Source organism: Njordella aestuarii (genome assembly GCF_056494165.1).
The window spans coordinates 115,344-173,014 of the sequence record NZ_CM151397.1 but is presented as its reverse complement, the minus strand read 5'-3'; the positions used below and the strand labels follow the sequence as shown (position 1 = coordinate 173,014).

Genomic DNA, 57,671 nt, shown 5'->3' with positions numbered 1-57,671 from the left:
ATCTCATCGCTTGCCCCCTCCTTCTGGAGGCAGCCATCAGTTTTTGGAACTGCATGGGAATTTGCCAAGACAACTCGGTCGGATTCAATGCGAAGCGGTAAAGTGTTGAAATACGCTTTAATCTTCTCGCTGCGTATCAGTCCCTCGATTTCGGGCAATAACCAGTATTTAATGCTTTCCTTAGGCAGACATTCGCGGCGGTAGCTTAAGGAGACTTTTGCGCCGCATTGGTTTGCTCGCAACGCGGCTTCAACAGCGCTGTTTCTACCGCCGATGATTAAGACGTTTCGATCGAAGTAGCAGTGCGGCTCTCGGAAATAGCTATCGACATGCGGCAGTTCTTCGCCTTGAACATTCAGTCGCTTTGGTCTGTCCGTCCCCCCGACCGCGAGCACAATGTTGCGACATTTGGCTGAACGAACGGCCGTCGGCGATTGGAGCGTCAGTGAGAAACCCTTTTCAAAACTTCCGCTCATTCCCGTGACGCGTGTGTAGACCGAAACATTGAGACCAAACTGGCGGACGACGCTGCGCAGGTAGGCAAGATACTGTTCGCGAGTGGCCTTCGTCTGGTCAGTCGATTCCAGTGGAACTCCAGCAATGGAGATACGATCATTGCTACTGAACCACCTGGTTTGCGGCGCCCACCAAGAGATAGTATGTCCAACCTGGTTAGCTTCGAAAACTTCGTAGGTTATGCCGAGCCGCTGCATCGCTGCTGCTAACTCGAGCCCTATTGGACCTCCACCTACGATTGCCACATCTAACATATTGGATCGGTGGGTCATTTTGTTCGTCAACTGTAGTCATGAAGGGTAAACGAAATAGGCTGCCGATGAAGGCAGCCTATTTCCAATATCCGCGGATTGAGTGGATCAGTCAAATCGAACAGCCGATCTCTGATCGAAACGGCTGGATGTGGCTGAGTTGTGGGGGCAGGTAACACTGGCGCAATGGCCACGCAGAACCTTTACGCCAGTCATAAATCTGACGGGGCTCGAGTTGCTTACTGATTGTTCGCCGTTGCTCCTTGCCAATCATCTGTTCGAAAAGGCGTAAGTGGTAAATCGCTCTTATTGAACATATTTACGATTGGATTGTTGGCCCATGCATATCGCACCGACTTTGGCTCGGAAACTCCGTCCGCTGTAACCTTCAAGCGTCCGTCTTCCAATATAGTCACATCCGCATCGACAAACGCTTTGTCTTCGCCAGCGATCGTAAATCCTAGCGGGGTGTCAACGTCGAATGGACGCCAACCTTCTCCCAAGTTCGAGAATTTCAGTATGGCGGCGTTTCCCTCGGTTTCCATTGATTCAAAACGAGGAGATTCGGCTGCAATTTGATAGTGGTATTCATTGCGAAGTGCTAGTCGTGCGAGGCGTCTTCCAACTTCAACCTTATTTCGAGGATGAATATCCTTTCCTTCGCCGATGTCGATGATGACTGCCTGACCTACATGCTCAAGTCGATCTAGGGTCATTGTTTGTGCTTCGCGGAGTTCTGCCCACGCGCTTTCTTCGGGCCCGGTTGTCTCCGTCTGATAATCCGCCAATTGGACCCAGTAGAACGGGAAATTGCCTTGTCCCCATCGATCACGCCAATGGGTAATCATCAGGGGGAACAGCTCGCGATATTGGTATGCTCGCTGCGCATTCGATTCACCTTGATACCAGATTGCGCCGCGAATACCGTACCCCAAATGCGACTCGAGAACGCCGTGATAGATGTTTCCTGGGCGATGATTCCCGCTCAAATTTCGTTTCAAATCACCATGTTCTTTTTGTTCTTGCGTGGTGCGATCACTTTTTGCATCCAATTCCTCGAATCGCGTTTGGGATGCTTCCCATCGCTTGATTAGAGCGCTAAAGCGTTCATCGCTTTGCAGAACGGATTGATCGACCCACGCCTCGGCAGCAGATCCGCCCCAAGCGTTATTGATCAGCCCGATTGGCACGTTCATACTCTGGTGTAATTGTCTACCGAAAAAATAACCAACTGCAGAAAAGCCCGCCACGTTCTCACTGTTGCAGACTTTCCATTGTCGCTCGTCATGGGACCACACTTTTTGCTGCGAGCCGACTTGAGGAAAATTGATCATGCGAATTGAAGGGTAGTTCGCCGAGAGTTTTTCCAGTTCAAAGTCTTCGCTGCCCCCGACGGCCCACTGCATATTTGATTGACCCGAGCATATCCAGACCTCACCAGCTAGCACGTCAGTCAGGCGAATCTCCTGGCCGTTGCTTGTGGCCTTTATTTGGTAAGGGCCGCCAACGGCTAGCGACGGCAGCATGCATTTCCAATGGCCTTCGCTATCAGCCGTACATTCAACCTTGCGGTCGACGACAGTAACGGTTACCTGCGCATTAGCATCAGCTTTGCCCCAGATTGGATTTTCTTGATCTCTTTGAACGACCATATGATCGCCGAAGATATTGGGAAGCGAAAATTCAGCCATCGCCGTCGAGCAACAGCCGAAGAAGAGTGCTGTCCAGGCAAGCCCTTGAACGGCGGGTTTAGGAAGGAAACTTAGAAGATGCAACATGTATGCGGGCCCTAACAACTAGCGGAGAGGTGGGAAGTTCCAGAAGAAAATTACTGGAATATTGAAGGATGATTATACCTCCGTCAGCCGCCTGTTGTCTCAACCGCTGAACGTTTTCAAAAGATCGAGCTCTTCTGATCCAATTGGCTGGTTATTTAGCTGGCCCGGGAACAATGCCCGCTTCGCTGCTGGACGATGAGGGCGTTTCTGAAATCCGATGCACGGGACTTCGTTTGTGAACAGATTGGAGGCCACTTACAAATCGATTTCCGTCCACGAAAAACCGCAGAGCGAGATCCTGAGCACTCGTAACACCAATCCTAGATGATTTAGTTATTCGAAGCTTGGGAATATGTGGCACTGCGGGGGGCTCGATCCAAATATCCTGATGTGTTTTCAGGTCGATACCATCCCAGCTGCGGTCGATTTCTAACGCTTGACACAACCGGCTCGGGCCACGGGTAAGGTCGCGTTCGATTTGGCAACCGCGATGCATCTTCATCTGCTCGAGCCCCTCGATCGGTTCGACAGCTCGAATCAACACAGCTTGACCGCTTCCTTCGATCCCGGTTACCACATTCATACAATGCTTGGCATGGATCGTGTAAACATACAAGAGCCCAGGCTCACCAAACATGGTAGCATTTGACCTCGTCATGCCACGTACCGCATGGCAAGCGGGGTCTTTGCGATCAAGGTATGCCTCTGTTTCCACAATCCAACCTGCCAACCAATGGCCATATCGGCGTACAATCAGTTTGCAGCCGAGCAATTTTTGTGCGACTGCCTTTGCGTTCTGTGAATAGAAGTCGGAGTTAAGTCTGTTGGAAGGATCGTATTGCATTCGGGCTAGCTGGATCTTGGGTGAAAATGAACCGCCTATTCGCGACGGTTATTTAGCGATTGTAGATGGTGAAGTTGTAAGCATAGGCGATAGTGCGACTGGGAACGTGATTGATTTTCCAGATGCGTGCATCAGCATGCCTCTCGTAAATGCACATTGCCATCTGGATCTTAGTGATATTGTTACGCCCATCGAGTTTACGGGGAGCTTTTCTGACTGGATACAGACTGTTGTTCAGCACCGAGCCAAACTTCAAAAATTGCCTCTCGCAGCCCTGAAGGAATTCCGCCAGGCGACCATTCGGCTCGGCATAGAACACAGCCGGCAAGGAGCAATTGGAAGCATTTTTGACATTGTGACTAATTACTCCAGCGATCTGTACCCACCTGAGGGCCGAGCATGCATCATACCTTTCGCTGAATTAATTGCGGTAAATCCGATACGACAGCATGCGACTCAAGACTCCGCAGAACTCCTTCACAGCGACGCTGATCGATTTCCAAGTATCGGAATCAGCCCTCATGCTCCTTACACGACCACGATTCCATTAATCGAACGGGTTGTCAAGAATTCCGCGGCAAACCGTTCCCCGCTAGCGATGCATATCGCGGAATCCACCGAAGAGATGCAATGGCTGGACAACAGGACTGGTCGCCTCGCCGATTTCATTTCCAATTTTCAATCGGTTGAGTGCCAACAACAACAGTTTCGCACCTGCGCCGAGATTATTGAAACTCTTGCTTCCGCCTATCGCTCACTCCTAGTTCACGGCAACTATTTAAGCAGCGACGATCTGGATCTAATTGCAAAGTATCGCAATCGCATGGCTTTAGTTTACTGCCCGCGAACACATCAGCACTTTGAGCATCAGGATTATCCGCTTGCAGAGATCCTAAAGCGTGGCATTCCCGTTTTTCTGGGTACAGACTCGCGAGCCAGCAATCCTGATTTGTGGATTCTTAACGAAGCTCGAACAGTCTACCGATCGTTCCCACAGATCGCTCCTGCGCAAATATGGGATATGATTACCAAAGGCCCTCGCAAATTCCTCGCTTCTCCCCTCCGACCGAATGCACCGTTAAAACTCGATCAACTAATCAAATTCGATCTAGGCAGCAACAGTAAGAGCAACGCTGAACAAAATCTGTACGAAGCCTTACTTGCGACTGAGACATATCCCACATGGCTATCCGACGACTTAAGACGGATCACGCTCCGTTAGGCAATGGAAGCCGCGTGCGCGTTTCGCAATCAAAATACATCGCCTTTTGCAACGGCAAAAAGCAGTCTACTTCCTCGCCAACTTTTATCTGGGATCGTGAGAACTCGTCGCTCTGCATACAAACATGTATACGCAGGGCTTTGGAGCCACCAAGCAATACGGTGATCTCCGTGGCGACTCCCAAGAATCGTATGTCTGTTGCGATTCCTTCGAAGCAAATTCCAGCATCAGAACTGGCCGGCCTGTTTTCTTCTGCACGATAGAGTTGAATCCATTCTGGTCGCATCGCCAACACGACTTGATTCAGCGTCGGGAAAGCGGGAAGAGATGCACTTGAAATGTTCGTGACCGTAGTGCCGTCGATCGAAAGAATCCAATTCTTATCTTTTCCTCTCTCAAGACCAAACCTTTGAATGGAAAACGGGCCGAGCGAATCGGCGACCACCAACGAGTTCGGCGAATGGTACAATGTACGAGGTGATTCGCATTGCACGATTCGCCCCTCGTCCAACACTGCGATGCGGTCAGCCAAACGCATCGCATCGTTTTGATCGTGCGTAACATACAGGATGACGCGACGCTCACTTCGTAAGTCGAGAATGATTTGCAGTAGTGACTGCTTACTTTTTTCGTCAAGATGCACCAGTGGTTCATCCAGTAGCACGACGCTCTTCTCTGCTGTCATGGCTCGTGCAAGTGCCAATCTTTGCTGCTGACCACCCGAGAGTTGCTGTGGAAATCTTGCGGACTGGAGATTCAAGCCGACTCTTTCCAAAACGCTATCAATCCGAGCTGACTTTTCATCCCCTGGCAAATGTCTCGCATCGTGCTGGAGATGCTTGAGGACAGACCAATGGTCGTAAAAATTTTGGGATTGGAAGACGAGGCTCAAATCGCGTGCGGATGGAGCCAAATTGCTGATATCGGTTCCGTTAAATTGAATTCGTCCAGACAGGAGTGGGATCAATCCGGCAATCGCGCGCAACAATGTCGTCTTTCCGCTGCCGCTCGCCCCCAAGATTACGAGAATTTCATTTTCGTTGGCCCGGAGCGACAGGTTCTGGATTACATTCCGCTCGTTTGTGGTGCTCGTCTGCGGATTTGTCGTTAATTGCTCGATATCCAGCATTTAATCTTCACTCGGAATGGCCTGTTTGGACGTGTGCATTTGAGCAGTTCAAGACTCAACCGACCTGCTATTCGCAAAAAAGTCGATCACAATTTGAGCTTTCGGCTTGGGTCATCCGTATATTGTAGTGTGAAATATTATTCGTTAGCGCCCGGGCAATGCGTGAAGCGAACGGCAGTTGAAAACCGACCGAAATCGCGGTGTGCGAGGTACCACTTCGTGCTGCTAAATGCGTTTCTTAAGTTTCATCTGTCAATCGCATTAGGGGACTGTAAATCTTCCGGAGGTATGCTGTGAAAATCCGTTTCTTTATCGATTCTTTAAACCGATCGTTTTTGTCCGGCCATCGCCGACTTGCAAGCGTCGTAGCCGTTCTGATTGGCGGAGCCGCTATAGCTGGCTCGCCGTGGCTGTGGGCCGATGATCAGACTTCAGCTGAAGTTGCTACGAACGACGTTATTGCGTCCGACGAAGGCAAAAATCTGATGGGCAATCAAAAGTCTTCTGCGGATAAAGCAGAAAAAAAACCAGAAGAGATCGACTATAAAAAGATTTCGAACCGCGAATGGAAAAAGCGACTATCGGCGGAACAATACCGCGTCACCCGCGCTCATGGAACCGAGAGAGCGTTTTCAGGCGGATATCACAATTCCAAGAAAGATGGAATTTACACATGCATTTGCTGCGGACTTCCTCTTTTCGATTCGGCCAACAAGTTTGATTCGGGCACCGGCTGGCCGAGCTATTACCAGCCGCTTTCACCCGAGGTAATTGGCACCAGTACAGACAACAAGTTGCTCTATACCCGTATTGAAGTCCACTGCGCGCGTTGTGAAGCACATCTGGGGCACGTCTTCAAGGATGCTCCTCAAACTCCGACCGGGCTTCGTTATTGCATGAATTCAGTAGCATTAAAGCTTGAACAACGCGATGACGTTGAGCTTCCTAGTGCCAACGCTCAGGACGATAGCAGTGGCGCCGTACCATCCACGGTGCCTGAATCTGCAGGTGGTGCTTCGGAATAGCACTAAAGCTTTTCAATGCTTGTCCAGCCGAGTAGTCTGGGCAAACAGATCAACAAGCAGAATCGTCAAAGTCTACCGCGTCCCCTGCTGGGTAACGACACAGCGACAAAACTCTTGTACCGAGCGATTTCGTCTTAAGTGCTAAAGCTTAACGCTTACGTAAGACGCAATCCATTCCGTGACGCGGTCAAGACAGTTGCGCCAGAAAGGGTTGAAGTCAACCAGCGCAAACAACCGAGACTGAAAGATAGTCGATCCCCGAAGTTTTGTCTTCGGTCACCCCTTGGGTCGACTCTTTGAAACAACGCTTGCGCTAAGGTGACACGGATGTCTCACGGGAAGGTTGCATCAGTAGCCGTTACGCTTTCTTGCTGCTTTGCTATGAACGCAAATGCTCAAGGATTTTCAGGCAACGCTACGCCAGATTTGGCACCGGTCTACACGGCGGCAGAATTTGGTGGCGCTAGCCCCATGGCTAGTACAGGTTTCGTGAAATTCCTGCAAGACGATAGCTCATCGGACAATCCATCGGATGCAGGGTCCTCACCGAGCGATAGAGCGGCTAAGCCTAAGCTACCTAACGCAGCTCTTCCACGCAGCAGCAAGGACGAATCGGATGCGACAAAAGTCAATCAACCGACAGTAGCAAAACCGCCCATTTCGTTGGACGATCTGGTCGTCCCAAGTATTGCCGAAGACGAAATTGGAACTGGGGACGTTCCCGACGATTTGGCAGCCGACAGCTTACCTCCTAGCATGCCTTTACCGTTGGCGGCAGACAGGGGAATATATTCGACATATCATAAAAACTGGGTCGCAATGGGTTTTTGCCATCAACCTCTGTATTTCGAGGATGCGATGCTTGAACGTCACGGGCACGAGCGATTCCCGATGTTGCAGCCCTTAGTTTCCGGCGCCAAATTTTTCACTACCATTCCGCTGGCGCCTTACCAATGGACTCTCCAACCACCATTGGAAGATCGGTCGACGCTGGGCTCGTACCGTGCTGGCACGCCAGCACCCGTCCTTCGCCAGCGTTTACCGTATGATAAACGCGCGATTCGGAACCAAATTGGTGCTTCCGCCGCCGCCGCTGTCGCGATCCCTTAGGTCGGCAAATATGCAAGCAGAAAAATTCTGACGAATTTCGGACAAATTCGTCCAAATGCGGCCGGATTTGCTGCTGACTTCTACCTAGTCGCTGCGCTATAATGCAAAAGCTGTTCACGGCATACCGGTTTAGAGGCGGACGGATTGCCGCTATCTAATTTAGGAATGGTAGCATGACCCCAAGCATAGATCCCGTTCAGTTCCCCCGTCAAATTTGGCAAGCAGTCTCGGACCAAGCACGCAAGTGTCTTTTGCGACGCGATTTTTGCCCCGATCAATCGCGGATAGAAAATCTGCGCTGCGTCCACCTGCAAGAGGAGACCGAATTGCTATTCGGTCAACAGGTCTGGTTCTTTGAAGCTATAGGAATCGACCCTATCGGCCGCCGACAGATGCTTTATGGCGTGATCGAGTTGTCCATACAATATGGACTTCTCGAACCGAGCCAAACAGCTTTGTTTCAAGACATTGAGCAGAGACAAGCGTTTCTGCGGCAAGAGGTTAACGTCGGCGATAACAAGGTTTGGCAAAGCCGCTCAACCCGCTTTTGGGTAAGACTCACTTGCTTTGGTCTAACAACATTAGTAATGGCATGGCTCGCCTCCGTTATGTTGTTATGGAACTAAAGCACGCTGGTCTTTAACCGCGCGTTAAAGTCGTGCAAGAAAAAGTAAAGCGAGGGCCATCCGACCCTCGCTTATATTTGAATAGGCTTTTGCAGCCTTATTCTTTTTCGAATGCAGAATCGAACGCACGGTTGCTCGGCGCAAAGTCCATGCGCTTCACAAAGGCCGCAGCCTCTCGACCGCCGAACAGTCGGTCCATTCCGCTGTCTTCCCACTCGACGCTCAATGGACCTTGGTAATTGATCACGTTGAGGGCGCGGATGATCTCTTCGAAGTTTACACTTCCGCGACCTGGCGAGCGGAAGTCCCATCCACGACGCGGATCGCCGAAGTTGATGTGACTGCACAGGATTCCACTGCGGCCGTTGAGAGTGGTCGTCGCGTCCTTGACGTGGACGTGATAGATGCGGTCAGGGAACATTCGAATGAATTCAACCGGGTCGATTCCTTGCCAAATCAAATGGCTAGGATCAAAGTTAAAGCCAAACTCGGGTCGATGATCTAGGGCTTCCAGCGCTTTTTGAGCGGAATAGATATCGAAGGCGATCTCGGTTGGATGGACTTCCAAGGCAAAGCGAACTCCGCACTCGCCAAAGACATCCAAGATGGGGTTAAAGCGATCAGCGAACAACTTGAACCCATCGTCGATCATCGACTGCGGGACGGGTGGGAAAGAGTAGTTGAGGTGCCAAATGCTTGAGCCTGTGAAGCCGTTGACGACATCAACGCCGAACTTCTTCGCCGCGCGAGCAGTATCTTTGAGTTCCTCGATAGCTCGTTTTGTGACGCCTTCTGGCTTTCCGTCACCCCAAACGTGTGGGGGTAAAATCGACTTATGCCGGATATCGATGGGGTCAAGAATCGCTTGACCTACCAAGTGCGCGCTAATTGCGTGACACTGTAGATTATTATCTTCGAGCAATTTCCGTCGGTTGTCGCAATAGTCACTCTCGGAAATCGCCCTTCCGACTTCGAAGTGATCGCCCCAACATGCCAACTCGATTCCGTCGTAGCCGAAATCACTGACCAGCTTGACCATCTCGTCAATTCCAAGGTCTGCCCATTGGCCTGTAAAAAGTGTAACTGGCCGCGCCATACTATTTTGACTCCACTGATTATCTTGAAGGAAAGGAAGACGCTGCGACAAATGCGATACCGATGAGATCTCGCGCAGCAACTTTGCAGCTATTGAGAACCCTTAAGATAACCGCCGCCAACGAACCTGCCAATTATGCCTGCTGATGTGAGTACGATGACTTTCGATTGGTCTTCCCCGGTTTTCCAGGCGGCGTTCAAGACGGCCCTGGTGGGCGGGCTGGGAGCCACGATAGCGGTCGCGGGTGGGTCTCTCCTCTGTCTTCTCAGCTGGATCAGCTACGGATTCATCCGACACAGCATTTTGTACCTGGGCTCCGCATTTCTCCTGGTGCCCCCGTACGCGATCGCGGGAGCCTGGAGCAGCAGCGGAGGGATCGATGGCTGGCTGTCGATCAGTCCAGTTGCAACCGCCCAGTCCATGCCGCTTGCAATATTCGCCGTCGCTTGGATCCACGGAATCTCCAAGATGCCGCTAGTGCTCTTACTGTTGGCAACCGCTGTTCTAAGGACAAATTTCCAGACTTTCGAGCAGGCGAGGATCGACCAAAGACCGACCGAACTGTTTTACAAGTATATGCCTGCCACCTTCTTGCCATGGATTGTTCTCGCGTGGACGCTGTGCGCCATGCTCATCAATTCGGACATGGTCATCAGCAATTTGTACCAAGTAGAGACACTCACCGAGTCCTCCTATCTAAACGCCTCGCTCGGTCGGACTTCTGCCATGATCGATCTAGGTTCGATCTTAGTCGCAGTCATTCTGGCCACCATCGTCTTCATATCACTTCGCAACTGTTCTATTGGGCAAGCCCGCTCTCACAGCGGCTCTGCTTCGCTATGGAATTTCCGAAGCCGCTCAAACCGCACCAACTATTGGTCCGGAGCAATAGCGGTTTTAATACTAACGTTTTTCGTATTCGTTCCCCTGTGCAACATAGTGCATAAAAGCGGCATTGGCGCATCGCACGCCGACGAAACGCCCGCGTTATCGTTTAGCATTTTTACTGCGATGTCGACGACGATAGGCTCCATTTCAGGCTTTCGCGAGGAGATTGGCTGGTCTATTCAAATCGCATTGTGGGCCAGCACCGTGGCAATAGCAGGGGCCTTCATCGGCATTATTCTTTGCCGGCACGGAACTCTTGCGAAAGCTACCGTGGCGATGGTTGGAATCGTCTCGCTGTCACTGCCCGGCCCCTTGCTCAACCAAATCGCTATGGCAATATTCAATCGTCCAGAAAATCTCTGGAGCAACCTCTACAACGACACTTTGATTCCTACTGTTTTTTGCTTAGAGTTCCGACTGATGCCGGTTGCATTTTTCTTTTTGCTGCCCATGTGGCTATTCACCGAACGAAGATACGGCGAGATGTGGCAACTCGAAACTTCGGCTTGGTCGCGAGCACGTTTTCGCTTAATTGCAAATTCGATGTGGCGTCCCACGATATTCGCTGCCATTGCTTGTGCAGCAGTCAGCGTGGGCGAGCTAAACTCGTATCTGCTGGTATTGCCACCCGGTGTCACGCCACTGGCAATGCGGATCTTTGATTTGCTGCACTATGCAGTTCGCTTTCGCGAAGCTGGGTTAATCTTGTTGATCATGGCCGCTGGCAGCTTGCTTAGTTTGCTTTTCACTCGACGATTTGTGCTATAGTTGAGAAGGCAGCCTGTCTCAAAAAAAGCGAACTGGCGTCAATTCCAGCGAGCCAGCAACCAAAAGAATCTATGTTCATACTCCGGTCTACTCTCGTCATTTTTACGTTTTCGGTTTTTGTCGCCTGGTTCGGTTGCGCCATCAATTGCGCTCAGGACTCCGATCCTTTGAACTGGTCTACTAAAACGGTCACGAAACTGACTTTAATCGCACCCTCCGGCGACGCCCCGACCCTACTTGAAGGACGCGTCCTGGCAGTAGATCGCGATCGTGGGTGCCTCTTTCAGACCTTTGCCGGCAAATTAAAGATCGTCGAATGGAAAGATGTAAAAACATCGGACAACACTGACACCATATTCGAACCGATTGCGATTGCTGAACTTGCCAAGTCTTTCGAGGATGCAACGAAAGATCAGCATGCCATCGCTTCAGACCATTTTGTCGTTGTTTATCGCGGTGCGCCCGCTTACGCTCAATGGATAGTTGGAATGTACGAAAGATTGTACAAGGGTTTCTACGACTACTGGAGGAAAATGGGCGTTGAACTTCACGAACCCGAGTTCCCGCTTGTTGTGAACGTGTTCGCAAATCAAAACGGATACCTTGAGCAAGCAGCACTTGACGGACTCCAAGAAGGGCAGGCCATGATCGGCTACTATCACTTGCACACCAATCAAACTGTCTCATACGATTTAACCGGCTCACAAACAACTGCAGCTCCCAACAAGCAACTAGGCAAGAATGCTCTTATCCAACTAATCCGCTCACGTCCTGGTGCGGAGCGAACCGTGGCAACCATCGTCCATGAGGCAGTCCATCAGCTCGCATACAATAGCGGGCTGCAAGTGCGATTGGCGGATAATCCACTTTGGCTCAGTGAAGGGATTGCAATGTTCTTTGAGTCCCCCGACTTAAATAGCTCGTGGGGTTGGAGTGGAATTGGAAAGACAAATCAATACCAACTCAGTGCGTTCAAGCGTTTGTCTCCCGCTTCAGAAAGCGATTGGATTACGCCACTAGTGCAGGACGACGAACAATTCACAAATCCCGCTACGGTAAGTTTGGCTTATGCGCGTTCGTGGGCATTGACTTACTTCTTGATGAAGTCGAAACCAAAGGAGTTCGCTGCGTTCATGAAAGAGATGTCCGAAGAGATTCCGCTTGCACCGACAGACTCCCGACGTAGACTCGAAACGTTTCATAAGCATTTTGGCCAAGATGTTCAGTCGCTTCAGAACGAATTGCTGCGCAGGATTTCCCGACTTTAGCGAATCACGATTTCCCTATGTCAAAACTTAATGAAGTTGTTTGCAAAGTGATGCAATTGGAACTGACACCAAGCCAATTGAATTACTACTCCATCCTGTCGCTGCCAAACTTCTGTGACGACCGCAACGAAATCGCCGCAGCCTTGCAGGCGGCTGTGAACCAACTTAGATCTGTTGCCGCGTCAACGTCGCCTGAGGACCTTGCCTCCGTAAAACGCGTTCTCCAGCAATGTAACTCCGTTCTGCTGAATAAAGAAAAGAAATCGCAATACGACAACTTGCTTAACTCGCAGATTAACGCGAGCAAGCCGGTAGGAAACGCACAAGCAAAGGCCGAAAGATCGAGTCCGACAGCCACTCGTGTGGAAAACAAGCCAGCAGAACTGCCGGCTGAACCTGCCTTTGTCGCTTCGACAGCCGTCGCTAACAATTTGGATTCAATACTTCCAACTGGCGACCCGCATGCCGCATTCTCGATGCGTGAATTCTTAAGTTCGGCAGATCCGACGTTACCCACAGAAACGCCCGAGAGCCGGCTTGAACAATTGCGGCAATTGCAAGAAGGTATTTCAAACCCGCGCAATACATCTAACGCGATACCGCAGTACCATGCTCAATCGACCACGGCGCCAGAATCTGCGCGATCCGTAGGTACTAACATTCAACAACGAGTCCGTCGTAAAAAAGCAATTCGCAATTCTCTCACACTCGGTACGTTATCGCTGATCTCGATTGTGCTGGTAGGGTTTGCCATCTACCAGTTCCTCCAATTGAACAAATCTAAAGGTCAGACCGCAAACAATCGTCCCCAGATCAACGCGACTCCCCCAGTACGAAGCGCGGACGACTTGGTGACGAACGAGCCGACCAGTCAAGCTTCGACCGACACACCCAAGAATACAACTGCTGCGGCTTCATCCGCAACATCGCTCGAACTTCCAGAAATTGGCAGCGGAATTGCGGGCGACGCTAGCGGAAAATTCTTCACCGACAGCGCGACTCCTGCCGTCCCGTCAGATATGGCGGCAAAGGAGCCCATGAGCAGTGCAACTGCTCCTTTCGATATGGCGCAATGGCAAACGCTCGTGCAAATGGCCCGGCAAAGTATCGTCGCCAAGGATTTTGAAGCGTTCAACAAACATGTCAATGAAATGTTCAACGTGCAAGGTCTTAAACCGGAGCATCAAGAACTGCGTATAAGAATCGACCGTACTGGGCAGCTTTACAAAATTGCCTCGGAGAGCTTTGAGGCTTCTGTCGACAAGCTTGGCTCGGGAGAGGCAATTCCATTAACGGATACCGATGTAATTAACTTTATCGAAAACAAAGGCGGCAGCTTAGTTTTTAGAATCAAAGGCAAAAACCAAACTTTTGGAACTAGCCAACTGCCTGCGAACATCGTTGTTGCTCTTCTTGATCTTGGGCTCGATAAGGAAGTCGCCATCGATTTAGCAGCCCGTGGAGTATTCTTGAAGCTTTATAGCAGTGAAGCCGCCTTTCAAGCTCAAGGCGTCGAATTCCTAGCGCGAGCAGCTGCGGACGATGAAAAGTTCAACCAGTTAGATGACTTCTCGGCCTATGCTCAGTAGTGACAAAGCGATGCGTAAAAACTTACTTTGCCAAGTCGCGTCCAGCTCTGGTAATAAAAGCGGCCAAAGTCGCTAGATCGGTTTCTTGAGAGAGAAATCGAACGGAGCCATCAAGAAACAAAACCTCTGCACCACCGGTATGCAGCGACCTTATCTCATTGTCGCCAGACCAAACTCTTGGGTCATTAATGCCTGCCGATTGCTCAAAGACATTGCGACCGTTAATCCATTCGGCATCGGGGCCCGCACTGTCTTCCGCAACGCACATCGTGTTAGCATAGCCATCGATAACATCCGTGTTGCGAAAAGAATGGTCGTAGATAAACACGCCATTGTTCGTATTTCGCTTTGTTGTCAGGCGTTGTCCATACAGCCCGCCGTAGTCCGTCGGCCCACGAACTTGTCGCGTGCGTTTCACGGTCGGGCAAACATACACTGAAAGCAACGTCTTGGCGGCAACAGCGTTTGCGGGATCATCAAATGGCTTTGAAAAATCGATCTGAGCCGCTAACGTCGCGTTATCCAGATGGGGCAGAATCGTGGCGGACCACGCGTACTGGCGATTCTTCGATTTGGCGGTTGCACGCCACTCTAAACATCCATACGGAAGTCGGCGTTGAGACATTTCGTAACCACTGATTGCCACACCGATCTGACGCAGATTACTCTCGCAAGTAGTTTTGCGAGCGGCATCGCGAGCACGCTGGACAACGGGCAAGAGAATACCGGCCAGCATCGAGACAATTGCGATAACGACAAGCAGCTCAACAAGCGTCACTGCTCGCCGCGGTATTCTAGCGTGACGTGAAGAAGTCGAACCCACTACATTCATTTCCAAGTGCGATAATAATCGAGAGTCGCTCGCAAGCCTTCCTCTAATCCAAACTTTGGCTCGTATCCAATCAATCGACGTGCGAGCGTAATGTCGGCCAGCGATTCGCGCACATCGCCAACCCGAGCCGGTTCGAATTTTGGCTTGATCTCTGCACCTAATAATGAAGCCAACATTTCGAGCAATTGCAAAAGTGTAGTTTGACGACCATCGGCGACATTGATGACTTTGCCACCCAAGCCCTCCGCCTTTGCCGCTAACAAATTTCCATGCACCACGTTCTTGACGTAGCAGAAATCTCGCGACTGCTTGCCATCGCCATAGATTACAGGTGATTCGTTTTTGAAAATCCGTGTTACGAATAATGGTATGACAGCAGAGTAGGGACTGTTAGGATCTTGGCGAGGTCCAAAGACATTAAAATATCGGATACCCGTAGTCTTCAAGCCAAAGCTATGAAAAAACGACTGGCAATAATATTCACCTGCCAGCTTGGCTGCCGCATAGGGCGAGAGCGTCATCGGCAGATCTGTTTCGCGTTTGGAACTGGTGGGCTGATCACCGTAGGCGCTACTGCTGGCCGCGTAGATAAAACGAGATACGTCCGCTTTTGCACAGTGGTGCAACATGGTTAGCGTTCCGGTTGCACACGCATGGTGCGACCTCAGAGGCTGCTCAAGCGACAGGGGCACGGAAGCCAAGGCGGCTTGATGGAAGACAATCTCGATCCCTTGCACAGCTTTCTCAACGATGGATTCGTCGCAGACATCGCCCTTGATCAGCTCGACATCGCCCTCGAAGCCCTCAAGATTCTTTGCAAAACCGGTGCAGAAATTGTCGAGCACCCGAACAGTATGTCCTTCTTCCAAGAGGCCCTGAACGATGTGAGATCCGATGAATCCGGCTCCGCCGGTGACTAAACATTTGGCCATAATTTGAACTTACCTGATACTTTGACAATGCAACTTTGCAGCTATTCTGCGCCAAAATAAGAGACAAGCATAGACGCAGCTCGTATAGAGAGACCTCATCACCCCTGCTGCAAGAGCGTTTCTGCGAGCGCAGAATCCGTCCGACCTGATGAAAAGCTAGCTAAACAGGCTGGTAAACCCTCCATTTTGCCTAGAAAACCGATGTTGGCACAGACTAGCCAATTAAACTAGACTACCAGCCTTTGCAGAACGGGCCGGTTTGCCCGTGTAAGTTTGCTTGCCATACGCGTAGGAGCGGAAGCATGGGGAAGGAATCCTTTCGATTTATACACGCTAGCGATTTTCATCTAGAGCGTCCGCTGGGTGATTTGCCGGATTTACCGGACCATCTGCGCGCGTCGATCGTCGATGCCCCCTGGAAGGCTGCGGAAGCCGTCTTCGAGAATGCGCTGATCGACAATGCAGACTTCCTTGTGCTGTGCGGGGACTTGTTGCATCCGATTTCTGCTGGCGCATGCGGCCCGGCATTCTTATTAGATCAATTCGAGTCGCTAAATGAGCGAAATATCCCGGTCTATTGGATTGGCGGATCTGCCGACAGTGCCGACCGTTGGCCCGAAGCCGTCGCGCTACCACCCAACGTGCATCGGTTCTCTGACCGTAAGATTGAACAGGTTACATTTCGTCGCGCCGGAGTTCCATTGGCAACGCTTCTTGGTCGTTCATGCGATGGCCGGCAGACTGTGAGTGCTGCAGAATATCATTTCGAAGACGACGACCTGTACCGAATCGCGATTGCATACGGCGAAGCGGACGGTGATTCACTCGCGGGTGAACGAATCGACTACTGGGCCTTGGGTGGCAAACATGATCGCAAGAGCATTGGTGGTGATAACCAACACATTCACTACTGCGGTACACCTCAAGGGCGTTCTATGCAAGAGCAGGGTAATCATGGATTCAACGTCGTAGAAGTCGACGCAGCGGGCGCCGTTCGCGTTCACGCGATTGATTGCGACTTGTTTCGATACAGCGAACAGACGATCGACGCCGACGATATGTCGATCTCGGGCGACATTCGATCGATGATGTCCAAACGAATTCAAAAGCTTCAATCGCAATCGGGCGGTAAACACACGCTGGTGAGTTGGAAAGTTCAGATGGACTTGGAAAATGCTTCTGTCGTCGGACCGGCGGCCCTTGAAGAAATGCTGGGTTGGCTGCGACGTGAGTTTGGTCATGGTTCTCCCTGCACTTGGTCGACTGACATCGAAGTCCTGCCGCCCAAATCGTTCCCAACTAAGTGGCTTGAAGAAGACACGATTCTTGGCGACTTTTTGCGCACGGCGATGGACGCGAGAAAGTCGAAGACAACTAATTTTAACCTGACGCCAATGATCGAAACTGAAACACCGGCTGGCTTGTTCTGGCAGTCAGCTTTGGGACAAGAAAGTTCTGGCTTGCGACGCAACGCAGAACTAGATCTCGCCACCTTGCTGGGCGTGGATTTGTTGCGCGGCCACAATGTTGACCTGCTCTCGTGCACTCGTCGGTTTGGACATCTTGCCACGAAGGAGTCAAACTAAAGATACCAAGGTCCCTGACACTCGACACAGTGTCCTTAGGACCGCTTTAGGAATAATTATCATGAAGATTCGCGATATCCAAATTGATGGTTTTGGCGTTTGGAGTGGATTAAGTGTTGATTCACTGCCTGGATCGATGACGGTCTTTTATGGCCCGAATGAAGCAGGCAAGACCACGCTCATGCAGTTTTTGCGAGCGATGTTTTACGGCTTTACACCGGAACGTCGCACGCGTTATTTGCCCCCAGTCTTCGGTGGAAAACCTGGTGGCATTATTCGCGTGACGGGTCCGGGCGGCGGCTACGAAATCGCAAGACGAGCACAGTTAGATTCGGAAACGGTGACGGGACAACTGACGGTCACTAGCACTGACGGTGTAAGCCAAGGGCAACATCGGCTCTCGTCGCTGCTGGGCAATATTGACGAGCGAATCTTTACGAACGTATTTGCGATTGGCTTGCGCGAGTTACAAGAACTGAACACGCTGGACGATACCGCTGCCGCTGACGAGCTGTACAAGCTTTCGAGCGGAATGGATCGTGTCTCGCTTGTCGATGTAATGCGAAAACTGAAGTCATCCCGCGCACAAATCGTCGGCCCAGCTTCCGACGTCGGCCAAATGCAGGCCATCACGATGCGACGAGACAAACTCAAGGATGAACTTGAGCAGCTAAACAACCGGTCGCGACGTTGGGGCGAACTCGCTTCGGTCCGACGATCCCAACAAAAAGAGATCCAGGAACTGCGTGCTCGTATCGAAACGCTGTCGCTGGAAGCCAAGACAATTGAACTGGCGATGCAGGTCCGCGAACCTTGGAAACAACGCTCGCAGTTGCGTGAAACCAGCAAACTTCTTAATGCTCGGCTAGATATTCCGAACGACGCCGAAGAGAAACTGAAAAAGTTGCGTGCTGAGATCGAAGAGAAACGACTCTTGTTGAACGATCTCAAGCAACAACGCAAAGTCATTCGCGAAGCGGCAGATGCGCTTCCACTTAATAAGGGCATCATGACCTTGGCAACGCGAATAGACGTTGCGAACGAGCAAGGTCCATGGATTTCTGCTCTTCAAAAGCAGATCCAACAACTGCGGTCGCAGATCGAAAAGTCTCGTGAGCAACTGTTGGAAGACGCTCAGCGATTAGGTCTGAATGAAGATGATCGCGAGGCTCTCATCAACGACAAACGCATGGCAAACATGCCGGAGCTGTCGCGGCAAGCAATATCGCAGTTGGCTGGTCCAGCGAAAGATGTAAGATCGAACGTCGCGATGCTGCGTCAAGCGAAAACGCAAATGCGCACCGACAAGAAGGAAGCGGCACGGCTCGGCGATAAGATTCGGATCGCTTTGGAAGCCCGCTCGTATCCCGATTTGCCAACTGCTCTAGCGCAACAACAAACGCTAATTTCAAACCTGCGAAAACTACAACAGGTCGACGAGCGGCTCGACAAACTCGTACGGCATCGCAAAGAACTGGAATCGGAAGCGGTCGATTTGGCAAGCAACGAAGCGTTGCCAATGGATCGATTGACTAGCCTTGCGTTTCTGTTTGTACCTGGTGCAACTCTCTTGGGTGCCGGGCTTCTAAATTTATTGAACATCGCCTTCACGAGCCTCAGCCAAAATTACGTTTTCGGCATGAGCGTCTTTGGGTTGATGTTACTCATGGTCTACTACCTTTACATGCAGGTAGACCAGAAGACGAAGCACGGTGATTTGACCGATTGCGAAGGGCAGTTGGAAGGCTTGCTTGTTCAGATCCGCAAGACGCAGCAAGAACGCGACGAGATGCTCAAAATTCTGCCTGAACATCCAGGCTCAATTGAACAACGCACGCGAGAAGCCGAAACAGAGCTAGGCAACTTAGAAACACTGTTGCCTGTCAGCCATAACTATGAAGCCGTTCAACAACGTATCCGATCTGCAACTCGTGAAGCAACCGCCGCCAGCGACGGCTTTCGCAGTGCAAGGAATCAGTGGAAGCGAACGCTGCAAGGCTTGGGGCTGGCCGAATCGCTTTCTCCAAAAAGCATTCGCATCATGGCCGAAGGTTATGAGTCGATCGTCCAAAGCCGACGCCGTCTTAAAGCACTCGAAGACGAACACGAACAACGCAGTATTGAACTTACAGCGATCGATGCAAAAATTGATTCGCTGCTACGGCAGATCCTAGCAATGAATGGTGCCAACCCGCGCACCTCCAAGTCATCAACGACTAGCGTTTCCACGTCCGGCAAACAAGATTCGAATCTCAACCTGAACCGTGACGCACAGCGATCAACGGCCTCCGGTGCGCCCAATCGAGCCGAACAGAAAAACCGACCTGCCGCTCCATTGACTTCCATGAGCACCGCAGTGGATGGCTACGATGTTACCGACGGGCCTTTGGAAAAGCTTTCTCAACTCCAATCAATCATTGCTGGTCAGCAACAGCACATCGTTCGCAAGCGGGAACTTCGGGCGGAATTTGACGAACTGATTCGTAAACATAAATCTGTTCGCAAATCGATGGAGCGACTGGTACGAACGCAAGATGCACTTCTAGCCGAACTCGCTGTCGAAGACAGTGACCAGCTTTCGTCCCTAATGAACAAGAAGCGGGAACACGAGAAACTAGGTTCGCAGATCGAAGAGCGTGACTCGCGGATCCAAGCCATTTTGGGTGGTAACGTGCCCTACGAAACGGTGGCTAGACTTTTGGATAACGCCCAGTCCGCAGCCGATCTCGAAAAACGTTGGGAAGCGATCACTCAAAACGTAACGCAATCCGAGCAGCGAGTCTCTCAGTTGCTTGAACGCCAAGGCGAAACGCAACAAGAAATGAAGTCGATCGCAGGTGACCGACGATTGTTGGAAATTAAAACTGAGCTTCAAGTCCTTGAGCGCCAAATCGAGTTGACGGCCGAACATTGGCGGACTTTGGCCACGACCAGCTCTATGCTGCAACGCGTTTGTGAAGTCTACGAAACCGAACGCCAACCGGAAACTCTACGTGAAGCGTCAACGTTCCTGAAGCAGTTGACCGACGGCAAGTATCGCCGCGTCTGGACACCGCTCGGCAAGAATGCGTTGCGCGTTGAAAACGATAAGGGACAAGACCTGCCTATCGAAGTCCTAAGTCGAGGAACACGAGAAGCCGTATTCATCGCGCTTCGACTTTCGCTGGCAGCAGCTTATTCACGTCGCGGCGTCATGCTTCCACTCGTGCTTGACGATGTGTTAGTAAACTTCGACTCCGATCGTGCTTACCATGCTGCCAAAGTACTACGCGACTTCTCGCAGTTAGGCCATCAAACAATTTTCTTCACCTGCCATGAGCACATTATGCGAATGTTTCACAACATTGATGTGCAGGTCCGCGTCCTTCCCGAACATGGCCAAAGCGGCGAAGCTCGCATCTATTCTCCGCCAGTCGTTCAGCAGGTGACTGCCATCGTGACCGAACCTGCGAAGATCGTTGTGGAAGAACAAATCGAGGAAGTGTACGACGAAGAGCCTGAAATCGAAGAAGTCGAGGAAATCGTTGAAGTCGTCAGCGAAGCCCCTGAACCAATCGAGGAAGTCGAAGTCGAAGAAGTTGCCGACGAACCGCTCGTCGTGGAAGCAGAAGCACCAGTCGTGGAAGTCATTGAAGTTGTCGAAACGCCACGGCGAGTGCGAGCCCAACCCAAGCCATTCCGCCGACGTCGAGTTGTCGAAGAACGCATTATTGAACCAGAGGTAGTCGAGCATGTCGATAGACTTTGGTACGAAAACGGTTACGATCCCGATTCGACTCCGATGCCGATCGCAAACGCGATCCCACGCGACAACCGAACTATTGACGAGATCAACTCAACATGGCTCTCGTCAGATCATACTCCCGGCGTCGCATGGGATTGGGATACGCTCGGCATCGATTCGACGCCAAGCTCACCGCATGTTCTTACCGAAACGGAACTTGAGCTCAGCCGAAAAGACTCGACGTCCCCTTGGTGGCGGCCGTAATCACGTTCACTCAGCCGAAGTTTACTATGAGCGGATGTCCTCAAGATGCGCCGCTTCGACAACAGGTAAGTTGTCCAGTTCGACAATGGGACGTACTTCAACTGTGCCCTTTTTAGCGCCAGGAATCTCAGATGCAATGCTGAGTGCTTCGTCGAGGTCGGATGCTTCAACTAAGAAGTATCCACCCAACTGTTCATGCGTTTCGGCAAATGGGCCATCGGTAATTAGCTTCTTGCCATCACGCACGCGCACACTCGTCGCAGTCGTAACGGAATGTAGCGGTGAAGCTCCAAGAAATTTGCCATCGGCATGTAGTCTATGGGTCAACTTGGTAGATTCCTCAAAACAGTCTTGCCGTTCTTGTTCTGTCCAACTGTCCTCTTTGCCATAGATCAACAACATAAATTTCATCGCCGTCTCTCTTTTAACTAATTGTAAGTAAACACAATTCGCTCCTCATCTTACTGGTTACCAGGCTATGCCTGGTAACCCACTGCGCTGCAGGCTCTGCCTGCGCATCTCCAATCTACCGCCACGCAAAGGAGGCAGAGCCTCCGAGCCAGCTCATTCCCAGGCAGAGCCTGGGAACGAGGCGTTACTGGTTACCGGGCTCCACCTGGTAACCCACTGCATAGCAGGCTCTGCCTGCGCATTTCCGATCTACGCCACGCAAAGGAGGCGGAGCCTCCAAGGCATTTCGTTCCCAGGCGGAGCCTGGGAACGAGGCGCTACTGGTTAGCGGGCTCTGCCTGGTAACCCGCTGCACTGCAGGCTCTGCCTGCGCATCTCCGATCTACCACCACGCAGAGGAGGCAGAGCCTCCAAGCCAGCTCATTCCCAGGCGGAGCCTGGGAACGAGTTAAGTTTGTCGTTTCGCAACTCTCCCAATCGACATGTCCGACGAAAAATTCTAGCCGAGCGAATCCAAACGTGACATAAGAAACCGTTTCTCTGCATCCTGACTGACAAGCTCTAGGGCTCGCACGTACGAACAACGCGCCTCGTCGGCTAGCTGCAGACGCCGACACAGCTCCGCACGTGCCGAATGGGCAAGGTAATAGTCCTCTAGCTCGCCCCGCTGCAGTATCGAATCGATCAGAATCAAACCTTCTCGCGGACCGCTTTGCATCGCCACAGCGACCGCACGGTTTAGCTCAACAATGGGCGATGGATCAAGCTGAAAGAGCACATTGTATAAACCGACAATCTGCGACCAATCGGTATCGGCAGCTTCCTTAGCCTGGGCGTGTACGGCGGAAATTGCCGCTTGTAGCGTATACGGCCCAATACGTCGCGTGCGAAGAGACTTCTCGACCAAGACTTTGCCTTCCTCGATCAACTGTTGATCCCACATCGTGCGATCTTGATCTTCGAGCAGGATTAACTCACCCTGGCTATTGGTCCTCGCCAACCGCCGCGACTCATGCAGCAGCATGAGTGCAAGCAGTCCCATAACTTCCGAGTCTGGCATTAACTGATAGAGCAGCCGGCCTAGGCGAATTGCCTCGTTCGACAGATCGGCTCGAATGAGACTATCGCCCGACGTGGCCGAGTAACCTTCGTTGAAAACAAGATAGATTACATGCAACACGACTTCGAGACGATCTGGCAGGTCTTCAAGAGTGGGAACTGCGTACGGGATTCCCGCCTCTCGAATCTTCGCCTTTGCCCTAACTATCCGCTGAGCAAGAGTCGGGACGGGAATCAAGAACGCGCTTGCAATGGCTTCCGTGGACAGGCCGCAAACTTCACGTAAGGTGAGCGCCAATTGTGACTCGGGCGCTATCGCGGGATGGCAGCAAGTGAATATCAATCGCAGTTGATCATCTTCAACGGTATCGATTTGCTGTTTGCTCGCAGCGGCCAGCTTCTCACTGCGTTCGTTGATGCTCGGCATGGCAGCATCAAATCTTGCCCGCTTTCGCAATGAATCGATCGCTTTGAAACGCCCCGTCGACACAAGCCATGCTCTAGGGTTGTCCGGAATGCCGTCGCGAGTCCATTGGTCGACGGCAACGGCGAAGGCCTCATGCATTGCTTCTTCGGCAAGATCAAAGTCTCTCAGCAACCGGACTAGTGTAGCGAAGATCCGCCGTGATTCGCTCCGGTAAACAACATCTAATTGCGAGCGTACTTCGTCCTCATTCAATGAACCCATCGTAACCTACTCGCAAAAGATTAGTTCGCGTCAGAACTTTGAGAGTGCCGCACTCACGCTGCAAATCGTTGAAGTGAATAAGGCCGCGACGGTACATGAGGCGCTGTCCCGGCCATAAGCTCACTTACCAACCGACCAGTAGCGGGTGCCATACTCAAGCCCAGCATATTGTGTCCTGCCGCAATCAAGACATTTGAAACTTGAGGAACTCGGTCGATTACCGGCACGCTGTCGTAGGTCATCGGACGCCAGCCGTACCACGTTTCATCAACTGTTCCCGCGGACCAATCTCTGAAGTAGAGCGATGCTGTTTTCGTCAAATGCGAAAGTCGTTTCTGATCGATCGTTGAATCATAACCAGCAAACTCCATCATTGAACCTAAACGCAAGCCGGTTTGAAACGGTGTCACTGCGACTCGGTGCTCTGGAAAAATCATGGGCGTTTGAATGCGTACTGGACAATTCTGCATCGTCATTGAATAACCCTTGCCCGGTTGAATCGGCACTTCGGCACCAAGCTGCTCCGTCAACAGCGGCGTCCACGATCCTAAAGCGACCAGAAAGGCTTCGGCAGTAAATGCACCTTGGTTTGTCGCTACCGTTTTGACCTGACCGTCCGCAATTTGAATTCTCTCGACTTCGCACTCTTCAACGAACTTCACGCCGCGTTCTAAGAGCAGTTTGTGCCAAGCCGCGACAAGTCGGTCGGGACGCAGATGGCAGTCCGTTTCAAAGTACCATGCACCCGCCATATCTTTCGCGAGCGCTGGCTCGCGTTGGATCAATTCACGTCGACCGACAAGTTCTGCGGGTTCGTCAAACTGGCTGGTAAGAAGTTCGTTGGTTGGTTCATAGCTCTTCAGTTTGTTTTCGCTCTTATAGACAAAATAAAGCCCCTGTCGCTGCCACTCACAATCCAGACCCTCATCGTCAACAATTTGTTGGTAAAGTGACTTCGAAGATTTCAGCAGCGCGTTGATGGCAGCGGCTGAATCAAGCATGTCGGTGTGATTACAACGCTTGGCGAATTTCCAAAGCCATTTCCAGAGCTTCCAATCAAACCTCAACCGAACACGAAGAGCCGGGTCACGCTTGATTGCTGCCGTAAGGGCGTAACGAATCGTCCCAGGCTCGGCGAGGGGCAATACATGGCTTGGCGATATGAGCCCACAATTACCATGCGAACAAGCACCGCCAATTCTTCCTTTATCCAGCACTGTTACTTGGAAGCCACTTTTTTGCAAATAATAGGCGCTTGCCAGCCCGATCAATCCACCACCAATGATTAAGACCGTCGACTGCGATTCGTTCATAAAGATGGGCTTCGTCCCGAAAGTGCTAAGTTGACGAAATTAGCTACCATAGCTCGATTTTTTTGATCGCGCTGTTCGGCTAGAGCTGTACTTGCTCTCGTCACTTAACCGCTAGCATAGTATCCCAGGGGGAATACCGCTAGTTTCGAGCGAAACGAGGGACTTCGATCTGATTTTCGATCGTGGTAACGCCATCCAAGTTGCGGAGCGATTCTTGAGCAACTTGCTTCTGGTAAAAGCTCTGCGCAGTACCACGGAGCGTGACGACTCCCGATTTGGCTGTAAAAAGGATATTCGAGCCCGTCAGATAGGGGTTCGAACGAAGCACTTGGTTGACCCGAAATGTCAGAGGGTACAGTTCGGGCGGGTCAATTCTCGTTATCTTTATCATCGCTGCGGCACCGGAAGAACGAAGCGAGCGATTCCCGGCAGCTCAACGCCATCGATCGGCTCACAGAACGTTCAAGAAAGTTCGAGAGGTGTGTGCTTCCATGCCACTGTCGTCATCGTCAATTTATTCCAGCCAGACTTTGTAAATCAAGCTCAGTTTCTCCAGGTTCCTCAACGGATGCCCGCTTAATCGCCACAATTGCCATGCCGCGAATGTTGACCACAACCTGCAGACCACTTAACGGAGCGTCGAGAAGCTATAATTGGCGATGATTTATCTCCCACCTCCTAAAATAGAAAAGCCCTTCCATCATGAGACTGGTATCAGCTCCCCGACTGTCCTCCTACGCATTGGTACTGGCGTGGATTTTCAACTCTTCCAACACGACAATGTTGGCAGACGACAAAGTTCAAATTGTTCCCGATGTGGTTTACGGCCATAAGGACGGTATGGCTCTGACATACGATGTTTTCAAGCCGACCAGCAACGCGAACGGAGCTGCCTTGCTGTTCATGGTCAGCGGCGGCTGGTACTCAACCTGGTCACCTCCAGAGCAATTCGTGCATACGTTCGACCAATTGCTCGAGCGCGGCTACACCGTAATTGCAGTGCGGCATGGCAGCAGTCCACGTTATGTTGTCCCCGAATGCGCCGACGATGTGCGCAAGGCTCTAGCATTTGTTACGGAGCACGCGGGCGACTATTCCATCGACCCGAAACGCATTGGCGTCTTTGGCTTTAGCGCGGGCGGCCACCTTTCTTTAATCCTCGGAACGCAAACGAACGATAACGAAGCTGAAAATGCCCCCCGCGTTGCCGCTGTCGTCGCTGTTTTTCCTCCGACCGACTTGGAACCTTACGTCAAAATCGGAAACCCCCGTCGCGAACAATTTCCAGCTCTGCAGTTCGATCCCAAAGAAGCACCCGCCGTATCACCGCTACTTTCGGTCACCGACGACGATGCCCCCACGCGTTTGTTTCACGGTGATAAAGATGACCTAGTCCCGTTGTGGCACAGTGAGAAAATCCAAGCCGCCTTCAAGGAACACAATGTCGATACAAAGCTGACCGTTTTCGAAGGAGCAGGCCACGGATTTAACGAAGCACAGACTGCGGAAATGATGCGTGAAATGATCGCTTGGTTCGATGAACACCTAGCCCCATAGCCTGATCTCTGCAGACCGCGAACCCAAAAGGCAATTGCGGACTCTCTCAAGTTCGCTTAACATCGCCCGCTCAACACTGCGGATTCCGTCACGCTTTGTATCGTGAGCGGAACTTTTTGATTTCACGGGATTTTAAGATGAATGCATCGGTTGCAATAGTTGATTATCAGATGGGCAACTTGCGAAGTGTCCAGAAGGCGATCGAGAAAGTCGGTGGCAATGCGATTGTTACGGACGATCCATCACAGATCCAATCGGCAAGCCACGTTATTTTGCCAGGCGTGGGTGCGTTTGGTGATGCCATGCGCGAGCTGCAGCAACGACATCTAGTTCCCGTTATTCAACAAGCCGCGTTATCAGGCAAACCATTTCTCGGCATCTGCTTGGGCATGCAACTCCTATTTGCTAGTGGCGAAGAAGGCGGTGAACAAACAGGGCTTGGAATTATCGAAGGCAGCGTACCCAAATTTGAAATCGACCCAGCACTCAAAGTGCCCCACATGGGATGGAACAAAGTCGCAAGTAAACTTGCCGATGATCCCTTGATGCAATCGATTCCTTCCGATCCATATTTTTACTTCGTCCACAGCTACTTTTGCCAGCCGGTGGACACGAGTGTCGTCTGGCTGGAATGTGATTACGGCGGCCCATTTTGCGCAGCAATCCGAAAAGACAACATCTTCGCAACTCAGTTCCATCCAGAAAAGAGTCAAGCGAATGGTTTACGACTGCTGCAAAATTTTATTGAACTCAAGTAGCCATCTAAACGGCAACCGGGCGACACGTGCGTAATAAAAGCAACCGGTTTTTCAGGATGAAGAAGGTACGTCTTACGAGCGTCGCCATGAGTAGGTCGGTCACCTACGCTACCTGCAACCTGACTCTGCGATTTTTACGATACCGCGTTCTTAAACCTTCGTCGAAACGGCCCCCAAGTTGCCCGAATAGGTACGCCATGGGTTCCTTGGAGCAGCATTTCGTCGTGGCGCGATCAGGTTCCGTAGATTTTTCACAGTCGACCACTTTCTGGGTTTGCAAAGTCCAACGTTCTCAATTCTAAAGTGCACACGAAATAATCATCGCTTAGGCAAGCTGGATTGCTTATACTATGCTTGGTCGTTTTGATAAAACTGGCTCAGGTATAGCCCATTTTTCAAACGAATATCCTCCCTTCTGCGCACAAGAGTTTTATCGGGGAAGCAATGAGTACGATCTTTGCAAAACTAACCGGTACCGAGTTTGATTCGATGGTGGACCGCGGAGCGTTTGAGTGCATCGCTGGTAAAAAAGTGGAGTTGATTCGAGGAGAGTTGAGATTCATAAATCCGGCTGGCCCCCTTCATGACGACTATATCGACTATCTCACTCGTTGGTCGCACAGCTCGGTTACTAAAGAGATGGCCAACATTCGTGTGCAATGTGGATTCCTTTGCAATGACAACCGCCCTGAACCGGATATTCTTTGGCTTCAACCACGCCGCTATGGCCATACTCATCCGACATCGAAAGATGTGATGTTGGTTATCGAAGTGTCAGACAAAAGCCTCTCGTCGGATCTGCAGGAGAAAGCGGACATTTATGCCGAAGCTGGAGTACAAGAGTATTGGGTTGTCGACGCTCCCTCTTCTCGCATCCATGTTCTCTCGGAAAGCGACGGGAAATCGTATCGAAAAATCGAGATCGCAGTTCCCCCACAGCGCCGTTCGCCGATCTGTTCGCCGCACTCCAAGCTAAGTTTGGCGAAACTATTTTCCGTGACTTAGAGTTGGATTTGCGAAGAACTCGCGAGTAACCAACGTATTGCAAGAGAAGCGGATTCATTGCCAGCGTCAAGGCCAAACGAAGGTAATCCAAACAATGGTGTCAGTCGATAAACGAACCTATCTTTTGGCAGCTTGCCTCTTTGTTGTCGGATGTAGAGCAAATTCGCCAGATTCCGCTAGAATTGAGATTTGCAATGAGATTAAAAGTAAGATTGCGCTTGAGTTAAGATCTCGCTTTAACAGTTCAAAGTATTCTGAAGTAGATGACGCGATTGAGAAAATATGCAGCTCTGCGACTCCCTGTCCCACTTGCAAGCTTTTAACTTCCAAAGAAAAGGGAAACGACAGCCGTTTTTTGATTATTGAACAAGCACAAACCAAACTTCCCCGATTTCTTGTTATTTGTGCTTGTGAGGTACCGAAGGGATTGCGTCTTCGATTGACTCCCAGCGAGTACGTAAATTTTGTTAGTGCAAGAACACCAAATTCGACAGTTCATTATCCCCACTACTCCCTTTATTTTGTGGATCAAGATTCTCAGTTGCATGAGTTTCCGCGGGATGTTTTGCTAAGCCGGGAAAGCCTTTTGGCGACAATTAACGGTCTTCTCTCCGAATGATCAGATGCCAAACGTTCCTAACCACGAATCGAAGTGCGACACTTAACAAGAGGTTGTGTAAAAATGACGTCCCGCATATTAGCATCGTTCCTTCTCTTAGCCCTAACAATCGGCTGTGAAAAACGCACGCCATATAATGGTTACTTCTTGGAAGATTTTGTGGGGCAGGAAGTCGTAGTCCGTGGAACTTTCAATGGACCTGGAATTCAGGCCGACTACGTGACTACGAAAGGCGAACCCGTCTACCTGACCGGCGATATTCTGAAGTCTGTAGATGGGCCTGAATATGGTACAGACGTCGAAGTGAAGGGTGTTTTAAAGTTCAAGGCGTTCGTGCGACAGCAGGGCTTCATAGATCACGCACCTCCAGATTACTACTATTTGGATCAAGGAAGCATAAAGATCTTGCGACAACCAAACAGTGCATCTGGACTAACGTCATCTTTGAGGGAATAAATGAGACAAAGATAGTTTCTCTGCTCGAGCTGAGGTAACTACTTTTCAACCCCATCGCGACAGTTCACGCGGTTATGTACGCACCACGCGACCCGACTGACGTCGAATCGGGGTTACGACGCACCAAACGCGTCTTTGCTTCAGTGTCCTGCATAGGCTCGTCCCAGTCCAGCGATGCTGCTACTTGGCTTCTTCGATTGCGGCTTTGCGGGCGGCTTCGAATTCATCGCCCGCTTTCCATGATTGCATCTCGGGTGCGTTTGCCATCTGGATTTCGACTTCGTAAAGCAACTGAGAATCCTCGACTGCGCCGGAGAGATCCCAATCGGGATTGTATTCGTCGCTGGGCTGGTGGTAATCAGTATCAGTCCACTTTTCCAACTGCTCGCGTCCCCAACCATCAGGTTTTCCGCGTACCGCCGTACCTGCGTGCAAGTACAAGCCCGGCACGCCCACTTTCGCCATCGAAAATTGATCGGACCTATAATAGTACCCTCGGTCAATGAACTGATCGGGAACGACGCTTCGATTCTGTTTCTCAGCAGCGGCTTGGACCAAAGCATCGATAGACGACTTGCCAAACCCAACTACTTGCAGGTCGACAGTACGTCCTAAAAAGTTGAGGCCGTCCATATTGATCAGGCCAGCGATCTTTCCAAGCGGAACTGTTGGATGAGCCGCGTAATATTTTGATCCAAGCAAGCCTTGTTCTTCAGCTCCAACTGCCGCGATCAAGATAGACCGTTTAGGCTTTTCAGTCGCCGTCGAGACAGATCGTGCCATCGCCAATAAGGCTGCTGTGCCGGCCGCGTTATCGATAGCTCCGTTATAGATATCGTCACCGCTTGCATCGCGTTCCGCGGCTCGTCCAATGTGGTCGTGGTGCGCCATCAGCATGACATACTCGTCCGCCAACTCTGGATCACTTCCGGGCAAGATGCCAAGTAGGTTTGCAGTATCGCGTTCACGGATTTCGCATGTCAGCGCAACCGAAGTTCGCACCCCTAACGGCACCGATTTAAAGCCACGCTGGTTGGCGGCGGACCGCAACTGGTCCAAATCCTTGCCTGCCAAAGTCGCAATCTTTTTCGCAGCTTCTTCGGTCACCCAAGATTTGACTTTAAGACGCGCCGAGTCATCCTCACGCAGTTCTGACTCTTCACCCGACCATGAAGTTTGGACAACTTTGAAAGGATAACCAGCCGATGGAGTGGTGTGAATGATAATCGCGCCAAGTGCGCCATGAGCGGCTGCGTTCGCATATTTGTAGTCCCAACGGCCGTAATACAAACGACGCCGACCTTCGAACAAATTCGGATCGTCCTCGGGGTCGTTGTTCATGATCAGCAGAATTTTGCCAGCAACGTCGATCCCAGCAAAATCATCCCAGTCATACTCGGGCGCCGTAATGCCATACCCGACGAAAACAATCTCGGCATCGTCGACGCTCACTTGCGGTTGAGCCATGCCGCTGGCCACGATGAACTCTTCGAAGTACTTTAAGGTGATTGAATCCGTTGGACCCTTGATCGTTAAGGTCTCTGGCGGTTTCGTCGTCACGCCGACCAGCGGAACTTGCTGAGTCCACGAACCATTTTCCCCTGCAGGTTCAAACCCCATGCCCTGCAGTTGCGTGGCAATATAAAGCTGCGTCAGCTTGTCGCCATTTGTTCCCGGTCCTCGACCTTCGAGCAAATCGTCGGCCAGGAAACGGATGTGAGAAGCTAATAGCTCCGCATTAATTGTCTGGGAATCGACCGAAATGGCCGCCGGCTGTGGGTCGCCTGAGATTTCCTGCCCGATGAGCTGGGAACTCGAATACAAGCTTAAGACCTGTGTAATTGCTGCAAAAACGAGGCAATTGGCTAATTTCGGTAACCTAGGTATCGATGGTACTGGCATGGCTTGGCAAAATAGGCAAAGGAAACGTGCTGAGTAAAGTGTCCGCGTAAAAACGATTGTACCGAATTTCTCAAATGATCCGAGAATATCGCAAGTTACGACGCTCAGCCTTCGATAACTGATTGTAGTCATGCGTCAGGACGCAATGACCGATGACTTCAAGGCTGGATAGGGTTGAATCCAAGATGTCGAACAAATTCGGACGCACAATTACAGGTCTAGTTATTGCCGCTGTCGCCGTAAGCAACACGGGTTGCATCGGACTAACGACAGGGCCTAGCCTAGGACCTTTCGCAATTCCTATCCCGGTATCACCATACCTGCAAGATCAGGAAGAACTTGAGTTCCACGTTCACGAGCGATACGGTCGAGTGCCCATCATGGGTCCGTTGACAGCTGGTGGGCCTGTTGCAGCTTTGGACCCTCCTAGTGATGACGAAGTGATGCAGGCTTTAGAGCGTGCTCGCCCAGTCCGCGGTGGCATACCGTTGCTCAGCGAAAAGCAACGCAACAACGTGCGGATCGTCAAAGAAAAGATCGTTGACTACGTTGACCCACCTCGCTTCATTCCCTTGATTGGGTTCGCTCAACTCCATCATGCTCACTACAAGTGCACGATCTATATGGAAGAGCGTCTGATCAATGGCTGGCCGATACCTTATACTCTTGAAGACAATGAAGTCGTAGAAGTCATCTACATCGACCATAACCACTTCCACATGTGTGGTGATCCCGACACTGGGGCCTCAAGCCCTTACTAAAGACTGCACCTGAAAGTCTACAATCTGCAATAAGGCGAGCTCATTTGGGCTCGCCTTTTTTTTTGATCTAGCCGCATCGCCGAACGCGCGAATGTATGCCCCCTGAAAGAAGCGTCGTCATCGACCTTCGCTAGATTTCGACGATTCGTACGACGTTCAGGGCAAATTCGTGATTGGCAAGGCATCGATTAATCTCGAATAAGACGGGCTTGAGTAGAGCAACGCTTTCGACCACAAAATGTGCACCGGCAGCGTACAGTGTTTGCTCGGCCCGCGCGACCATTAAGCGTTTCTTGTCAGCACTGAGGCTAGTGAATTCGGCTTCGCTTAGACCAACTTCGTTTCCTGTACGCGAGATGCCGATCGTCCAACACCCCGCGTTTCTGCCTGCTCTAACGCCAACCGGAGTGTCGTCCACCGCGACGATGTTGTTCATCGGATAGACGTTCAGTCGCTTGGCCGCTTCAAACAAAAGAAAAGGAGCAGGGCGTCCGGCGGGAACATCATCTGCCCCAATCGCGCATTCTGGCTGATAGCCTTGAAGTGCGGCCTGTTGCAGCAGAACATCAATTTGAGACTGGACGTAACCAGTGGTCGATCCGACGCGTATCCCTTTACTTGCACACCAGGAACTAAGCTCAGCGGTTCCCTCGATCAGCTTGCAAAAGTCCCCCAAACTACTGCCCTGCAATCGCATAAATGCGTCGTAGATTGAATCGATATCTCGCTCGCTTACATTCGCTCCATGCTTGGCTCGCCACTGCTCTGCAACAGGTGGCATTTCTGTAATACGCCGTATGTGATCACGCTTTGCGCGACCCATTGGCTCGCGCGCTTGTTTAGAAGAAATCGTAACACCATGCTCAAGAAAGCTCTTTTTGAAAACTTCCGTGGGAGCGCACGAGCCGAAATCAATTGTTGTTCCAGCCCAGTCGAACAAGATGCATTTGATATGATCTACGCTTGCTTCCGCCACTGTTGATTGCATTTGTTAAAAGCCGATGACGTGTTGCCGGCAACTGCCATACCGGATGAACACTGAAGATAAAGTCTAACGTCCACTAGGTTGCAAATCGAGCTGACCAATAATCTCACCGACAATGTGATGCTCCGATGCATCGACTACGAAAGGTCCCAGCGTTCTTTCGAAGTCGAATATGGCTAATGTATCTTGATCCGCAGCGTACTCTGCAGCTGGAACAAAGTTCTCCGTGTATCGAGCAATTTTTGAAAACCTAACATTGTCGACCTTGCCCTTAAAGAATCGATTGGGCTGATCGTTCTTGTCAGGATCAGCCCCGATGAACGTCGAAAGCGCATTTTGAACTCGCATGCCAGCAGCTGGCATACTTGCGACGCGCTTGCCATTAACAAAAAGCGAAGCAGATTCTGCGTCAAACACACCGGCTAAATGCGTCCACTGATTGCCCGCGATCGCCTGCTCCGATTTAACAATTACGTAACGTTCGCCATCGGCATCGCGAATTCGCAAATCAAATTTCGGCTTTCCATTATTAATCGCAATGGCAAATTCCGAATTCTGCGTCTTGGCTATCACCGCTTGGGGGCCAGTTTGGTCCGTCTGAAAGACCCAAGTTTCCACTGTAAACGCGCCTGCCGGAATACTTAAACTTGCTGGACTGATTTTCACGCAGCTGACAGTATCTTCAAACACGGCACATTGATCCTGCTCATTCATCGGCAACTGGGAGATAGCATCACTGCTAACTCGCACTGGAATTGCATTTTCCTTTACAGGCAGTTTTACACGAGTAGACTCCGCAAGGTATTCACCTGACACACGCAGATTGGGAAGCTTGAAACTATCCCAGTCGGTCTCTTTTGCTGCCCAGATGCGAAAACCAGTGCGCTGTGTTACACCTGGGTCTAGATAGACGTGCTGATGATCAGGATACACTCTCCAGCCTTGTGGTAGACGCGAAAATTCGACGGTAAGTTCAACTGGCTTCGTCGATGGATTTGAAAATTCAAAGGTACATTGATTCGGTTCAGTTGACGCTTGCAGCAGGGGGAAAGCGTCGATCGTTTGCGTGGGCGCTGTGGAACGCTCGGCCAAAATCAAGTCAGCGGTGAACTCGGGGGTAAACAATTTCGGGTCGACAACTGCCCCGACGGGAATAGTTGCGACCTGAAAGGAATCTTCGCGGACGGTTACGACATTGAAATGGTGCAGGAAGCCGGCTTCGGGAAAATCTGCTTCCAGATTCCCACCTGTCGTGGCTAACGTGAAATACTCAATACCGTCTCGAACTCCGTCATAGCGCATATGGTGGATGTGCCCCGCGAAAACAGCAGAAACGTTTCCTGCAGACGCTAACAAGCTGTGAACTGCATCCCAATTGCTACCTGTATATCCCCCGCCTATCCAACGTGGATGGTGCAAAAACACAAAGACATGCCCCATATCCTTACAATCGCTAAGCGCCTGAGATAGGAATGCCAATTGTGCTTCGCTCATCTGCTGAAGCCGCCCTTCATTAAACCCTTTCTCACCAGTATCAGGATCTCCTTCGTCGGAATACAGGACAATAAATCCCGCGTTCTTATGCTTGAATGAGTACCAAAGTGGTCCGAAGTGTGTTTCATAATTCGACTCGTGCTGGCCTGCCGGCATTTCCACGTCGCTCCGCTCCCAGTAGACATCGTGATTACCAGCAACTGGATACCAAGGCATACGCAAGTTTTCCATGATGCCAATGAACTCATCTTTTTCATCAAGCCATTTTGCGGTTCGGTTGTAGCCTTGAATGAGATCACCAACGGTCATTACCAGATCTGGATCAAGCAGATTGGTATCTACTACCGCTTGACGCAGATACTTCAGCCCCTCTGGCACACCCGACGTGCGATCGCCGTAGACAATAAAGTGAAATACGCCCTCTTCTTTCGGCAACGCCAGTGATTTTGCGTCAACGCGATTAGTCTGCACGTGGTCATGCGCATGCGTCTGGGGCGATTGGGCGTTCCCTCTGGAACACAAAGTTGTCACCAAGAGTACGAAACCTAGTAGCGGATAACACGAAGAGCGTACCCGAACATATGAGCTCAACATTGTTTGACCTTAAAAGCGGTTTTAGGATTGAGTTGGTATGTGAAGACCGACCACCTGCGGAGTGGATGCATCATTGCTCTTTTTGCGAAACAAGTGTGAAGACCTCGTGAGCATTTCGTGAAGTTCACTCGCTAACATCATCGCAATATTAAAGCTTCGTGAAATAGCGAGCATCTGCATTTACAGACCTTTGGATTTGCATACAACGACACCGCTAAAGACTTCAGCACGAAGTCTAACGATTACACACCTGTATACATCAGCCGCTCGATTCTCGCCAAACACAACGCTGATACGTTCGAGTTTCATTCATCCAAAAGGAACAAAGATGACGCGAAAAGGATTCACCCTCGTCGAATTGTTAGTAGTTATTGCCATCATCGGAATTCTTGTTGCGTTATTACTTCCCGCTGTTCAGCAGGCGCGTGAAGCGGCTCGAATGGCACAATGCAAAAATAGCATGCGCCAGGTTGGCCTTGCAACACTTCAGTATGAAGCCGCCTACAAAAAATACCCATCCGGTTGGAACACGCATGGAACGCTGTGGAGCGCCGCAATTCTTCCCTTCGCCGAGCAGTCAGCAGTTTACAATACGCTGAATTTTTTCGAACAAGGGCTAGGTAATTGGGACAATCCAAGCGGCCCGAATTACGCCGCTTGTCAGGCAGAACTTACCTACATGCGTTGCCCCAGCGTCGCTATCGCAAAAGCTTTTAACTACAACGGAATCCAAGAACGATACGCCGCTAGTTACCGTGCCGTTGGAGCATCAGACGTCTCTTCTGACGACAATAGCACAAGGCCGGTTGCCGGAACAAAGTCGTTTGAAGCAAAAGAACTCAACGGAATGTTCTTTGGTTGCAGTGAAATTCGGAATAGCAACATCCTTGATGGCACGAGCAATACTTTCATGTTTGGCGAGTCGCGTGTTGATCCTGACTTTGTAAAGGATAGCCAAGGTATGGATTTTTGGGCAATCGGATCCCCGCAAGCCGACCCATGCCGTTGCGATGGCGGCACTGGCGGGACCGAATTTTCTGAAGCAGCAGGGAGCACGCTCGTAAAACCTAACACAATCATTCACGAACCAGCGACTAACGGTTACCTCCTTGAAGTCTCGTTTGGAAGCTGGCACGTTGGGGGCACAGCCTTTGTCCTTGCAGATGGTTCAACACACTTCGTCAGCGATAGCGTCGACCTGAAAGCCTACCAAGACATGGGAACTCGAGCAGGCCAGGAAAAGCCTAAGCTAAATTTTCAGTAAAACCTATCAAACTGCTGATGAGTTTATAGCCTCAAATTTTTTAATTGATATCTGCTCAATAAAAGACTCTCAATGAATAGTTCAGTAGAACGTACTCAGTCACGGCGCGCTTTTACAATTGCTTTTATTATCGCAATCTTAAACCTGAACGGATGCTCCGTACAATCTCAACCAAATTATGGATCACTTGGCTTAGTCAATGTTTCCGGGTATGTAAAATTAGACGGAAACCCACTTTCAAATGCCACAATTGAGTTTGTCAATGAGTCTGACAACACGTTTTCCTATGGATATATAGGAAGCGATGGTTCTTATTCACTTATGTTTGATTCTCGCACCGAAGGCATTATTCCGGGAGAAAAGTCCATTCGATTCCGCTCTGGCGCACCAGCCGGCATGGGCGAAGCCGGCTTGGATGCGGCTAGTATGAGCGAAGATCCTGATGAAGATCAAGCAGCAACTTCCACACTTCCAGCTTGTTATAAAGAATTAGGAAAGATTAAAGTCAATGTGGAAAGCAGCACGACTTCTATGAATTTTGATCTAAAGTCTGACTGCTCGACAACCAGCTCATCATGAAGCACACCGACTATTAAAAAACGCGGTGAATCTTTATCACTTCTAAGCGAGCTCTTCATCGTTAATTAACTCAAGCAAGTTTAACTATGCGCGTCACAAGTGGCGCCAGCACTACAAAACAATTTTGTTGTGTTGTTTTAAAGTTCTAATGCTTGGGGAAAAAAATGAAATTATTTAGGAAACGCGGTTTCCAGAGTCATTCGTCGTCCGACAAACGACAAGTGAAACAAAACGCGTCTTCACGGAAGGAGAGCAATCGAAAGCTAACGCTTGAGTGCTTAGAAAATCGTCGAGTGTTTGCAGCGGCAGTTCTTAATGAAATTAGCGTCGATCCTAACGGTGGTGATCAACCTTGGGAATACGTGGAAATCAAGGGCATTCCAGGAGCACCCGCAACCGATTTGTATTTCGTGTCGGTAGAGGGCGACAACCCTGTATCGGGAACAGCCGACTTGGTCTTTGACTTGACTGGATTGAGCTTTGGATCGAACGGCTTGATCGCGGTAGTTGCTGACACTTTCGCAGGTTACAGCTCAATCATTCCTCCAGAGACGACACAGTTACTTACCGAAGCATTTATTAGTGGCACAGGTCAAACTCTAGAAAACGGCACGAATACTTTTGCCATTATCCAGAGTCCTACACCAATCTTGGCAGGATATGATTTCGATCCACTCAACGATGGAAGTTTCATCCTGCCAGAAGGTGCAACTCTCGTTGACTCGATCGGTTGGTCAGATGGCGGCGCAACAGACATCGTATACGGCGGTGCAGTGCTCACTCAACCGGTCGGCGGAATACCTGGAGCTGCAACACGTTTCCTAAATGACAACCGCACGAACGAAGCCGCCGCTTGGTACAACGGCGACTTGCAATCTCCGGTCGGCAGCGTGTTTTATCAAGAAGCCCCCAACCAAAGCTTGAACTTTCCAGTAGGTGGTCAACTAACACCCGGTGCTCCTAACGTACCTGGAACAAATTCGGCGCCTTCCGGCGTCGCTGACGCTTACTCTGTCGAGCCTTTCGCCACGCTGTCTGCACCCGCTGGCGCAGGAGTCTTGTCAAACGATACGGATCCAGATGGACTCCAGTCTGTTCTTTTCGCGCAGTTGGTTAGCGGACCAACGTTAGGCACGCTTATTTTCAATAGCGATGGTTCCTTCGAATACACCAGCAACGGAACCGAAGGAGTCGATTCTTTCACCTACCGTGCGACAGACCTTAGTCTCTTTAGTTCGGTGGTGACCGTCACTTTGAACGTAGAAGTCAATGATAACATAGCACCTACGTTGACACTCCCGATGGGACCTTTCGCCTTTACTGAAGGATCTAGCTCCGTTGCGATTTCCTCTGGTGCGAACCTTGTTGACAGCGACTCAGTCGACTTTTCAATCGGTTTCTTGTCGGTCGCAATCCTTGCCAGCGGTGAACCGGAAGACTCGCTGAGTGTACTTTCCGAAGGAACCGGTGCTGGACAGATTTCAGTTGCAAGCGGTGTCGTCCAGTACGAAGGCATCACAATCGGCTCGGTCATGGAAGGCACAGCCACTTCGCCACTACTGGTTAACTTCAATTCCAACGCAACGCTCGCCGCTGTTCAAGCCTTGGTCCAGAACATTCGGTTCTCCAATAGTTCTCAAGCTCCCTCGAGTGCACCTCGTACTATTGAGTTCATCGTCAATGATGGAGATGGTGGACAATCAATTCCGCAGACGCTTGAAGTTGGCATCGTTCCCGTTAACGATGCCCCAGTCATAACTCAAGCCCGCTCACGTACAACTTACTCAGTGGGCAACGGTGCTGTGACTTTGGATGGTTTGATCGGCTTAACAGACGTCGACTCCTTCGACTTTAATGGCGGGACAATTACCGCGACCATCGCCCTGAATGGCACAGCATCGGACGTATTGGGGATTCGTAATGTCGGAACGGGTCTTGGTGAAGTCTCTGTAAGCGGTTCGAATGTCAGCTACGAAGGCAGCGTCGTTGGGACGATCAGTGGAGGCAACTCGGGTACTCCGCTAGTGGTGACTTTTAATGCCACAGCCACCTCAAGCGCGGTCAGAGCCATTGCACGAGCTGTGACATTCGACACTGTTGACCCACGCATCATGCCGGCAGCCAGGGAAGTGACGCTTGTCGTTGCCGATGGAGACGGCGGAAGTGATGTAGCGACTTATACAGTTGCACAATCGTTGGCACGAAGCTACGCGTTTCAAGAAGGCGTTGACGGCGGACAAGGCGCATACAGCGGAGTAGAGGACGTCCAACTCGCTCAAAATCAGCCTGACACGGTTCTTCCTGTCGGAGCGAATCCTGCGACCGAAGGTCTGCTTGTCGACTTTGATGGTGGCTCAGCAAACTCTCAGGTCCTTCTCCGATTCGGTGACATCTTCGGCACGGGAGCTGGTCAGATTCCTTTGGGATCGCAGATCGTGTCCGCTCGCTTGGTGCTTGACACCAACAATCCCGGTGACGGAGGAACGTTCCATCGCTTGTTAACCGGCTTCGATCCTAACAACGAAACCTGGAACAGCTTTGGAAATGGCGCATCACCTCGTAATGCCACTCCTGGAGTTCAATCCGATGATGCTGAAGCTCGCGCCGCGTTTGAATCGCAAATAGGTGTGGCCGCAGCTAACAGTGATCCCGATGCAGGCGTCACCGTCATTGGAGTTACAAAAGATCTTCAAGCGTGGGCGAATGGTGAAGAAAACTTCGGCTGGCTAATTCAAGGCTGGAGCGGCCGCACCGACGGCTGGGCGTTCAGCGCATCGGAGTCTGAAAACCCGGTAGATCGCCCTCGCCTTGAAATCGATTGGGTCCCAGAAAACGTTTCGACAACAAGCTTCCGCAACGGCGAAGGTTCCTATACAGAGGCAGCAGATACTGCTTTGTTGGAAGCATTCCCAGAAGATGACAGCTCGGCTCTAGCAAATATTTTTGTGGACTGGGCTGATGCTGGCTCGAATAACACGTCGCAGGTTTTGCTGCGTTTCAATTCGATCATCGGTAACGAGCTCGCTGGACGAATCCCACAAGGTGCGTTGATCCATTCGGCCGTTCTCGACCTCAGTAGCACGCTCAGCAATGCCGAAGGGGACGGTGGGACGTTCAATCGGATGCTCACCGATTGGCTAGATACGTTTAACTGGTCAACCTTTGGAAATGGAGTTCAAGCCGACAATATTACTGCGAGTTCGGTAGCGACCGCCACCGCAGGAGACCCAGCTCTGCCGCGTACACAAGAGGCAGGCTTCTTGAACTTTGATGTAACAAGCGATGTACAAGCCTGGGTCAGTGGCGATACTCCAAACTTCGGTTGGGCAATCTTGCCATATGTCAACGGCACAAACGGCTGGGGCATCGAGACATCCGAAGCTGAAAGTATAGCTAACCGCCCCAAGTTGCGAGTTTACTTTACACCGGCCGGTGTAACAGTTTCGCCAACCAGCGACCTCGAAACAACGGAACTTGGCGGCACAACTCAGTTCTCTGTCGTGCTGAATACACCTCCGACAGACACTGTGACGATTGGTATCAGCTCAAGTGACTCGAGCGAAGGAACAGTGTCCAGTTCTTCAATCGTATTTACACCTGAGAACTGGGATATACCGCAGATCGTCACGATCACCGGAGTTAACGACACAGAACTCGATGGTGATGTTGCCTACCAAATCATCACCGGACCTGCCGTGAGCTCGGACGTGAACTACAGCGGCTTCGACGCAGCTGACATTGATGTCACAAATATTGATGACGATTCGTCGTCGGCAACGCCTGCCACCGTTGCAGGAGTGACATTTGGTGACGGCACTTCACAGCGTTCGATGGTGAAGTCGATTCGCGTCGACTTTAGCACCGTTGTTACTGCAGATCCTGGCGCTTTTGTGTTAGAGCGACGCGTTAATGGTGCTTTCGAAGCTATTCCAGCAAGCGAATTAGCTATCAGCTTCACCGATATCGGCTCTGCCCAACAGTCGCAGTTCTTACTCACGTTCTCCGGCAGCAGTGTCATCGGCGGCTCACTCGCTGACGGCAATTATCGTTTGACAGTTCTAGCCGATAGCGTTCAGGCCAACGGGCTTGATCTAGACGGCGACAACGATGGAGACGCAGGCGGCAACTTTGTACGTGGGAACGATTCCACCGATCAGTTCTTCCGCTTGTTCGGGGACTTCAACGGCTTGGGCGGCGTCAACGCCCTTGATATTAACGCTTTCCGTTCGTCGATTGGAACCAACAACCCAGTCTTCGACTTCAATTCGATAGGAGGCGTCAACGCAATTGACATCAACGCGTTCCGCCAACGCATCGGAAAAAATCGTGGATTTTAGTTTCAATCAATTAAGGATTTTTAAGAATATGAAAATGTGTAAACTTGTGTTATTTATTGTCTTTTGCTGTGTCTCGGCAATTGCTCAGGCTGGAATCATTGTAACCATCAATGTGAATCCAGGTACTTCGACTGGAGCATTCACTCCGGGTGAAACCGTTATAGCAGACGTCTTTATGGAAATGACAGAAGCAACCGATAGCTTGGGAGTTTTTTCATTTGGCGTTCAATACGATCAGTCCGAACTTTCTTTTGTTTCTCGTCAAGACTTTGCTTTTGGCGTGTTGGGTGAACGTATTTCGAACCTAGTGAATGAACCGCTTGGCACAGTAACAAACATCAATGCTTTCAACTTTTCGGCCAACCAGCTTGGGCCAGTAGGTCCGATTCGCGTGTCAAGCTTGGAGTTCCTTGCGAGCAATCCAAGTGGTGACATCAACGATACCGATCTGCTACCCGGTGTTTTTGATCTGGGAGCCGATGCGTTTTTCGATGCTAATTTTAGCGATATTGCGTCTACCGTATCATTCAACGGCGCTAGCGTAACAGCGGCAGCAGTACCTGAGCCCAGCTCCATGGTGGCTCTGGCTTCGTTCGCAGCAGTTGGAGGATATCTCCGACGCCGTCGTCGAAACAAAGTCGCATCGAATCAAGCATCCTAACATCAAGATGCTATTGATCCTTTAGCTGACCGAGAGCATTTCCTTGAAGTGCTCTCGGTTTTTTTGGCTCCACGCCTTATGACGTAAGTTGCGCCTGAATCGCGAAGATACAACAAACCAAAATACCACTACTCCAGCCCATCGATGCGCTACCAGTCTTGAGCGCTGGGACGTCCCATTTCTACCAGATGGATGTACGTCTCGTCGCAAAAGCGATCGGTCATGCCTCCCAGATACGTACCTACCGCTCGTGGAACACCTTCTGTTTCCGACAATCGCTGAAACCGAATCGGCAAGCGTTCTGGGTAAGCGACCAACAAATGAAAAAGCTGCTGCAAACGTGTTGCTGCCCGCTCGCGGACCGCCACTAGCCTTGGATGACGATAGACATTATTGAACAAGAACGACTCCAATTCGCCTCGCTCCTGCTCAATGATTTCTGGCATCTGCAAGTGAACGCCCTGCTGCTGCAGTTGTGTCCCCGTAAATCCTCGGCAAGTGGCAAGCATGGGTTCTACGTTTCGCAGAAAGTAGTTCACTTGTGTTTCAATCAACGCATGCACAAGGAACTGGCGGGAAAACGGAATATCGTTCCTGACCGCTTGTTGCTCCACTGTTGATCGCCGTACGAAGGCAATCTGTTGTAGATCGTCCAGTTGCAATAGTCCCAATTGGAGTGCGTCATCAACGTCGTGAGCATCGTAAGCAATACTATCAGCTGCATCGACCACTTGCACTTCCAAGGGCGGAGCAGGTCCTGTCGCTCCTTTGGCCGTACGATGCTGCTGCCCCGCTAACACTTCCATCGTCAAATTCAAGCCCGGCGTCGACGTATAGCGATTCTCAATTTGCTCGATCAATTGTAAAGCGAAGCGGTTATGCGAAAACCCACCTTCATTTGCCAAACATTGCGCCAGAGCATCCTCTCCGCAGTGCCCGTAGGGTGGATGACCGACATCATGCAACAGCGCGAGCGCTTCGACGAGATCTTCATTTAAACGCAATTGCCGAGCAATGGTGCGCGCGATCGAAGCGACTTCCTGTGTATGCGTCAAGCGCGTTCGGTGGTAGTCCCCCATATCGCCTGTAAAGACCTGCATTTTACCGCTAAGTCTTCGGAAAGCAGCGCTGTGTAAGATCCGATCTCGATCACGCTGAAACGGTCCGCGATACGCATGCGCAGGTTCCGGGTAGCGTCGCCCAAGAGACTGATAACTAAAGGTAGCATAGGAGGCAAGCAACGTCTGTTCGCGTGTGTGCCATTGTGGTTCAATGATTCTAGGCATCGATCGCTTTCACACTCTTCGAACGTGATTTCTCACGGACGTTCTCTACATAGAGCAACATCAATGCTACTACTACCAGTAAACCACAAACTCTTGCTGGCCAATCACCAACCGTTTGCCACAAGCCCCAGCGACTGTCTAAGGTCGGCAAGGCGATGATCGCATCTGCAGCCATTCGCGGCCCACGAGCCTTTATCTCGCCGTTGCCGCTGACCCACGTCGAAATCCCCGTATTGGCCGCAACTAACATCGGCCTTCGATTCTCAACAGCCGAAAAAACGGCGCAGGCGAGATGATGATCGAGCATCGAAGAACCACGGAACCACCCATCATTTGTAACGTTAACTAGAATGTCAGGCGAGCTATTATTAGCAGTTAGCGTGGCGACTTGGCTTTGAATCGCTTGAGGCAACATATCTTCAAAGCAGATACTTGGTGCGATCTGTACTCCGTCCACCTCAAACACTTCCCATTTTTTTCCAACTGCCAGTTCGGCCATGCCAAGAGCGTCGTAGATCTTTTCTGCGCCGTAGGCGAATGGGATATATTCACCGAACATGACCAAGTAACGCTTGGAGTAGAACATTGCTTCTGAGTTGTCTTTAGGTTGAAAAACCGCCGAGTTATAACGCTCGAACATATTGTTTTTCAGTTGCCATAGACTGATCCCCATGAGAAGTGCAGGCACCTGCGCATCCTCTGGCTCAACTTCTTCCCTATTCATCTTCGAATAGAATTCGCGGTCCCCCCCGGCAGCAATAAACTGCATGTCACGCAATTTGCGTCTTGAGAGTTCGTGAAAGTATTTTGAGTCCTGATACACTGTCTGAGGATCGCCAGCGTACTTCGCAAACGATTCGGGCAACCGTCCGCCATCCCAGTCAAAAAAGGGCGACTCAGGTGTATAAACAGATTCAGGCCACACTACCAAATCCAAATCGGGATGATCTTTGCCAGTCCTGGACGTCAAGTCAGCATAACGCGTCCATGAACCGTGAGCCCTTGCCGGATTGTATTCAAACCGAGTCTCAGCGACCTCTTGAATCAGCGCAACCTTCAAAAGTGGCTCAGCATCCTGCTCAAGCTCCTGGCCAGCCTGGAATTCCCAGTACCCCACGCCAAAAAACACGAACACTGCTACGGAGGCAATCGTTGCCGAAAAACGTTGCGACCGCATGTTCGCAAGACGTCGGCGTGGATTTGTATCGATTTCAACTGGTTCGGCCGTAGCCAATTCATCAGTACTGCCATCGCCCGTTTGAACGGGGCCTTCCAGGAGCTGCCGGACTTTTGACGTCGGTGCCAGCCATAGAAAAATCGCAGCGCCGGTTAAGATTATAAGGCCGCTGACTCCATGCGGGCCAATGTGCGATGCCAGTTGAATCAGTAGTGGACGCTCTGCCAATGCATGACTCAGCAAACAACCTCCAAAACCAGTCATTATGTAACATCGGAGCAACTCGCATCCAACCCACGTAAGTGAAGCCGCTATGGTTATCGGCCAGCGCCATCGATGAACCAAAAATCGCGATACTCCGATAAACACGGGTATGTAAACGGCAATGTAGAGCGATAACGCGATCCAACCGGCATATAACGGCCAGTACGCCAGTCGAATACCTTGCAGCAAAGCTAACCAAGCGATCGCCGATGCAATATATGTATGCAGGTAGAAACCACGTCCCAGGCTACGCTGCGTAGCAATGGCGGGCATCCAACACAAAACGGCAACAAACGCCAGCGGCCACGAACCAACCGGTTGAAAGGCAGCCCACATGAAGAGAGCCGCCAGATATTGCAGGGTGATTATCATTTCGTCACTCCTTAAAGCGGACTCCATCCGCCCCTTTCGTCAACTTTCGAATCGAGCGACCAAACGTTTGTTGGGTCCTTTTTCAATTGTCAGCATCGCAGTTACAACTGCTATGCCCAATCCAACGGTGCAAGCCATGTTTGCTTGAGTTCTGCGAGCGACAGATCGATATACGTTTTGCCCGCCGCTTGCACTTTCATCATGGCATCAGCAACTGTCTCGCCGATGCAGAAACAAGGTAGGTCTTGCATCAGCTTGCAAAACTCAGCTTCGTTTCCAGCAGTAACTTCGCACACAAAACGTGTATTGGATTCGGCAAAAAGAGCAGTCCAAACGTCGATGAACATCGGCTGCGTCATCGCTGCCAAGTCAACTTTCACACCAATGCCGCCGCCAAAAGCCATCTCCGCTATCGCCACTGCCAAGCCGCCTTCGCTGCAGTCGTGGCAAGAACGTACCAAACCTGACTTGATTGCGAGATGCAACGTTTCAAAAATCTTCAACGCTTGAGAAACGTCAACCTTTGGAACCTCGCCACCGGTTTTTCCATTCACGATCGCAGCCATCGAACCGGCAAATTCATCCCGCGTTACGCCCACGCTAAACAAGCGATTGCCCACGGACTTCAGGTCCATCGTGATGGCTTGACGCACGTCGTCGATTTGTCCCATAGCACTGATCAGCAGCGAACATGGAATCGTGATCGTTTGCTTGTTGCCGTTGGTATCAATCCACGAGAACTCGTTGTTTAACGAGTCCTTACCGCTGATGAAAGGTGTTTTCCAAGCGACCGAGAGATCGTGGCAACCGAGCGCCGCGCGCACCAGTCCGCCAAGCGTCTCTGGGCGTTCTGTATTTCCCCAGCAGAAGTTGTCAAGAATCGCAATCCGCTTTGGATCCGCTCCCACCGCAATGCAGTTGCGAATCGCTTCGTCGATGACCGAACATGCCATATGATAAGGATCATAGTCGCCGTAATTTGGATTCATGCCACAGGAAAGCACGATTCCACGTCGATTCGTTAACTTTGGTTGGACCACGGCAGCGTCACTAGGAGCATCGCACTTGGGTCCAACTAACGGCTTTATCACACTTCCAGCTTGCACTTCATGATCATACTGCCGGATAATCCAATGTTTGCTCGCAACATTTGGATGCGCCAGAATCTTCAGCAGCGTTGCTTCACAAGTCGGTTGTGTTGCTTCTTCCCATTTCAAAGCTTGAACGGGCTTTGGTTCAAAGATCGCTTGCCTAACAACGGGAGGACGCCCACCATGCAAGAACTGCATCGAAAGGCTGCCGACTTCTTCTCCGCGGAACATCAAACGCAACTCGCCCGTACCAGTAAATGTACCCAAGCAAGCGGCTTCCACGCCTTCGCTGTCGCAAAGTTCCTTTATGCGATCCCAGTTCTCAGGTGGCACTGCCATGACCATGCGCTCTTGAGCTTCGCTGATCCAGATCTCCGTATAAGTTAGACCATCATACTTCAAAGGTGCCTGATCCAAGTGCACTTCCGCGCCCAGCTCTTCCCCCATTTCACCAACAGCACTGCTAAAGCCGCCCGCACCGCAGTCGGTCACGGCGCTATAGAGGCCTTCGTCGCGTGCTTGCAACAAAACATCCAGCACCATTTTTTCAGTAATCGCATTGCCGATCTGAACGGCGCCACCACTGATGTCTTCGCTCTCTTCCGTCAATTCAACGCTGCTAAAGGTTGCGCCGTGAATACCATCACGTCCCGTCCGACCACCAATCGCAACGATTAAATCGCCTTCGCGCGCCGCCTTTTCAACTTTATCGATCGGGAGCAATCCTGCGTTCCCGCAATAGACCAGTGGATTGCCCAAGTAGCGTTCGTCGAAATAGACTGCGCCATTGACCGTTGGAATTCCCATGCGATTTCCATAGTCACGAACGCCAGAAACAACGCCTTTGATAACGCGAAGTGGGTGCAAGACGCCCGGCGGCAGGCTATTCGGATCCGTTTCGGGCGGAGCAAAGCAAAAAATGTCCGTGCTGCAAACCGGTTTGGCGCCTAAACCTGTCCCCATCGGATCACGAATAACGCCGCCCAAACCAGTATTTGCACCACCATATGGTTCGATGGCAGAGGGATGGTTATGCGTTTCAACTTTGAAGACGATATGATCATCTTTGTCGAATGTGACAACACCCGCGTTGTCTTTGAACACACTCACGCACCAATCGTCGGCGCCTAGCTCTTTGCGGATAGAGTTTGTCGCTGCAAAAATTGTCTCCTTGAGCATATTATTGAATTGCTTCGAACCATTTTCGTCACGGTAAGCAATTTTGCCAGCCAAAGTCTTATGACTACAGTGCTCGGACCAGGTCTGAGCGATCGTCTCGAGTTCAATGTCCGTTGGCTCTCGCTCAAGCGTTTGATAATATCGTTGGATCGTCTGCATCTCGGTCAGCGATAGATACAGTTGCCCCGATTTCGAGAGCTTGTTCAGCTCATCGTCACTCAGCTTGCTGATCGGAACTGTTGTCACTTTCAATTCGTAGTGACTTGCCACATCGAGGCTATCGAGCTTAAGCGGGCCAACAACCACTTGTTCGATTGAATCATTAGCCAAGACTCGCTTTGCTATCGCGTCAATTTTTCCGGAATCTTGGCAGTCGATCCAGAATTTTCGCACTGTCCTTACCGCTTCGACGCCGGGATGCATGCGGCTGAGCAAACGGAGTGTGCTCTGTGCGACTGGATCCATCACGCCAGGTTTAGGCAGCACGTGGATCAGCGCGTACGGTGATGTATGTCCGTTCCCTGCTGGAGCGTGCAACAGTTCCTTTGAGCCAACGAGCGCCGCAACCGTTCGTTCGGTGATCGGGTCGGCCAGCAGTGTTACGATCGAAGACCGCATTTCGTCTGCCGAGATATCGCCTTGCAGGAGAAATCCACGGGCTCCATGAATTGCTAAATCTGGATCGATTCCTAAGTCTGCTACCGAATGTGCCGCTTCGCCGCCCAGTCGATCTATTTGATCATTCGCAGGATGAATGTCGATTTCCCACAGCGTCACGGATATGTTTTCCTTCAAGAAGTGTATTTTCAATTAAATCAAAGTCGTGACGCTCAACGGCGTCGATCAATTTTGCCCAGATTGTGGCAAAACTATGCATTGCTTGTAAGGCATCAGTTCTGTTTTCCTCAATGATCTGTCGCCACATCCGCGGATCGCCAGCCGCAACGCGGGTCGTGTCTGCCCATCCCGAGCCAACCAGCGACAAAAAATCGCTAGGCGTCGCCGCAGAAAGTGCCGATGCCACCATGTGGGGCATGTGGCTGGTCATGGCAAGTGCGTGATCGTGAGCCTTGGGTTCCATTTCCACGACAATCGCGCCCAGGGAAGACCACAACGCCCTTGCAGCAGCTACCGTCTTGGAGGAAGTCGTCGAAATCGGCGTCAGCACCACGGTTTTTCCACGCAGCAGAGTTGCGGAAGCGAACTCGGCGCCGCTTTTTTCGCTGCCCGCAATCGGATGCGAAGGGCAAAAACGCTGGGAAAATGACTCATTTTTCGCCGCGTTGGCTATGCTCGCCTTGGTGCTGCCCACATCGACAAAGAGACAGCTTTCCGACGCACATTTAGCCGCCAGAGCCAAGGATTCGACGATTTGCTGGACCGGGGTCGCTGCGATGACAAGGTCTGCATCGGCAGCAGCCACCTCTATTTGAAGGTTAAAGCTGTCGATCGTTCCGGCATTTTGAGCCGCTTCGAGTTTGCTTTTGGAACGCCCCCAGCCGCTGATATGCAGTGCCGCGTTGTTCGCTTTGAGCCCGCGGGCAATGGAGCCCCCCAACAGCCCAACGCCCAAAATACAAACCTTCCGCCACTTTCCGTGCAAATCGCGGCTTTGTTCGTCGGCGGGTGTCGGTAAAGCCATGAATGCGTTCAAAATGTGGCTGAAACTCAGAAAAGGAACTCTCAGCGGTGACGGCTGAAGTCTTCGATCATACCGAAAAGGGCACAGTTTGCACACGCGACTGTTTAAAGACGGCCGGTAACAATGGGCTTCGTAACAAGGCTGGATAAGGTATCATTGGCATCGAACGAGGATCGATTGGAGCCTTGAGGGCCGTCGCACGCTTATCGGCGGAAGGCCGGAGCTTCCTCTTCGCGAGCACACTGCAAACGACACACGGAATGTTAACAGAACATGAGTAACGCAAACAAGATTTTCATCATCGGCGTCGGGGACGACGGCTTGGACGGTTTGACCCGCGCCGCAGTTAGCCAGTTGGAGCAAGCGAGCTTGATTATTGGCAGCCCCGCGATGCTGAATAAAGTTGAACATCTTCCAGCAAAGAAGGAGGCGGTTACGGGCGACCTCGAAAAACTTGCCACCTACATCGATCAATTCTCCGACGGCTCCGCAGTACTATTGACGCAAGGCGACCCGCTTTTCTACGGCACAGCACGCTTCTTGTGCGATCGGTTGGGCAAAGATCGGTTTGAAGTGATCCCGCACGTCAGCAGCATGCAACTCGCTTTCGCCCGAGTCAAAGAGAGCTGGGAAGAAGCGTTTCTTACAAACGTTGCGACTCAACCATTGGAAAAGGTCGTCGACAAGATCCGTCAGAGCACCAAAGTCGGACTGTTTACGAGCGAAACAGTTTCGCCTGCGATGATCGCTCAACGCATGTCGGATGTTGGGCTGGACTACTTTACGATCTACGTTTGCGAAAACTTAGGCTCGCCCGACGAGCGTGTCACGCGCGGCTCGGTGTCGGAAATAACCAAGCAAAAGTTTGGACCGCTTAACGTGATGATCTTGGTTCGCAAAGAGAATGTGCCTGATCGACCTCGAGAGCTAGCGCATGTTCGGCTCTTTGGAAATCCGGACGACTTGTTCTTGCAGAGCAAACCCAAACGTGGACTACTGACGGGCAGTGATATTCGTTCGCTCGCCCTATCAGAACTAGAACTTGAAATTGATTCGGTTGTTTGGGACATCGGTGCCGGAAGCGGTTCGGTAGCGATCGAGGCCGCTCAGATCGCCAGGGAAGGGCACGTCTATGCGATCGAGATGGATGCCGAGGACTTTGGGCTGCTGCAGGAAAACGCGCGACGTTTCGGCGTCGCCAACATGACGCCGGTCCTGGGCGAAGCACCCGCGGCCTTCGACAAGGTACCTTTACCGGATGCGGTGTTTGTCGGCGGAACAGGCCGCGCTGTCGCGTCTATCTGCGAATCGATTTGGAAGGTGCTTCCTTCGGGAGGACGCATCGTGGCGAATGTCAGCAGCTTGAATAACGTAGTCGCGTTGCAAGAACTCTTCCACGGCAATTACCATGTCGAACCTGAGATTTGGATGTTGCAAATTTCGAAGGCTAATGTCCAACTAGATACATTCCGGTTCGAAGCGAGCAATCCTGCGTTCCTTGTGAAAATCACCAAGCCTTAAAGAACTGAAGCAAGCCCCGTTTGCTGAGGGAGCGACATGTCATCACCCCAGAGCGATGCGCCCAAACAAGTTGTTGGGGAGATCGTCAATGAAAGGGAAGAAGAGGTCCGCAAGCGTCTGCAAGGAATTGCGTGGCTGTTTGATGAATCGATTACCATCCCCGGTGTGAATTATCGCATCGGCATTGACGGTTTAATTGGGCTGATACCCGGTCTTGGTGACATCGTTTCCGCCTCGGTGTCGATGTACTTGATTGCCGAAGCCTCACGATTGGGCGCATCGAAGCCCGTCATTCTCAGGATGGGAGCAAATGTGCTGATCGACACCTTGCTCGGAGCAATACCGATGTTGGGCGATCTATTTGATTTCGCCTGGAAAGCCAATTCCAAGAACGTTGCTCTATTGAATCAGTACCTGGACAATCCCCGCCACGTCCGTCGCAGCAGCACGTTGATGGTGGTAGGCATCGCTGCGTTACTGGTACTTGCCATCGTCGGTATCTTTTTTCTGATCAGCAGTCTGATTGCTTGGTTCATCCAATTGTTTTGACTGGCCAACACACGATCGCAGCGCGACGGACAATGCCAGTCGCAGAGCGACGGACGAAGCAAGTCGCAGAGCGACGACAGATGTTAGTCTCAGCGCGACAGAAAATGCCAGTCGCGGAGCGACGACAGATGCTAGCCTGGGACGCCAGTCCCAGGTACAAACGTAAAGACACGCATGAGTCGCGGAGCGACGGCAGATGTCAAACGCATTGAAGATGCACTTTGCGTTTCATGCAACGGAATCAACACATGCAGGACGATTGCAACCGCACAGTGCGGTATACATATGCCGTCGCTCCGCGACTCCGTGTTCTATAACTAACGTGACCTGGGGTTCCGCGAAAACTCGCTGGTCGCTCGTTTCGCTCCACCCCAGGCTATCATCTGCCATCGCTCCGCGATTGAATACCATTGCGCCCCAGTCGCAGAGCGACGACAGATGCTAGCCTGGGACGCCAGTCCCAGGTTTTAACGCACGCATGAACGTGAGTCGCGGAGCGACGGCAGATGGGAAATAAACGAACGCGACGGCTACGACACAATTTCTTCGTCAAAAACGTAGCGAGGGTCAAAATCGATTTCATGACGGCGAAGAATTTCGAGATACTCGTCACGGAATGCATGGCGCTGATGATGCTCTCGCTGCGTTTGAATATAGTGTTTTACTCGATCAGCTTGCGACTGACTAACTGAGAATGCGCCATAACCTCGCTGCCATTCAAAACGAGTCCTATGTTTTTCGTTGACCCACCGCGAAGTATTTGCTTTTAAGAGTTGCATCGTGTCAGAAATGGCGAATGCAGGATGTATCTTGATAAGGAGGTGCACATGATCTTCGATTCCACTGCTGCAGAGAATTACCGATTTGTGCTCGTGCGCAGTAGCTCCGAAATATGCATACAGATCGTCTCGCCACGCGTCCGCAATTATCGGTTTGCGATTCTTCGTACTTAAAATAGCGTGAATTAGGATTCCGTGATGCGTCGAGGGCATTTCATACTCCTATCGTGTTTTGAATCCCCCCCCCTGAGTCGCGAATCCGATGCACGATCCGGGGCGTCGGGATTAAACTCCTTTTTTCTACAGGTATCGCAAGTATAAAACCCACGCTCTCGCTGTTCAAACTCACGTTTCGAAATTTACCGACTAGAATTTACTGGCCCCAGTCGCAGGGCGACGGACGTTGGGAAACGCACCGAAGATGAAAATTGCGTTTCGTGCAACGGAATCAGCACATCCAGGGCAAACGTAACGGTCCGGTGCAGCCAACATCTGCCGTCGCTCCGCGACTCCGTGATCTATGGCTAACTTGTCCTGGGGTTCCGCGAAAACTCGCTGGTCGCTCGTTTCGCTCCACCCCAGGCTATCATCTGCCATCGCTCCGCGATTAAACACCACCTCGCCCAAGTCGCATGGCCGCAACAATTTTCAACCACAAACGTCAGTGCCCACGCCAGACGTACATCCACACGCCAGTCGCGGAGCGACGGCAGATGCTAGCCTGGGACGTCAGTCCCAGGTCCAAACGCATAGATGCGCATGAGTCGCGGAGCGACGGCGGATGGTCTAGCAGCGCGACGTTAGGATCCTGCAGCTTCTTCCTTTGCCCCTTGCGATTCGCTGGTGGCATTTTCTGCTGCAGGTTGCGATTCGGTGCTCGAACTATCGTCGCTTGATTCGGCAACTGGCTCCGGCTCCGACGATTCAGGCTTGTCGAGGTTGACTGCTACATTGGCTGCGGCTTCTTGCTCTTCTGGCGTCGCTTGAACAGGAAAATCGATGAATCCCGATAAACCGCGATCAACTGCCCAAATATTGCGGAAGAAAACGGGATCGTTGTGATCTTGCAGTTTTATCGGCAGCAACAAAACTTCCTCCACCGCGCCATGACCTGTCTTTGTTGGCAACGCTACATTGTCCTGAACCTTGACGCCATTGAGCCAAATCGAAAGCTGAGCTTCGCGCAATTTGCTGCCATCCGACGCCCAACGCGGTGCGGTGAATCGAATATCATACGTCTGCCACTGCAGAGGTGGAAAACACATGTTTAACTCGGGTGCTTTGTAACGATAAATCGCGCCGCAACCATCGAACTGAAGGTCTTGCGCAAAGGAATCCAATATCTGACATTCATAACGGCTTAACAAGTAAATGCCGCTGTTCCCCCGCTGCTGACCGGAAGACGCAGGCATGAAGGGTAGCCAAAATTCGACATGCAAATCGAAGTCTTGAAATAGCTGCTTGATATCCGCCCCTTGCAACAGCAACCCATCGGCGTTCATCTTTCCACGAACGAACTGGTCTGTATTCGTACCGTCGAATAAAATGATCGCTTCGGCGGGCGGCGCGGCGCCTAACGTCGGACTGTGGCGACGTACTCGAGCCAACGTTCCGACTTTTGTCCCTGTAACGTCGACGAGCGTACACTCTTCTTGCTGAGCGAAAATGGCCCAGGGGCTTCCGGAAAGTACCACGAACTGCTCGTGCCGCTGGCCAATCATCTTGATCGGCTCAGGATTGTGATTCTCCTCGCCAGGCAGGCCGCCGATGAATCCAAGTCCTTCGAAGCGGTCACGGCCGACAGGACGAACTTGCAAAGCGAACGGCTTAGTCTCTCCTTCGGATTCTTGAACCGTTCCGACGAATTCCCCTAAGAGAAAATAGTCTGGATCTTCGCGCACGGCCTCGATCGAGATCGCGGCAACGGTCTGAGCCACTGCACGCGACTCGTGGAATGCGGCGAGTGACGAAAAGAGCAATATGCCGAAGATAAACGGAAATCGTTGCATCGAACTCTTTGTTTTCATGTAATCGGAGAGGGAACGCAGGATTAGGTAACCGCCATTTTAGTTACCTGGCTGCAAATAACACCTATGCATCTCGCGATGCCCACTAAAAAACCGGTGCTATACATTAACTCTAGCTTTCATAATCCGCCCTCTCAATCTGAGTTACCCAACTCTGACGGGCGTCGGGAGTGCGACCGCTGGCGATCCTGCAGTTTTCGTCGCATTTTGCCAGTTTCGATGTCGAATTTGAATTTTATCGAGCGACGATAAGTGCCATGCTCTGGCTAACCAGTTCCAAAAGCCTACCTCAACTTTCATGTCCGGTGCAGTTTGTACGATCGAAGTTCAATTGGCTGCAACGCTGTCAGAATATTGCGGTGGAGTATCCTCGCTGCAACTTTCTGCGGCCACTGTGCGCGAGGCATTAAACGAACTGGAACGGATAGCGCCTGCGGTCTATCGCAGCGTTTGCGATGACGCAGGTGCAGTCAGGCGGCATGTAAATCTATTTATCAATACGGAATTCGTCCCCGCTCGCGAGCCAACGGGGCTCAGTATGGCTATAAAGCCTGGGGACGTCCTAACCATTTGGCCTGCAGTTTCGGGAGGTTAATATGTCGCGCCGCGTTCTGTTATGCATTGGAACCAAGAAGGGGCTCTTTATCGCGGAATCGGCGGAAGACCGAAACGATTTTGCGCTGCGTGGTCCCTTCTCACCAGGCGTCTCTGTCTACTCTGCTTTGATCGACCAACGCGGTGCGCCGATTGTCTACGCATCTAGTTGTAATGCTTTTTTCGGCATGAAGGTCATTCGATCGTCCGACCTTGGCAACAGCTTTACGGAAACGGAATCCGCACCAGCATTTCCGAAAGACGACGGTCGAGCTTTAGCCAACATCTGGTCGCTGGAAACGGGAGCAAACGAGCACGAGATTTTGGCAGGCGTGGAACCTGCCGCGCTATTTCGCAGCCGCGACGATGGCGATAACTGGGAACTGGTTCCGGGCATCAGCAATCACGACCACGCACGACAATGGCATCCTGGCAACGGCGGTTTGTGCATGCACACGATCGTGCGCGACGGCAACCGCGTTCATTTAGGAATCTCGACGGGCGGACATTATATGAGCGAGGACAGCGGCGAAACATTCCATGCTTCCAACAACGGAATCGGAGCTGGCTTTGTTCCAGACCCTTACCCCGAGTTTGGCCAGTGTGTGCACAAGATCGCTCGGCATCCCGCCGCGCCGGGCCGGCTATATATTCAGAACCATGGTGGATGGGAAGATCGACCAGGCATCGGTGTGTTGCGCAGTGACGATTATGGTCACACATGGCGGTCGATCGCCGCGGGCTTGCCCTCGGACTTTGGTTTTCCGATCGTCGTACACCCACATGATCCCGACACGATTTATGTCGTACCTCTTGAACCAACCACTCGGACCTGCCCAGACGCAACGCCTGCTGTCTGGCGAAGCTGTAACGGTGGCGATTCGTGGGAAAAACTAACGCAAGGACTTCCCGCAAAAGACAGCTTCTTCACAGTTCTGCGAGACGCAATGACGATCGACGACCTGGAATCGCCCGCTCTTTTCTTTGGCACCACCACAGGTCAGTTGTGGATGGGCCGCGACGGCGGGAATGCTTGGGAATGCCTTTTCGATGCATTACCACCAATCAATTGTGTTAAAGTAGCGGTTGTCGAGCCTCACTAACCGCCAGTTTCGCGGCCGCAACCGCTTAATTTTTACGGCGGAACGGGACAGAAGACGTTTGCACAATTAGACTTGTTAGTCGAATCGATTCGATCCTCGACACAAAGTCCTTTTTATGCTCCGACAGTTCATCTTCGCAACGTTTCTTCTGTCTCAACTGAATGTTTTGTTCGCCGAAGAAGCGATCTGCCGTTATTGCGTCGAAGGCGGTCTGCAGCGGCGACTGCCATTGGGGATGAAACTTGAAGGCAAGTATCACTATGCCCCTGATCGACAAGTTGATGTTCAGCACATCAAAATCGATGTGACACCTGATTTTGACCGTCAAACGATTGCTGCAACGACAACGATTACTGCGAAGCCGATTTTAAAGCCGCAAAAGATACTTCGACTGGACGCGGTGAACTTGCGAATCCAAGACGTAAAATGCGAGCAAGCGACGATCGTTGATTTTGTGTCAACGCGCGACGACTTGAAAATCGTATTCGAATCAGAACTTCCAGTTGACCAAGAGTTCACCGTAGCGATCAGCTATACAGCTAAACCCGAAGCGGGGCTCTACTTTCGCACTCCAGCCATGGGTTATCCAGAAAGCGATACTCATATCTGGACGCAAGGTGAAACGCACGAAGCTCGGCATTGGTTTCCATGCTTTGATTATCCAAACGAAAAATCTTCAACAGAGGTAATCTGCCGTGTCCCTAACGAGATGATCGTGTTGAGCAACGGCAAAAAGACCAGCGAAACCTCCGATTCTGACGGCCTTAAATCCGTCGGCTGGCTGCAAGAAAAACCGCACGCAAATTACCTTGTCTGTCTCGTTGCCGGCAAATTTTCCAAACTTGAAGACCAGTATCGCGACATACCTTTGGGTTTCTACGCCCAGCCTTCACTGGCCGAACACGCGGAGAACTCTTTCCAAGACACGCGCGCGATCATGGAATTTTTCCAACAAGAAATTGGCGTTGAGTATCCTTGGGTAAAGTATGACCAAGTCACAATTCAAGACTTCTCCGCCGGCGGCATGGAGAACACGACGCTGACGACCCTGACTGATAATACGATTTTTTCGAAGAACACCGAAAACGTTTATTCATCACGAGGTCTCGTCGCCCACGAATTGGCTCACCAGTGGTTCGGAGATTACGTGACTTGTAAAGATTGGAGCCATTTGTGGCTGAATGAAGGCTTTGCGACGTACTACACCATCTTGTACGAAGAGAAAGCGTTCGGGCATGATGCAATGCTGTACGAACTATTCGCCGATGCAACCCATCAGATCCTTGAGCGGGGTGATGATAAACGTCCGATTGTCTACAACCAATACGCCAATTCAATGGAGCAGTTCGACTATCGCTCCTATCCAAAAGGCAGTTGGGTCTTGCATATGCTGCGCAGTCAACTGGGAGAGGCGGCCTTTCGCGAGTGTATTCAAAAGTATCTGCAGCAACACGCGCTTTCCAGCGTCGTATCCGATGACCTTCGTAAAATCATCGAAGACCAAACCGGACGTCCGATGGATCAGTTCTTCGACCAGTGGCTCTACCACGCAGGCTTTCCCGATCTGGAAATCAGATACGAGTGGCAAGCAGACACCAAGCTTGCCAAAGTGACCATCGAACAGAAACAAACAGTTGACGACCATGTTCGTCTATTCGCTTTCCCTACCAAACTGCGACTTATCGCCGGTGATCAAATTGTTGATCAAGCAATCGAAGTTACCAAAAGCAAAGAAGACTTCTACGTTTCACTTGAGGCCCAGCCTCAGATAGTTCGCTTTGATCCCGACTTTTCACTTTTGGCCCGCGTCAATTTTGAGAAATCGGATGACATGTGGGAAGCTCAGCTCAACAACTCTTCTGATATGATCGGCCGACTCTTTGCGTGCCAAGCGATTGGTAAACGCAAGCCACAGAACGCGATCGAACTCTTGAGTAACGTCGTCGAAACCGACCCATTCTTCGGAGTTCGAACAGAAGCGGCACAGGCACTGGAACAGATTGGTACCGATGAAGCATTTGACGCCTTGTACGCACGCGTTAGCCAACAAACCGATGCGCGGGTACGTAACGCAATGACCCGTATTGTGGCAAATCGCTACGATTCTCAGGCAGTTTCGCGAATCAAAAACGTTCTTGAGACAGAAAAGAATCCGGCCATACAAGCAACTGCACTACAGGGGCTTGGTATGTTGCA

Annotated in this window: 44 protein-coding genes (2 of these 44 cut by a window edge); 23 read left to right on the top strand and 21 right to left on the bottom strand. The window is 51.2% G+C overall.

Annotated elements, in window-relative coordinates; genetic code table 11:
* The 3 genes from SH451x_RS00605 to SH451x_RS00595 all read right to left on the bottom strand — a co-directional run.
* Positions 1-788: the 5' portion of an NAD(P)-binding domain-containing protein gene (locus SH451x_RS00605; protein WP_479360316.1), read on the bottom strand. 331 nt of this gene lie to the left of the window's left edge; only the first 788 of its 1,119 coding nucleotides appear in the window; the start codon lies at positions 786-788; the stop codon falls past the left edge of the window.
* 218 nt (positions 789-1,006) lie between these two features.
* Positions 1,007-2,545, bottom strand: coding sequence for a sialate O-acetylesterase (locus tag SH451x_RS00600; protein WP_479360315.1), 1,539 nt, complete (start codon positions 2,543-2,545; stop codon positions 1,007-1,009).
* 151 nt (positions 2,546-2,696) lie between these two features.
* Positions 2,697-3,389 carry a DNA-3-methyladenine glycosylase gene (locus SH451x_RS00595; RefSeq protein ID WP_479360313.1) on the bottom strand — a complete coding sequence of 231 codons (693 nt, stop codon included), beginning with the start codon at positions 3,387-3,389 and terminating at the stop codon, positions 2,697-2,699.
* Here SH451x_RS00595 and SH451x_RS00590 point away from each other — a divergent pair.
* Positions 3,370-4,611 carry an amidohydrolase family protein gene (locus tag SH451x_RS00590; RefSeq protein ID WP_479360312.1) on the top strand — a complete coding sequence of 414 codons (1,242 nt, stop codon included), beginning with the start codon at positions 3,370-3,372 and terminating at the stop codon, positions 4,609-4,611. The genes SH451x_RS00595 and SH451x_RS00590 overlap by 20 nt on opposite strands.
* Here the strand turns inward: SH451x_RS00590 and SH451x_RS00585 are convergent.
* A complete protein-coding gene (locus SH451x_RS00585; protein WP_479360311.1) occupies positions 4,598-5,740 on the bottom strand; it encodes an ABC transporter ATP-binding protein in 1,143 nt (380 codons plus the stop codon). The genes SH451x_RS00590 and SH451x_RS00585 overlap by 14 nt on opposite strands.
* Before the next feature lie 293 nt (positions 5,741-6,033).
* Here SH451x_RS00585 and msrB point away from each other — a divergent pair, with 293 nt between their 5' ends.
* From msrB to SH451x_RS00570, 3 genes are all read left to right on the top strand, one after another.
* The gene (msrB, locus tag SH451x_RS00580) at positions 6,034-6,765 is read left to right on the top strand and encodes a peptide-methionine (R)-S-oxide reductase MsrB (protein WP_479360310.1); all 732 of its coding nucleotides are present in this window, start codon (positions 6,034-6,036) and stop codon (positions 6,763-6,765) included.
* A gap of 381 nt (positions 6,766-7,146) precedes the next feature.
* Positions 7,147-7,875 carry a hypothetical protein gene (locus SH451x_RS00575; RefSeq protein ID WP_479360309.1) on the top strand — a complete coding sequence of 243 codons (729 nt, stop codon included), beginning with the start codon at positions 7,147-7,149 and terminating at the stop codon, positions 7,873-7,875.
* Between the two features lie 173 nt (positions 7,876-8,048).
* Positions 8,049-8,501, top strand: a complete 453-nt coding sequence (locus SH451x_RS00570; protein ID WP_479360308.1) for a hypothetical protein — start codon at positions 8,049-8,051, stop codon at positions 8,499-8,501.
* Positions 8,502-8,598: 97 nt separating this feature from the next.
* Here the strand turns inward: SH451x_RS00570 and SH451x_RS00565 are convergent, their stop codons facing one another.
* Positions 8,599-9,597: a sugar phosphate isomerase/epimerase family protein gene (locus SH451x_RS00565; protein WP_479360307.1), complete on the bottom strand. Its 999-nt coding sequence runs from the start codon at positions 9,595-9,597 to the stop codon at positions 8,599-8,601.
* Positions 9,598-9,732: 135 nt separating this feature from the next.
* On the opposite strand from SH451x_RS00565, the gene SH451x_RS00560 reads away from it, so the two are divergent.
* The 3 genes from SH451x_RS00560 to SH451x_RS00550 all read left to right on the top strand — a co-directional run bounded on the left by SH451x_RS00560 (position 9,733) and on the right by SH451x_RS00550 (position 14,110).
* Positions 9,733-11,253, top strand: a complete 1,521-nt coding sequence (locus SH451x_RS00560; protein WP_479360305.1) for an ABC transporter permease family protein — start codon at positions 9,733-9,735, stop codon at positions 11,251-11,253.
* Positions 11,254-11,420: 167 nt separating this feature from the next.
* Positions 11,421-12,521 (top strand): DUF1570 domain-containing protein, encoded by a 1,101-nt coding sequence (locus tag SH451x_RS00555; RefSeq protein WP_479360304.1) that lies wholly within the window; start codon positions 11,421-11,423, stop codon positions 12,519-12,521.
* A 17-nt stretch (positions 12,522-12,538) separates the two neighbouring features.
* Complete coding sequence (locus SH451x_RS00550; protein WP_479360303.1) at positions 12,539-14,110, top strand: hypothetical protein; 1,572 nt, start codon at positions 12,539-12,541, stop codon at positions 14,108-14,110.
* A gap of 22 nt (positions 14,111-14,132) precedes the next feature.
* Here the strand turns inward: SH451x_RS00550 and SH451x_RS00545 are convergent, their stop codons facing one another.
* On the bottom strand, positions 14,133-14,942 hold the full coding sequence (locus SH451x_RS00545) for a DUF1559 domain-containing protein (protein WP_479360302.1): 810 nt from the start codon (positions 14,940-14,942) through the stop codon (positions 14,133-14,135).
* Positions 14,939-15,874: an SDR family oxidoreductase gene (locus tag SH451x_RS00540; protein ID WP_479360301.1), complete on the bottom strand. Its 936-nt coding sequence runs from the start codon at positions 15,872-15,874 to the stop codon at positions 14,939-14,941. Before SH451x_RS00540 ends, SH451x_RS00545 begins: the two co-directional genes overlap by 4 nt.
* Positions 15,875-16,176: 302 nt before the next feature.
* Here SH451x_RS00540 and SH451x_RS00535 point away from each other — a divergent pair, with 302 nt between their 5' ends.
* The gene (locus tag SH451x_RS00535) at positions 16,177-17,460 is read left to right on the top strand and encodes a metallophosphoesterase family protein (RefSeq protein WP_479360299.1); all 1,284 of its coding nucleotides are present in this window, start codon (positions 16,177-16,179) and stop codon (positions 17,458-17,460) included.
* A 61-nt stretch (positions 17,461-17,521) separates the two neighbouring features.
* Positions 17,522-21,448, top strand: a complete 3,927-nt coding sequence (locus SH451x_RS00530) for an ATP-binding protein (protein WP_479360298.1) — start codon at positions 17,522-17,524, stop codon at positions 21,446-21,448.
* Positions 21,449-21,472: 24 nt separating this feature from the next.
* On the opposite strand, the gene SH451x_RS00525 is transcribed toward SH451x_RS00530, so the two are convergent.
* From SH451x_RS00525 to SH451x_RS00510, 4 genes are all read right to left on the bottom strand, one after another.
* On the bottom strand, positions 21,473-21,859 hold the full coding sequence (locus tag SH451x_RS00525) for a YciI family protein (RefSeq protein WP_479360297.1): 387 nt from the start codon (positions 21,857-21,859) through the stop codon (positions 21,473-21,475).
* Positions 21,860-22,358: 499 nt separating this feature from the next.
* Positions 22,359-23,606 carry an RNA polymerase sigma factor gene (locus SH451x_RS00520; protein ID WP_479360296.1) on the bottom strand — a complete coding sequence of 416 codons (1,248 nt, stop codon included), beginning with the start codon at positions 23,604-23,606 and terminating at the stop codon, positions 22,359-22,361.
* 53 nt (positions 23,607-23,659) lie between these two features.
* On the bottom strand, positions 23,660-24,919 hold the full coding sequence (locus tag SH451x_RS00515) for an NAD(P)/FAD-dependent oxidoreductase (RefSeq protein ID WP_479360295.1): 1,260 nt from the start codon (positions 24,917-24,919) through the stop codon (positions 23,660-23,662).
* A gap of 139 nt (positions 24,920-25,058) precedes the next feature.
* A complete protein-coding gene (locus tag SH451x_RS00510) occupies positions 25,059-25,310 on the bottom strand; it encodes a BON domain-containing protein (RefSeq protein ID WP_479360294.1) in 252 nt (83 codons plus the stop codon).
* Positions 25,311-25,621: 311 nt separating this feature from the next.
* Between SH451x_RS00510 and SH451x_RS00505 the strand changes: the two genes are divergently transcribed.
* The 4 genes from SH451x_RS00505 to SH451x_RS00490 all read left to right on the top strand — a co-directional run bounded on the left by SH451x_RS00505 (position 25,622) and on the right by SH451x_RS00490 (position 29,314).
* Positions 25,622-26,476: an alpha/beta hydrolase family protein gene (locus tag SH451x_RS00505; RefSeq protein ID WP_479360292.1), complete on the top strand. Its 855-nt coding sequence runs from the start codon at positions 25,622-25,624 to the stop codon at positions 26,474-26,476.
* Between the two features lie 137 nt (positions 26,477-26,613).
* Entirely contained in the window at positions 26,614-27,234 is a 621-nt protein-coding gene (gene hisH / locus SH451x_RS00500; RefSeq protein ID WP_479360291.1) for an imidazole glycerol phosphate synthase subunit HisH, read from the top strand.
* A 444-nt stretch (positions 27,235-27,678) separates the two neighbouring features.
* A complete protein-coding gene (locus tag SH451x_RS00495; protein ID WP_479360290.1) occupies positions 27,679-28,239 on the top strand; it encodes a Uma2 family endonuclease in 561 nt (186 codons plus the stop codon).
* Between the two features lie 682 nt (positions 28,240-28,921).
* Positions 28,922-29,314 (top strand): hypothetical protein, encoded by a 393-nt coding sequence (locus SH451x_RS00490; RefSeq protein WP_479360289.1) that lies wholly within the window; start codon positions 28,922-28,924, stop codon positions 29,312-29,314.
* A gap of 180 nt (positions 29,315-29,494) precedes the next feature.
* On the opposite strand, the gene SH451x_RS00485 is transcribed toward SH451x_RS00490, so the two are convergent.
* Positions 29,495-31,138 (bottom strand): M20/M25/M40 family metallo-hydrolase, encoded by a 1,644-nt coding sequence (locus SH451x_RS00485; RefSeq protein WP_479360287.1) that lies wholly within the window; start codon positions 31,136-31,138, stop codon positions 29,495-29,497.
* Between the two features lie 263 nt (positions 31,139-31,401).
* Between SH451x_RS00485 and SH451x_RS00480 the strand changes: the two genes are divergently transcribed.
* Complete coding sequence (locus SH451x_RS00480; RefSeq protein WP_479360286.1) at positions 31,402-31,977, top strand: hypothetical protein; 576 nt, start codon at positions 31,402-31,404, stop codon at positions 31,975-31,977.
* A gap of 130 nt (positions 31,978-32,107) precedes the next feature.
* Here the strand turns inward: SH451x_RS00480 and phnX are convergent, their stop codons facing one another.
* Positions 32,108-32,965: a phosphonoacetaldehyde hydrolase gene (gene phnX, locus SH451x_RS00475; RefSeq protein ID WP_479360285.1), complete on the bottom strand. Its 858-nt coding sequence runs from the start codon at positions 32,963-32,965 to the stop codon at positions 32,108-32,110.
* A 63-nt stretch (positions 32,966-33,028) separates the two neighbouring features.
* Complete coding sequence (locus SH451x_RS00470) at positions 33,029-35,050, bottom strand: LamG-like jellyroll fold domain-containing protein (RefSeq protein ID WP_479360284.1); 2,022 nt, start codon at positions 35,048-35,050, stop codon at positions 33,029-33,031.
* A 328-nt stretch (positions 35,051-35,378) separates the two neighbouring features.
* Here SH451x_RS00470 and SH451x_RS00465 point away from each other — a divergent pair, with 328 nt between their 5' ends.
* The 4 genes from SH451x_RS00465 (at position 35,379) to SH451x_RS00450 (ending at position 41,891) form a co-directional block, all read left to right on the top strand.
* Positions 35,379-36,314 carry a DUF1559 family PulG-like putative transporter gene (locus SH451x_RS00465; RefSeq protein WP_479360283.1) on the top strand — a complete coding sequence of 312 codons (936 nt, stop codon included), beginning with the start codon at positions 35,379-35,381 and terminating at the stop codon, positions 36,312-36,314.
* Positions 36,315-36,386: 72 nt separating this feature from the next.
* Entirely contained in the window at positions 36,387-36,893 is a 507-nt protein-coding gene (locus SH451x_RS00460; RefSeq protein WP_479360282.1) for a peptidase associated/transthyretin-like domain-containing protein, read from the top strand.
* A gap of 164 nt (positions 36,894-37,057) precedes the next feature.
* Positions 37,058-41,230: a DNRLRE domain-containing protein gene (locus tag SH451x_RS00455; protein ID WP_479360281.1), complete on the top strand. Its 4,173-nt coding sequence runs from the start codon at positions 37,058-37,060 to the stop codon at positions 41,228-41,230.
* Positions 41,231-41,264: 34 nt separating this feature from the next.
* On the top strand, positions 41,265-41,891 hold the full coding sequence (locus SH451x_RS00450; RefSeq protein ID WP_479360279.1) for a PEP-CTERM sorting domain-containing protein: 627 nt from the start codon (positions 41,265-41,267) through the stop codon (positions 41,889-41,891).
* A 149-nt stretch (positions 41,892-42,040) separates the two neighbouring features.
* On the opposite strand, the gene dgt is transcribed toward SH451x_RS00450, so the two are convergent.
* The 4 genes from dgt to SH451x_RS00430 form a co-directional block, all read right to left on the bottom strand.
* Entirely contained in the window at positions 42,041-43,177 is a 1,137-nt protein-coding gene (gene dgt / locus SH451x_RS00445; protein ID WP_479360278.1) for a dGTP triphosphohydrolase, read from the bottom strand.
* A complete protein-coding gene (locus SH451x_RS00440; protein WP_479360277.1) occupies positions 43,170-44,990 on the bottom strand; it encodes an apolipoprotein N-acyltransferase in 1,821 nt (606 codons plus the stop codon). Before SH451x_RS00440 ends, dgt begins: the two co-directional genes overlap by 8 nt.
* Before the next feature lie 110 nt (positions 44,991-45,100).
* Positions 45,101-48,037 carry a phosphoribosylformylglycinamidine synthase subunit PurL gene (purL, locus tag SH451x_RS00435; protein WP_479360276.1) on the bottom strand — a complete coding sequence of 979 codons (2,937 nt, stop codon included), beginning with the start codon at positions 48,035-48,037 and terminating at the stop codon, positions 45,101-45,103.
* Positions 48,000-48,902, bottom strand: coding sequence for a prephenate dehydrogenase (locus SH451x_RS00430; RefSeq protein WP_479360275.1), 903 nt, complete (start codon positions 48,900-48,902; stop codon positions 48,000-48,002). Before SH451x_RS00430 ends, purL begins: the two co-directional genes overlap by 38 nt.
* A gap of 273 nt (positions 48,903-49,175) precedes the next feature.
* Here SH451x_RS00430 and cbiE point away from each other — a divergent pair, with 273 nt between their 5' ends.
* Complete coding sequence (cbiE, locus tag SH451x_RS00425; protein ID WP_479360274.1) at positions 49,176-50,423, top strand: precorrin-6y C5,15-methyltransferase (decarboxylating) subunit CbiE; 1,248 nt, start codon at positions 49,176-49,178, stop codon at positions 50,421-50,423.
* Between the two features lie 36 nt (positions 50,424-50,459).
* Positions 50,460-50,972, top strand: a complete 513-nt coding sequence (locus SH451x_RS00420) for a DUF4112 domain-containing protein (protein ID WP_479360272.1) — start codon at positions 50,460-50,462, stop codon at positions 50,970-50,972.
* Positions 50,973-51,502: 530 nt separating this feature from the next.
* On the opposite strand, the gene tnpA is transcribed toward SH451x_RS00420, so the two are convergent.
* The 3 genes from tnpA to SH451x_RS00405 form a co-directional block, all read right to left on the bottom strand.
* Positions 51,503-51,964, bottom strand: coding sequence for an IS200/IS605 family transposase (gene tnpA, locus SH451x_RS00415; RefSeq protein ID WP_479360271.1), 462 nt, complete (start codon positions 51,962-51,964; stop codon positions 51,503-51,505).
* Between the two features lie 153 nt (positions 51,965-52,117).
* Positions 52,118-52,348, bottom strand: coding sequence for a hypothetical protein (locus SH451x_RS00410; protein ID WP_479360270.1), 231 nt, complete (start codon positions 52,346-52,348; stop codon positions 52,118-52,120).
* Between the two features lie 203 nt (positions 52,349-52,551).
* Positions 52,552-53,760 (bottom strand): 3-keto-disaccharide hydrolase, encoded by a 1,209-nt coding sequence (locus SH451x_RS00405; protein WP_479360269.1) that lies wholly within the window; start codon positions 53,758-53,760, stop codon positions 52,552-52,554.
* A gap of 316 nt (positions 53,761-54,076) precedes the next feature.
* Between SH451x_RS00405 and SH451x_RS00400 the strand changes: the two genes are divergently transcribed.
* The 3 genes from SH451x_RS00400 to SH451x_RS00390 form a co-directional block, all read left to right on the top strand.
* A complete protein-coding gene (locus SH451x_RS00400) occupies positions 54,077-54,373 on the top strand; it encodes a MoaD/ThiS family protein (RefSeq protein ID WP_479360268.1) in 297 nt (98 codons plus the stop codon).
* A 1-nt stretch (position 54,374) separates the two neighbouring features.
* Positions 54,375-55,475, top strand: coding sequence for a WD40/YVTN/BNR-like repeat-containing protein (locus SH451x_RS00395; RefSeq protein WP_479360266.1), 1,101 nt, complete (start codon positions 54,375-54,377; stop codon positions 55,473-55,475).
* 115 nt (positions 55,476-55,590) lie between these two features.
* Positions 55,591-57,671, top strand: partial view of a M1 family aminopeptidase gene (locus SH451x_RS00390; RefSeq protein ID WP_479360265.1) — the 5' portion only. Its footprint extends 535 nt past the window's final position; only the first 2,081 of its 2,616 coding nucleotides appear in the window; its start codon is at positions 55,591-55,593; its stop codon lies beyond the right edge, outside the window.

Bases quoted from the DNA above. Each gene is read 5' to 3' on its own strand.
- SH451x_RS00600 (WP_479360315.1), bottom strand. From the start codon at position 2,545: ATGTTGCATCTTCTAAGTTTCCTTCCTAAACCCGCCGTTCAAGGGCTT.
- SH451x_RS00595 (WP_479360313.1), bottom strand. From the start codon at position 3,389: ATGCAATACGATCCTTCCAACAGACTTAACTCCGACTTCTATTCACAG.
- SH451x_RS00585 (WP_479360311.1), bottom strand. From the start codon at position 5,740: ATGCTGGATATCGAGCAATTAACGACAAATCCGCAGACGAGCACCACA.
- SH451x_RS00575 (WP_479360309.1), top strand. From the start codon at position 7,147: ATGAACGCAAATGCTCAAGGATTTTCAGGCAACGCTACGCCAGATTTG.
- SH451x_RS00570 (WP_479360308.1), top strand. From the start codon at position 8,049: ATGACCCCAAGCATAGATCCCGTTCAGTTCCCCCGTCAAATTTGGCAA.
- SH451x_RS00565 (WP_479360307.1), bottom strand. From the start codon at position 9,597: ATGGCGCGGCCAGTTACACTTTTTACAGGCCAATGGGCAGACCTTGGA.
- SH451x_RS00560 (WP_479360305.1), top strand. From the start codon at position 9,733: ATGCCTGCTGATGTGAGTACGATGACTTTCGATTGGTCTTCCCCGGTT.
- SH451x_RS00550 (WP_479360303.1), top strand. From the start codon at position 12,539: ATGTCAAAACTTAATGAAGTTGTTTGCAAAGTGATGCAATTGGAACTG.
- SH451x_RS00545 (WP_479360302.1), bottom strand. From the start codon at position 14,942: ATGAATGTAGTGGGTTCGACTTCTTCACGTCACGCTAGAATACCGCGG.
- SH451x_RS00540 (WP_479360301.1), bottom strand. From the start codon at position 15,874: ATGGCCAAATGTTTAGTCACCGGCGGAGCCGGATTCATCGGATCTCAC.
- SH451x_RS00535 (WP_479360299.1), top strand. From the start codon at position 16,177: ATGGGGAAGGAATCCTTTCGATTTATACACGCTAGCGATTTTCATCTA.
- SH451x_RS00530 (WP_479360298.1), top strand. From the start codon at position 17,522: ATGAAGATTCGCGATATCCAAATTGATGGTTTTGGCGTTTGGAGTGGA.
- SH451x_RS00525 (WP_479360297.1), bottom strand. From the start codon at position 21,859: ATGAAATTTATGTTGTTGATCTATGGCAAAGAGGACAGTTGGACAGAA.
- SH451x_RS00520 (WP_479360296.1), bottom strand. From the start codon at position 23,606: ATGGGTTCATTGAATGAGGACGAAGTACGCTCGCAATTAGATGTTGTT.
- SH451x_RS00515 (WP_479360295.1), bottom strand. From the start codon at position 24,919: ATGAACGAATCGCAGTCGACGGTCTTAATCATTGGTGGTGGATTGATC.
- SH451x_RS00510 (WP_479360294.1), bottom strand. From the start codon at position 25,310: ATGATAAAGATAACGAGAATTGACCCGCCCGAACTGTACCCTCTGACA.
- SH451x_RS00505 (WP_479360292.1), top strand. From the start codon at position 25,622: ATGAGACTGGTATCAGCTCCCCGACTGTCCTCCTACGCATTGGTACTG.
- hisH (WP_479360291.1), top strand. From the start codon at position 26,614: ATGAATGCATCGGTTGCAATAGTTGATTATCAGATGGGCAACTTGCGA.
- SH451x_RS00495 (WP_479360290.1), top strand. From the start codon at position 27,679: ATGAGTACGATCTTTGCAAAACTAACCGGTACCGAGTTTGATTCGATG.
- SH451x_RS00490 (WP_479360289.1), top strand. From the start codon at position 28,922: ATGACGTCCCGCATATTAGCATCGTTCCTTCTCTTAGCCCTAACAATC.
- SH451x_RS00480 (WP_479360286.1), top strand. From the start codon at position 31,402: ATGTCGAACAAATTCGGACGCACAATTACAGGTCTAGTTATTGCCGCT.
- phnX (WP_479360285.1), bottom strand. From the start codon at position 32,965: ATGCAATCAACAGTGGCGGAAGCAAGCGTAGATCATATCAAATGCATC.
- SH451x_RS00470 (WP_479360284.1), bottom strand. From the start codon at position 35,050: ATGTTGAGCTCATATGTTCGGGTACGCTCTTCGTGTTATCCGCTACTA.
- SH451x_RS00465 (WP_479360283.1), top strand. From the start codon at position 35,379: ATGACGCGAAAAGGATTCACCCTCGTCGAATTGTTAGTAGTTATTGCC.
- SH451x_RS00460 (WP_479360282.1), top strand. From the start codon at position 36,387: ATGAATAGTTCAGTAGAACGTACTCAGTCACGGCGCGCTTTTACAATT.
- SH451x_RS00455 (WP_479360281.1), top strand. From the start codon at position 37,058: ATGAAATTATTTAGGAAACGCGGTTTCCAGAGTCATTCGTCGTCCGAC.
- SH451x_RS00450 (WP_479360279.1), top strand. From the start codon at position 41,265: ATGTGTAAACTTGTGTTATTTATTGTCTTTTGCTGTGTCTCGGCAATT.
- dgt (WP_479360278.1), bottom strand. From the start codon at position 43,177: ATGCCTAGAATCATTGAACCACAATGGCACACACGCGAACAGACGTTG.
- SH451x_RS00440 (WP_479360277.1), bottom strand. From the start codon at position 44,990: ATGATAATCACCCTGCAATATCTGGCGGCTCTCTTCATGTGGGCTGCC.
- SH451x_RS00430 (WP_479360275.1), bottom strand. From the start codon at position 48,902: ATGGCTTTACCGACACCCGCCGACGAACAAAGCCGCGATTTGCACGGA.
- cbiE (WP_479360274.1), top strand. From the start codon at position 49,176: ATGAGTAACGCAAACAAGATTTTCATCATCGGCGTCGGGGACGACGGC.
- SH451x_RS00420 (WP_479360272.1), top strand. From the start codon at position 50,460: ATGTCATCACCCCAGAGCGATGCGCCCAAACAAGTTGTTGGGGAGATC.
- tnpA (WP_479360271.1), bottom strand. From the start codon at position 51,964: ATGCCCTCGACGCATCACGGAATCCTAATTCACGCTATTTTAAGTACG.
- SH451x_RS00410 (WP_479360270.1), bottom strand. From the start codon at position 52,348: ATGGCAGATGATAGCCTGGGGTGGAGCGAAACGAGCGACCAGCGAGTT.
- SH451x_RS00405 (WP_479360269.1), bottom strand. From the start codon at position 53,760: ATGCAACGATTTCCGTTTATCTTCGGCATATTGCTCTTTTCGTCACTC.
- SH451x_RS00400 (WP_479360268.1), top strand. From the start codon at position 54,077: ATGTCCGGTGCAGTTTGTACGATCGAAGTTCAATTGGCTGCAACGCTG.
- SH451x_RS00395 (WP_479360266.1), top strand. From the start codon at position 54,375: ATGTCGCGCCGCGTTCTGTTATGCATTGGAACCAAGAAGGGGCTCTTT.